The organism is Amycolatopsis sp. NPDC034160 (assembly GCF_055575355.1).
On record NZ_JBVISU010000010.1, the window covers coordinates 57,672 to 114,228 of the forward strand.

The following is a 56,557-nucleotide window of genomic DNA, read 5'->3' on the forward strand; positions in this document are numbered from 1 at the left end:
CGGCACGCTGCAGGCCCGGCACGGGCAGAGCGAGAAAGCGATCGTCACCTTGCGGCGAGCCGTGCAGTCGAGCGACCACTGCGGGGCGCGGCCGCTCGCGAGACGGGCCGCCGAGGCGCTGCGGGACGCGCACGCGAGCCTGACGACGGCGAAGGACAACGAACACGGGCTCACCAAACAGGAGTACCGCGTCGCGCTGATGGCGTCGCAAGGTCTGACCAACCGCGAGATCGCCGAAGCGCTGCACCTGACCCGCCGCACGGTCGAACTCCATTTGTCCGGGGCATACCGGAAACTGGGGATCACCGGAAGGACCGAATTGAGTTCCGCACTCGGCCGGTCCCAGCGCGTGGACGTCGATTGACGGTTTCCGGGGACGGCGGGTTCACTCCGCAGCATGCCGGGAATCGAAGCCGAACCACTCAAATTCGCCTATTGGGTCCCCAATGTGAGCGGTGGACTGGTCACCAGTGACATCGAGCAGCGCACCGATTGGGGCTACGAGTACAACCGGGATCTCGCCGTCCTCGCGGAGAACAGCGGATTCGAATACGCGCTGAGCCAGGTCCGCTACACGGCCAGTTACGGTGCCGCCTACCAGCACGAATCGACCGGTTTCAGCCTCGCCCTACTCCTCGCGACACAGCGGCTGAAGGTGATCGCGGCGGTCCATCCCGGACTGTGGCATCCGGGTGTGCTCGCGAAGTTCATCGCCAGCGCGGACGTGATCTCCGGCGGGCGCGCCGCGGTCAACGTGGTCAGCGGCTGGTTCAAGGACGAATTCACGAACCTCGGTGAACAGTGGCTGGAACACGACGAACGGTACCGTCGTTCGGAAGAGTTCATTCGCGTACTGAAGGAACTCTGGACCAACGACCACGCCGAATTCACCGGTGATTTCTACCGGATCCACGATTTCGACCTCAAACCCAAACCGGTCGGGCGGCCGCATCCGGAGGTCTTCCAGGGCGGCAACTCCACCGCCGCACGGAAGCTCGCCGGCCGGGTCTCCGACTGGTATTTCAGCAACGGCAAGGACTTCGACGGCTTCAGCGAGCAGGTCGAGGAGGTCCGCGGCTACGCGGCCGAGAACGACCACGCCGTTCGCTTCGGGCTCAACGGATTCCTGATCGCGCGGGAGACCGAGAGCGAGGCGAAGGCCGTGCTACGCGAGATCGTCGAGAAGGCGAACACCGACGCTGTCGAAGGATTCCGCAACGCCGTCAAGCAGGCGGGAAGCTCCACTTCGGACAAGAAGGGGATGTGGGCCGACTCGGAGTTCAAGGATCTGGTGCAGTACAACGACGGCTTCCGCACCGGGCTGATCGGCACGCCGGAGCAGATCGCGGACCGCGCCATCGAGTACAAGAAGCGCGGGGCGAACCTGCTGTTGCTCGGCTTCCTGCACTACCTGGAGGACGTCGAGTACTTCGGGAAGCACGTGCTGCCGGTGATCCGGGCCAAGGAGGCGGACCTGGCCTCCGGCGCCGCCACCCCGGAACCCCTGCTCACCTCGGCCCCCTGACCCTTCCCCCCCGGACCCTTCCCCCCGTCGCGTTTAGTCCTCTAGTCGCGGTCCTTGCACGCGCAACTACCGCATTTAGAGGACTAAACGCGGGGTTCTCGGGGCCGCGGTGACGACAGTGGTTTGGCAGCGCATCGAGCTACGCTGACCGTCCTGCTCGCACTCGAGGATCCTGGGGGATCACATGCACCAAGTCGAATGGACGGCGGCACGAAGGTCACTCCGTCAGCGGGTCGCGGTCACCGCCGCCGCCTGCACCGCGGCGGCGATCGCGCCGTTGCTGCTCACCGCGCCTGCTGCCCAGGCGGGCGAAATCCGCTACGCAGGGCCGTTCTGGAAGCACGAGGTCTGCCTTGACGAGCAGTCCGATTACGCTCGCTACTACAAGATCGTAAAGGCCTGCTACCGGCCCAACGGGACCTCGTGGGGCTTCGACTACACGGAACGGACCTAACCGCTCACGACGAAGGCCGCTTTCCCCAAGTGAAACCTCGGGAAAGCGGCCTTCGTCGTGTATGCGCGTGCAAGGAACGCATTTAGAGGACTAAACGCGTGGGGTGGTCAGGGGAGGTAGACGGTCTCGCCGGGGTGCATGGTCGGCCCGCAGTCCTTGAGCGGCCCGCCGAAGCGCGCCTTCTCGACGTCCGGCAGGGTCTTCGCGGCGTAGTCCTGGGCGGCCTTCAGCTTCTCCGGGCTGGTAACGGCGTCCTTGCGCACGAAGTCGCCGTTGCGCGGCCCGGAACCCGGGTACACGAAGATCGGCTCGTAGTCGCGATCGATGCGCGGGTCGACGGTGATGCCGTTCCCCGCCGCCCACGGGCCCCACGAGTGAATGAAGGTCGGCTTGACCTGCTCGAACACGTAGTCGCGCAGCCCCGGCATATCGCCGTTCTTGACGTAGTCCGCGACCTTCGCCTCGACCAGCCCGGCCATGTCGACCAGGTGCAGGCGGCTGGTCATCGACGAGCCGCCGAGGTCGGGCAGCAGCAGCGACGCCTGCTGCAGGCCGAGGATGTCGGCGATGGTGTTGAAGCCGCGGCCGAAGCGGTCGGCGATGAGGCACGCGGGCACTGTCGGGACCTCGCGGAACTTCTCCGACGCCGAGGCGAAGCCCATCCCGGACGGGATCGCGGCCGCGACCAGCACGAGGACCACGACGGTCCGCAGCACCGCGCGCGAACGGCGCAGCAGTTCGCCCGCGGACAGCGTTCCCGCCAGGACGGCGAGAATCCAGATCGGGGTGGCGAAGCGGTGCTGACCCATCCAGTCCGGAACCATCACGCCGTAGGCGATGATGCCCAGCGCCAGCGGCACCAGCAACGCGATCAGGCTGCGGCGCCATTCCGCGCGGAACAGCGCGTAGCCGATGGTCAGCGCCAGCAGGATAGTCCCGGCGACACCGGCGTAGCCGACCAGTTCGAACGGCTGCTTCAGCGCCGAAAGACCGGGCAGGCCCTGCCCCTTCGCGATGGACGGGTTCGCCAGCAGCCTGCCGAACTCAGCGATCCGCCACGCGAGGTACGCGCCGAACGGGATCGCGAACGCGACCACCGAGACCACAACGAGTTTGACGCTCTGCCCCAGCAGCGGCTTACGCAGCTGGAACAGCACGACCAGCGGGTACGCGCCGCCGTAGATCAGGCCTTCGGGGCGGGTCAGCGCGGCGAACGCGACCAGCACCCCGGACCAGATGGCGACCTTCGCGGTGAGCACCCTGTCCTTGCGCACCGCGACGAACAGCAGCGCGGCGAGCCAGGCGACCGCCATCCCGAACAGGGAGTTCTCCAGCCCCGAGATGGTCCAGATGACGAAGGACGGGATCGCGGCGAGCGTCAGCCCCACCACCAGCGTCGCCAGCCAGGCGAAGCGCGCGAAGACCTGCTTCGCCACGACGTGGCAGGCCGCCAGCGTCCCGGCGGTGAACAGGAGACCGAGCAGTTTGGGGAACAACACGTAGTCGGGCAGGCCGAACAGCAGGCCGCTGTCGAAGACGCCGACGAGCTTGCCGACCGCCAGCAGCACCAGCCAGGTCGAGTTCGACCACCCCTCGACCGAGGGCTGTCCCGGCTGCAGCACCGGGCCGATCCCGTCGGCGAAGCTGCGCGCGTAGGAGAAGGTGATGGCCGCGTCGTCGACGATCCAATGGCCGTACAAGGTCGCGTGCCAGGCGAGCGCCGCGACTCCGGCGAGAATCGCCAGGTAAGGCGCGATCCGGGCGGCCACGCCGCGAGAGGCCGACGTCTCCGCCGGGCCGGGCACGTCTTTTTCGGAAGCTTCGCTGAGTGCGCTCGCCGTCATGTCCCCGTCTTTGCCTTCTCGTTCACGTGCCGTTGCCGAGAAACTGTAGCCAATACCCCATCCGGCACTGACGACGCGTCATATCCAGGCGTGATCCGCGCCACATCCAGCGGATCAGGACAGGTGCGAGATGTCGTTCACCAGGCGGACCGACGCGTTGCCGTCCGGATAGAACTCGACGATCGACAGCGAGGCCAGGTCCAGGTGCAGGCGGAACAACAGCGACGGCCCGGCGTCGAGGCCCATCCGCAGCAGCGCCTTGATCGGCGTGACATGGCTGACCACCACGAGCGTCCGCCCGCCGTAGTTCGCGATCAGTTCGTCGCGGGCCTTGCGGACCCGGCGGTGGACACCGTCGAAACTCTCCCCGCCCGGCGCCGCGATCGAGGTGTCGGAAAGCCAGGCGCTCTGGAATTCGGGATCCCGGTCCATGGCCTCTTTGAAGGTGAGACCTTCCCAGTCGCCGAAGTCGGTCTCGATCAACCCGGGATGGGTCTCGACCCGGCCACCGAGCGCGTCCGCGATCGCCTGCGCGGTCTGCTGGGTGCGGATCAGCGGCGAGGCGATGATCGGCGCGGCTTCGCCGTCGACGACCAGGCCTTCCATCGAGCCGAGGCGTTTCGCGGCGGCGGCCGCCTGCTGCTTGCCGTGCTCGGTGAGCGGTACGTCGCCGCGGCCGGAGTAGCGCTTCTCGACCGACATCGCCGTCTGGCCGTGCCGGACGAGGAGCAGTTTGGTCGGCGTCCCGGTGGCGCCGGTCCAGCCGGCCGGGCTGTTTCTGTCCTGCTTCACGACCTTCGGGGCGGCGGGCTGCTTTTCGGTCTCGTGCCCGGCGTCCATCGCCTCGTTCGCGAGCCCGTCGGCGTGCGAGTTCTCCGCGCGCGGAATCCATTCGTAGCGCACTCGCGAGAAGCGCGACGCCAGTTCCTTGGCCTCGGCGTTCAGCGGCTGCATCGACGGGTGCTTGACCTTCCAGCGCCCGGACATCTGTTCCACCACGAGCTTCGAGTCCATTCGGACGTCCACTGTGGACGCTCCGAGCTCGGCGGCCGCGGCGAGTCCGGCGATCAGTCCGGAGTACTCGGCGACGTTGTTGGTCGCGATGCCGACGTAGGCCTTGCGCTCGGCGAGTACCGCGCCGGTGGCCGCGTCCTTGACGACCGCGCCGTACCCGGCGGGCCCGGGGTTGCCCCGGGAACCGCCGTCGGCCTCGATGAGCACGTGCTCGGTCACAGGCCGGACTCCAGGGTGCGGACCAAAATGGCGCCGCAGTTCTCGCACTGGATGACGTTGTCCTCGGGAGCGGCCTTGATCTCGGCGATCTCGCGACGGTCGATGTCCAGCTGGCAGGCGCCGCAGCGGCGGGCCCGCAGCAGCGCCGCGCCGATGCCCTTCTGCGCCCGGACCCGCTCGTAGAGCTTGATCAGGTCTTCCGGGAAGCGCGGCAGGAGCTTGGCGCGGTCTTCGTCGCGGCGCGCCTGCGTGGTGTCGAAATCGGCGAAGTGCTCGTCGCGGCGGCTGATGGCTTCGGCGACCTCGTTCTCGGCCTTGGCGACCTCGGCGCTGGTGCGCTGGGCGTCGAGTTCGAGTGCCTCGCGGCGCTCCATCAGTTCGAGCAGATCGTCCTCGAGCGCGGACTGACGCCGGGTGAGACTGTTCAGCTCGTGCTCGATGTCGGTCATCTGCTTCGCCGCGACCGAACCGGATTCGAGCAGCTTGCGGTCACGGTCACCGCGAGCGCGTACCGACTCGATCTCCTTTTCCTGCCGGGCGATCTCGCGGTCGAGGTCGGACGCCGCGGTCTGGACCGAGACCAGTGCGTCGCGGCGGTCGCGGACCGTCTTCTCACCCGCGTCGATCTCGGCGATTTCGGGGAGCGTGCGGCGGCGGTGGGCGGTACGCGAAAGTTCGGCGTCCACCTTGGCGAGTTCGAGCAGCTGGCGCTGGATGGCGGGGTCAGCCTTCACGGTGCTCCTTGATTCTTAGTGCTCGGTTCGGGTGGCCCGTAGCGTCCACGGGTCGGTGCACCTCGTGGAGACGTGAAGGTCGACGTTACCCGCAAACGCGGCGCGGACGACGGCCGAGGCTTGCTCGCACCACGGCCATTCGCTCGCCCAGTGCGTGACGCCGACCAGGGCGGGGACTTCGGCGATGTCGGCGAGGTGCTCGCCCGCCGGATGGTGCCGGAGATCGGCGGTGACGTACGCGTCGACCCCGGCGGCGGTGGCCCGCTTGAGATAGCTGTCGCCGGAGCCACCGGAAACGGCGACACGACGGATGAGGCGGTCCGGATCGCCCGCGCCGTAGACGCCGGGTTCCGTACGCGGCAAGGCGTTCGCGACGCGTTCGACGAACACGGAAAGCGGTTCCGGCGCGGGCAGTTCGCCGATGCGGCCGATGCCGGTGACGCCGTCCTCGCGCGGATCGAGCGGGCCGAGGACGGTCAGGCCGATGGCCTCGGCGAGCGCGTCGGAGACGCCGGGCGACGCGGAATCGGCGTTGGTGTGCGCGCAGTAGAGGGCGACGCCGGCGCGGATGAGGCGATGCACGAGACGGCCCTTGGTGCTGTCGGCCGGGACGCCGTGGACGCCGCGCAGCAACAGCGGGTGGTGCGCGACGATCAGCTGCGCGCCGCCTTCGATCGCCTCGTCGACGGTCTCGTCGACCGGGTCGACGCAGAACACGACCTTGTCCACGTTCTCCGCCGGGTCGCCGCAGACGAGTCCGACGGCGTCCCACGATTCGGCGAGTTCGGGCGGGTACGCCTGCTCGAGGGCGGCGATGACTTCGGCTAGCGCGGGCACCCGGGGATTTTCGCATGTAGCGTTTCCGGGCATGCGACTTCGGGTGCTCTGCGCGCTGCTCGTGGCCGGTCTGCTGGCGACGCCCGCGCCTGCTTCGGCGTCTCCGGGTTTCTGGACGCTCACCGACCTGGTCGCACAACGCGTGCAGATCGCCGACAAGGTCGCGGCCGCGAAATTCGGCACGCCGTCGCCGATCGACGACCCGGTGCGCGAACAGCGGATCCTCGACTCGGTGGCGGCGAAGGCACCCGGCCTCGGCCTCGACGCGGCCGACGCGGTGCGGTTCTTCCGCGACCAGATCGAAGCGAACAAGCTCGTGCAACGCGGCCTGTACGCGCGGTGGACCGAGGACCCCGGCTCGCGGCCGCCCGAACGGCCCGACCTCGCGACCGAGGTGCGACCGGTGATCGACCGGCTCAACGCGGGCCTGCTCACGGAACTCGCCCGGACCCGGGACGCGCGGACGCGGCGGTCCTGCGACGGGCGGCTCGACGTCACGGTGCGGCTGGTGGACGCGCGGCGCGAGCTGGACCGGCTGCACTCGGTGGCGCTCAAGGAGTCGGTCCGGTCGGCCTGCTCCCACCCCTGACCTCGGGGCGGGAGCAAGGGACCTTTGCTATCACCGAGGCCGCTGACCTGCGGAAAGAGAGCAAGGGACCTTTGCTATCGCTCCCGCGTCAGTCCAGCGCCTTCGCGTCCTTGTTGACCGCCCAGCGGCCGGCCGCACGCATCACGCGGCCCGTCCACAGCATCGCCCGGTACGCCTTCGTCGCGTGATCGGGAACGTCGGAGTGGTCGACCTGGTACGGCGCGACGGAAGCGCTCGACCGGAGATGCAACGGCATCCTGGTCATCGCCTCTTTCGGCGATCTCGCCTGGACGAAGTGGTGCTCCGAGAGGATCCGCCCGACCTCGTAGGGGTGCGGATGCTTGACGGTGATGCGGTACCAGCGAAGCCCGGTTGCCGGGGATTCGACGGTGGGTGTTGGTGCGCTCATACGCGACCTTCCTGCGTGTTTCTCTTCAGGAGGTCTACTCCCGCTTCGTCCCGGCTTTCCAGCTTCGCGCGCCCGGTAGCCGTTCAGAGCCGGTGAGCGGTCGATCTCTCTCGGCGGTCACACTGATCGGGTGCTGCACATCGTCTTCGTCTGTTCCGGCAACATCTGCCGCTCGCCGATGGCCGAGCTCGTCTTCCGCGCGAAGGCCGAGGAGGCCGGTCTCGATCACCTCGTCCAGGTGTCCAGCGCGGGCACCGGCGGCTGGCACGTCGGGGAGGCCGCCGACAAGCGGGCCCGCGCGAAGCTGGCGGAGCACGGGTACCCGACCGGCCATGTGGCGGCCGAGGTCGACCGCGGGCATCTCGCCGCCGACCTGCTGCTCGCCGCCGACGAGAGTCACCTGTCCTTCCTCCGGCGGAAGGTGTCGGATCCGGCGAAGGTCCGCCTGTTGCGCGAGTTCGATCCGTCGGCACCCGAAGGCGCCGAAGTTCCGGACCCCTACTACGGCGAGGACGACGGTTTCGAGGACGTCCTCGGCATGATCGAGCGGTCTGTTCCGGGCCTGCTCGGCTGGGTGCGCGCACACGCCTGAGGCGGACCGCTTACCGTGGTGGGGTGCGGTTGAAGTTCCTGCTGAAGCCCGGGTGGCTGGCGTTGACGTTGGTGGTGTTCACCTTCGCCGCCTGCTGCTTCACCCTGCTGGCACCGTGGCAGTTCTCCCGCAACGCGGAGCGCGAGCATCAGAACACGGCGCTGCGGGAGTCGTTCACCGGGCAACCGAAGTCGCTGGACGAGCTGCTTCCCGCGGGCGCCGCCCCTGATCAGCGCACCGAATGGCACCTGGTCTCGTTGAAGGGCACGTACCTCCCCGAGGGTGAGGTCGTCGCCCGTCTGCGCTCCATCCAGGGCGAAGCGGCCTTCGAGGTGCTGACGCCGTTCAGGACCGACGAGGGCACCGTGGTGCTGGTGGACCGCGGGTATGTGCGGCTCGACGAGAAATCGCGCGCTCTCCCCTTCGCCCCGCCGCCGACCGGGACCGTCGACATCGTCACGCGGGCTCGTCAGGACGAGAGGGACGGGAAGAACCGCGACGCCTTCGCCGACGAATCGACCGGCGGGAAGCTGCAGAGTTACGTCGTCGATTCCCAGGTCGTCGCGCGGGCCGCGAAGCTGGACATCCGGCCGGGCTATTTTCAGCTCGACGTGAACCAGCCCGGTGTGCTGGGCGCGCTGCCGCTGCCGCAGACCGACGCCGGACCGTTCTTCTCCTACGCGCTCCAGTGGATCGCGTTCGGGGCGATGGCGCTGCTCGGCTGGTTGTACTTCACCGTCCGCGAGCTGAAACCAGGCGGCGCGTTGACCACGGAACGGCCGCAGCGCCGCAAGAGCGTCGCCGAGATGCTCGCCGAGGACGAACGGTCCGAAGTGGCCACCTGATATGACGCGAAACTGGCCCTTTTATGTGGCCATTTCCCGTGTTCGTATTCGCCCATGCTGATTCACCCGTGGGACGCCGCCCACGACGACGCCGAATGGCAGGCCTGGCTCTCCGGACACGACTTCGGCCAGCTCATCGCCGGCGGCGCCGGTCGCGACCTGCCGGTCGTCAACCCGGTCCACTTCGCCTACGACGGCGACCGGACGGTCCTGGTGCACCTCGCGCGCCCCAACCCGGTTTGGCCACTGCTGGAGGAGCACCCGCGCGCGCTGCTGTCGGTGACCGACGACTACACCTACATCCGCTCCGACTGGAACACCCCTGCCGACCCGGCGCACGGCGTCCCGACGTCGTATTACGCGTCCGTCCAGCTCGAATGCGACGTCCGGCTGATCGACGACGCCGCGGAGAAGGCGGCGCTCCTGAACCGGCAGCTCGCGCGTTTCGAGCCGTCCGGTGACCGGCTCGCGGTGAGTGCCACCGAGGCACCGGACAAGCGGCTGCTGCCCGGCATCCGGGGTGTCGAGCTGACCGTGACGGGGGTGCGGGCGAAGTTCAAGTTCGGCGGGAACAAGCAGCCCGCCGACCGGTCGCGGATCGACGCGGAGCTGGAGCGGCGCGGCGATCCGCTGGACGCCCTGGCGCGGGCGCAGCTGGCGCGGCGGGAGCGATAGCAAAGGTCCCCTGCTCTCTTTCCGCAGGTCAGCGGCCCCTGCGATAGCAAAGGTCCCTTGCTCTCCCGCCGCCGAAAACCGCAGGTCAGCGGCGTCGCAAACCGACGAGTGCGGCCAGCACCACCGAGCTGATCGCGCCCAGCCACCCGACCACCCGCGAAAGCTCCACGGCCCGCGTCACGTGCCCGGCGTCCGGGTTGCGGCCGATGCCGAGCACCGGCAGTTCCTCGACCCCGTGCGGGTACACCGTCCGCCCGCCGACCCGGATCTCCAGCGCCCCGGCGAACGCCGCCTCGACGCGGCCCGCGTTCGGGCTCGGGTGGGCGGTCGTGTCCCGTCGCCACGCCCGCCACGCGCCGCCCGCCGAGCCGCCGACGACCGGGGCCGCGAGCACGGTCAGCCCGGCCGCGATCCGGGTGGGTACGAGATGGACGATTTCATCCAGCCGGGCGACGAACCAGCGGTACTTTTCGGGTCGGCCCCGGCCGAGGCCGCGCAGCAGGCTGATCGCGCGCGAGCCGAGCAGGCCGGGCGCGCCGGCCAGCGCCCCCCACACCAGTGGCGCGATGACGACGTTCGACGTGTTCTCCGCGAGCATCTCCACCGAAGCGCGCGAAAGGCCGATGACGCCGAGGTCGTCGGCGACCCGGGGGTCCAGTGTGGACAGTGTGCCGCGCGCGGTTTCGAGTTCGCCGTCTTCGAGATCCCTGGCCAGCGAAGTGCCGTGCGCGGCGAGGCCGGCGGCACCGAGTACGGCCCAGGTGGTCACCGCGGTCGTGGTCGCCTGCAGCACGGGGCTGCGTCGTCCGGCGCGTTCGGCGAGCACACCCGCCAGCACGGCGGAGCCCGCGAGACCGCCGGTCCACAGCACTCCGGCCACCGGATGCTTCGGCCGGACCTTCGCGTCCACCGCCGAGGCCGCCCTGGCGAACGCCGTCACCGGCCGCCGCGATCGGGGATCCCCGATCGCCCCGTCCGCGGCCACCCCCAACACCAAGCCGATCGCGCGCGCCGCGCTCACCGTCGCCCCCTGCATGCAGTTCCCTCGAAGACCTGCAGAGGTTACTCGAAGATCATCCGTCCAGGAGGACGGCCATCTCGTCACGCGCCTGGCTGACGATGTCCCGCATCGCGCGTTCGGCCCGGTCAGGGTCACCGGCGTCGACGGCGGCCGCGACTTCGACGTGCAGTGCGACGGCCTCGGGCTGCGGTTCCTCCGGCATCAGCCCATGCCCGGTGCGCCCGGCGAGCACTTCGGCGACGACCGCGGAAAGCTGCGCGAACATCGGATTCCGCGACGCGGCCAGCAGCAGGTCGTGGAAAGCGACGTCGTGGCCGAGGAAGGTCACGAGATCTCGCTGGTGGGCCGTCTCTTCCAGCCGCTTGGCCAGCGCGCGAAGGCGGCCGCCCTCTTCCGGCGTCGCCCGTAGCGCGGCGAAGCGGGCGGCGCTCGGTTCGACGGCGGAGCGCAACTCGGTCAGTGTGCGCAGCGCGGTCTTCCGCTCGGCGCCGTCGAGCTGCCAGCGGATCAGCCTCGGGTCGTAGTGGTTCCACTCCCCCGGCTCGCGCACGATCACCCCGACCCGGCGTTTGCTGCTGGTCAGGCACATCGTCTCCAGCACGCGGACGACCTCGCGCGCCACCGTGCGGGAGGCGCCGAACCGCTCCTGGAGCTCGTCGGACCGCAGCACCGCCCCTGGCGGAACCTCTCCGTTCGCGATCGCGGAGCCGAGTGCGTCGAGCATTTCGGCATGCCTGTCATTGCCCACCAGGGGACCCTAGCGTTCTGATTCGATTAAGTAGTACTTCATATTGCTTAAGTAGTACTTTTGAGCTGTACTCGTCCCGGCTACAACGACGTGGGAGGTACGGATGACCGTCATCGTGGTGATGGGTGTTTCCGGCTCGGGCAAGACGACCGTGGGCACGGCACTCGCCGAACGCCTCAACGTCGACTACGCCGAAGCGGACACGTTCCATCCGAAGGCGAACATCGACAAGATGAGCTCCGGCCACCCGCTGAACGACGACGACCGGCGCCCCTGGCTCGAAGCCATCGCCGCCTGGATCTCCGACCACCAGTCCTCCGGCGGCGTCGTGACGTCCTCCGCGCTCAAGTACCGCTACCGCGACATCCTGCGCGGCGGCGGCGACGTCTGGTTCCTGCACCTGAACGGCGAGCGCGAGCTGCTCGCGGATCGGATGAAGACCCGCTCCGGTCATTTCATGCCGGTGTCCCTTTTGGACTCCCAGCTCGCCGACCTCGAGCCGTTGCAGCCGGACGAATCCGGTCTTGTCGCCGACATCGCGCAAACTCCGGAAGAGATCGTCGACACCGCCCTTTCCGCTTTCGAGGACCGCAAATGACCACCACTCTCGCCGCCGCCTGGACCGGACACGACACGCGCCTCATCGGCGCGACGGTGCTCGCCATCGCCGTGATCGTCATCCTGATCACCAAGGCCAAACTGCATCCGTTCCTGGCCCTGATCCTCGGCTCCGGCGTACTCGGACTCGTCGGCGGCATGCCGGTGGACAAGCTGATCAAGAGCTTCAGCTCCGGCGTCGGCTCCACCGTCGCCTCGGTCGGCGTGCTGATCGCGCTCGGCGCGATGCTCGGCAAACTGCTCGCCGACTCCGGCGGCGCGGACCAGATCGTCGACACCATCCTGCGCCGCGCGGGTGACCGCACCCTGCCGTGGGCGATGGCGCTGGTCGCCGCGCTGATCGGGCTGCCGATGTTCTTCGAGATCGGCCTGGTCATGCTGATCCCGGTGATCCTGCTGGTCGCCAAGCGCACCGGGAAACCGTTGCTGCTCCTGGGAATCCCGGCGCTGGCCGGACTTTCGGTGCTCCATGGCCTCGTCCCGCCGCACCCCGGCCCGCTCGCCGCCGCGGGCGCGCTGAACGCGAACGTCGGTCTCACCCTGGCCTTCGGCCTGCTCGTCGCGATCCCGACGGTGATCATCGCCGGCCCGCTGTTCGGCAGGCTGGCGGCGAAAATGGTGCCGGACGCCGTCGCGCCCGAACGGCTCGTCCCGGAATCGTCCTCTTCGGACGGACGACGTCCGGGCTTCCTCGCGACACTGTCGACCGTGCTGCTGCCGGTCGTGCTGATGATGGGCAAGGCGCTCGCGGACATCCTGCTGGAGAAGGAGAACCACGTCCGTCGCGTGCTCGACTTCATCGGCGACCCGCTGGTGGCCCTGCTCGCCGCCGTCCTGCTCGGCATGGTCACCCTCGGCCGGGCCGCCGGCTTCACCCGCGGCAAGATGTCGTCCACCATCGGCGATTCGCTTCCGCCGATCGCGGGGATCCTCCTCATCGTCGGCGCGGGCGGCGGTTTCAAACAGACGCTCGTCGACGCCGGGGTCGGCAACGTCATCACCGGCCTGGCGACCGGCGCGAACCTCTCGCCGCTGCTGCTCGGCTGGCTGGTCGCGGTCGCGATCCGGCTCGCCACCGGTTCCGCGACGGTCGCGACCGTGTCCGCGGCCGGCATCGTGGCGCCGCTCGCGGCGACCATGGACCCGTCGCACAGCGCGCTGCTGGTGCTGGCGATCGGCGCCGGGTCGCTGTTCTTCTCGCACGTCAACGACGCCGGGTTCTGGCTGGTCAAGGAGTACTTTGGACTCACGGTCGGCCAGACGCTGAAGAGCTGGTCGATCATGGAGACGGTCATCTCCGTGGTCGCGATCGCGCTCATCCTTCCGCTGGGCGCCCTCCTGTAGCTCGGAAGTACATGAAGGCCCCCATCCTTGCGTCTAGCGCAAGGATGGGGGCCTTCATGTACTTCCGAGGAGTACCGGTTGACATGTGACCTTTCGGTCACCTATTCTTTCGACGTGCCCGACGACGACCTGGTTTTCAAGGCCCTGGCGGATCCGACCCGCCGGTTCCTGCTCGACCGACTGTTCGTGCGTGACGGCCGCACACTGACCGAACTCGAGTCCGAAGTGGACATGAGCCGGTTCGGCGTGATGAAGCATTTGAAACTGCTGGAAGAAGCCGGACTTGTCGTCACGCGCAAGGAGGGCCGGGAGAAGAAGCATTTCCTCAACCCGGTGCCGATCCGGCAAATCCACGACCGGTGGATCGACAAGTTCACCGAGCGCACTGTGACCGCGTTGCTCGATCTCAAAGCCGAACTCGAAAACCCCGAAGCCGAGGAGCCGTCATGACCGAAACCACCGCTGCCGCCACCCAGGTCTACCGCGTCTACATCAAGGCGACCCCGGAGAAGATCTGGGAAGCCATCACGAAGCCCGAGTGGTCACAGAAGTACGGCTACACCGGCCTCGTCGACTACGACCTGCGGCCGGGTGGCAAGCACGCCACCCACCCGACCAAGGACTTCATCGACGCCGGGTTCACCAATGACCTCGTCGACGGCGAAGTCCTCGAGGTCGACCCACCGCGCAAGCTGGTCATCACCTGGAAGCTTCGCATGGACTCGGCCTTCGACCACGAGCCCTATACCAAACTCACCTACGAGATCGAAGAGACGAAGACCGCGGGCACCCGGCTGACCGTCACCCACGACGTCACCGGCGCGCCGATGACGGCCGCGCTGCTCAACGGTTCACAGGAGGACATCGACGCCGGACCGGGCGAGAACGCCGGTGGCGGTTGGCCCTGGGTCCTGTCGGACCTCAAGTCGCTGCTGGAGACGGACGAGCCGCTCGTCCCCGCCGCTTCCTGAGCCGATGTCCGTGAAGGCCTCCTTCCCTACGCTCAAGGTAGGGAAGGAGGCCTTCACGGACTTTCAGACCCGTTTGGTGTCGGCCTTCAGGGCAGCCTTGGCGGCGTCCGAGGCCCCGAGGGTGTCCAGGCCGAACAGCGCCGCGCCGACCACGGGGGCGACGTCGACGACGCGGATCGAAGCGTGCGGCGCCACCTTCAGGCACCGCCGCTCGATCTCCGTGATCACCTGTGCGCCGACCCCGGTCAGCACTCCCCCGCCGAGGATGACCTCCGGTGCCTCCTCGGTCAGCTCTAGCCGCCGCAGGATGACCGTGACCAGCAGGGACACCTCCTCGACGAACCGGTCGACCACGTCCTGCGCCACCTCGTCGCCGTCCGCCGCGACGGTGAACAGCAGCGGGCACAGGCCGTGGATCGCGTCGGAGTGCAGCTCCTCGAAGTGCAGTCGCTGCACCACTTCCAGCACCGACGAGGCCTCGAAATGCGCGGCGACGGCGGTCCGCAGAGCCGTAGCCGGGCCCCTGCCGTCCTCGGCGCGGACGGCCCACCACAGCGCCTCCTCGCCCAACCGGTAGCCGCCGCCCCAGTCGCCGGAGATCTTTCCCAGCGCGGGAAACCGGTGCTCGCGGCCGTCGGCGCTGACGCCGGCGCCGTTGATCCCGGCGCCGCACACGACCGCCACACCGGTCCCGTCGGAACTGCCCGCGCGCAGCAGCGCGAGCGTGTCGTTGCCGACGATCAGGGTGTCGCTCCAGCCGCGCGCGGCCAGCGCCGCGTGCAGGATCGCTTCCTCCTGCGGGAAATCCAGCCCCGCGAGGTAGGCCGACGTATGCGTCGCGAACGGGCGCTCCTCGGGAAGCCCTGCCCCGCGAAGGGCCTCCAGCACCAGCTTCTCCAACGCGCGGACGCTGGCGTCGACCCCGATGTTCTGCGGGGACGCGCCCGGCCCTCGGGACTGTCCGAGCACCCGTCCGTCCCGCGAGACGATCAGGACGTCGGTCTTGCTGTTGCCCCCGTCGATCGCGACGACGACGTCCTGTGAGCCGGCCGTCATGCCCCCGCCCACGGCAGGTACTGGCGATTGATCTGCACCAGCGTGTCCGCGAGCTGGTCCGCCTTGGTGTACTGGCCGACCAGCGGATGCGCGAGCAGCGCGTCGGCCACCCGGTCCCGCCCGCCCTTGATCGCCGCTTCCAGCGCGAGGTGCTCGTACGCGGTCACCCCGGCGATGAGCCCGGCGAACCGCTGTTCCACCGGCGGCTGCGGGATCGGACGCGGCCCCTTGGCGTCCACAAGGGCCGGAACCTCGATGACGGCGTCGTCCGGAAGGAAGTCGAAAGTGCCTTCGTTGCGGACGTTGACGACGTGCTCCTCCGCGGGCCCGCCGGAGGTGAGCGCGTGCACGAGCTGCACCGCGGCCTCGGAATAGTAGGCACCACCCCGCTTTTCCAGCTGCTCCGGTTTGGTCACCACGTCGGTGTCGAGGTACACCTTGAGCAGTTCCTCCTCGACGTCGCTGACGACGTCCGCGCGCGGCCGCTCGGTGCGCTGCTTCATGACCTGCTCGTCGTGCCCGTAGTAGTACTTCAGGTAGTACGAGGGCACGACGTTCATCCGCCGCATCCATTCCACCGGCGCGGTGACGTGCTCACCGAGGAATTCCGCGTGCTCCGCGAGCAACTCCGGGAGCCGGTCTTCGCCGTCGACGAGCACTTGGCGTTCCCAGCTCAGGTGGTTGAGGCCGGTGTGCACGAGCTTGACGTCGTCGACCCCGGCGCCGAGCAGATGCGCGAACGTCCGCTGAAGGTGGATCGCGACGTTGCACAACCCGACGGCGCGGTGCCCCTCGTTCAGCAGCGCGCGCGTGACGATGCCGACCGGGTTGGTGAAGTTGACGATCCAGGTGTCGTCACCGGCGACCTTCCGCACCCTGTCGGCGATGTCGAGCACCACCGGCACGGTGCGCAACGCCTTCGCGAGGCCGCCCGCTCCCGTGGTCTCCTGCCCGACACAGCCGCAGGCGTGCGGGAAGGTCTCGTCCCCGCGCCGCGCGCGCTGCCCGCCGACCCGCAACTGGATCAGCACCGCGGACGCGCCTTCGACGCCTTCTTCGAGGTTGGCGGTGGTCCGGACCCGCGCCGGATGTCCGGCGTGGCTCAGCAACCGGTTGCTGAAATCACCGACCGCCTCGACTCGATAGGCGTCCGGATCGATCAGCACGATCTCGTCGACGTCCAAAGTGGACCGCCGCCCGGCGATCCCGTCGATCAACTCGGGCGTGTAGGTGGATCCGCCACCGACGACTGCCAGTTTCATCCCTTGACCCCCGTGAATGTGACGCCCTTGACGAAGGACTTCTGCGCGAATACGAACAGCACGATCACCGGCAGCATGATCAGCGCGGTGGCGGCCATGGTGAGGTTCCATTCCACGTGGTGCATCCCGCGGAATGACGCGATCGCCAGCGAAAGCGGCCAGCTGTCGCGGGTCTCACCGGTGTAGAGCAGCGGACCGAAATAGTCGTTCCAGGTGAACAGGAAGCAGAACATCGCGGTGGCCGCGATCCCCGGCTTCGCCATCGGGATCAGCACCTTGACCATGGTCTGGAACTCGTTGCAGCCGTCGATCTTAGCCGCTTCCAGGTAGTCCTTCGGAATGGTGAGGAAGAACTGCCGCAGCAGGAAGATCGAGAACGCGTCGAAGAAGAAGTACGGCACGATCAACGGAACCAGCGTCCCGGTGAACCCGAGCCGCACCCACAGGTCGTACAACGGCACGACGGTGACCTGTGGGGGAAGCATCATCGCGGCCACGGTGAGCATGAAGAACAGGTTCTGCCCGCGGAACTTCAGCTTCGAAAGCGCGTACGCCGCCGGGATGGCCGAAACAAGTGCCCCGAAGGTGGCCAGCGTCGAGTAGAGCATGCTGTTGCCGAAGTACTGCAACAGCGGCGCCTTCTCGAACACCTCGACGAAGTTCTCGAAGTGCCATTCCTTCGGCCAGAAGTTCGACGAAAGCGCCTGTTCGCTCGACATCACCGCGGTGAGGAACACGAACAGGATGGGCAGCATGAAGATCACGCCCATCGCGATACCCACGCTGTGGGTCGCGATCCAGTACAGCTTCTTGTCCCATCGGCGCCGCATCCGTACTTTCGGCGGTTCGGACGCCGGGGCGGCGTGCCGGGGTTCGGCCAGGGTGGTCATCCGCCCTCCTCCTGATGCTGGGACTTACGAAGCTGCCGGACCAGAATCCAGGTGAACCCGGCCGACACGACGAACAGCAGGACCGCCATCGCCGCCGCGTAGCCCATGTTGAAATACCGGAAACCCTGGACATACAGCCAGACCGGATAGGTCAGCGTCGAGTTCTGTGGTGCGCCGATGAATCTCGTGTTGCCCGCGACGTCCGCCGCGCCCGCGGCCGCCGAACCCGCGACGATCGCCTGGGTGAAGAACTGCAACGCGAAGATCATCGAGTTGACGACACCGAACAACAGCACCGGCGAGATCGACGGCAGTGTGACGTGCCAGAACCGGCGGACCGGACCGGCGCCGTCGAGCTGGGCGGCTTCGTACTGTTCCTGCGGCACGTCGAGCAACGCGGCCAGGATGATGATCATCAGCTCGCCCGATCCCCACATCACCAGCAGGGTCAGCGCGGGCTTCGACATCGCCGGGTCGTTGAACCACAGGCCGCCGTCGACGCCGACCGCCCGCAGGAACGCGTTGACCGGGCCGTATTCCGGGTTGAACAGGAACACGAACGCCAGGGTCGCCGCGGCGGGCGGGGCCAGCGACGGCAGGTAGCAGAGCGTCCGCACCAGACCGACGCCCGACTTGAGCCGGGAGATGATCGACGCCGTGCCGAGGGCGAACACCACGCGACAGAACGTCAGGACGATCACCAGCCACAGCGTGTTGTACGCGGCGGTGCCGACCAGCGGCTCGCTGGTGAACATCCGGATGTAGTTGTCGAAGCCGACGAATTCCGGCGGGTTGATCAGGTCGTAGCGCGTGAGCGAGTAGTACACCGTGGCGATCAGCGGGTAGCCGAAGAAGATCAGGAACCCGAGCATCGCCGGTGCGATGAAATAGAAGACGGTGCGACGGCGGCGCGCTGCGTTCCCCTTCCGCGTCCGGGTGGACGCGGAAGGGGAAGCGACCGCCCTGGAATCCAGGGTCGAGGTCATGCGATCAGCCGCCGGCGCGTTTCTGGGCCAGCTCGTCGTTGATCTGAGCGTCGACCTGTTTGAGACCCGCGGTCATGTCGGGGATGTTGCCCGCCTGCCACTTCTCGGCGAAGTCGTTGACGGCCTTGAGGTGCGCGTCGCCGATCGGGGTCGACGGGTTCGGCAGCAGCTTCCCGCCGTTGTACAGGTCGAGGAACGTCTTGAACTCCGGCGTGACCTCGAGCTTCGGGTCGGTCAGCGCGGCCTTGGTGCTCGGCACGTTCTTCAGTCCGTTCGACAGATCGACCAGCGTCGCCGTGTCGAGGGTGACCTGCTTGATCAGTTCCCAAGCAGCGCCGGGGTTCTTGGCACCCTTGGGGATCGCGATGATCGTGCCCGTGGTGAACGCGCCGCCGTAGCGGTCCGGCTTGCTGTCGAGCACCGGCGGGGCCGCGGTGCCGAACTTCAGGTCCGGCGTCTGGTCCTTGATGAACGCGGTGCGGTATTCGCCGTCGATCATCATCGCGAGCTTGCCGCGCTGGAAACCGTGGTCCGCCGAGTACTCCTCGCCGAGACCGGCCTTGAACTGCTCGACCTTGGCGTGGCCGCCGTAGAAGTCGACGAGCTGCTTCTGGAAGTCGAACATCGCCTTCCACTCGGAGCTGTCGGCGAGATGCGACTGGCCGTCCGGGCCAAGGTAGGTGGCGCCGAAGTTCGGAGCCCAGTACTGCGCGAAGTTGGCGTAGAACGGCATCGACGGCATGAACCCGGCGACCTTGATCGAGCCGTCGGGGTTGAACTCGGTCAGTTTCTTGGTGGCCTCGAACAGTTCCGAGGTCGTCTTCGGCGGCGACGTGATGCCCTTCGCCGCGAACATGTCCTTGTTGTAGTAGAAGCCGTAGACGTCGGCGAGCAGCGGCATGGCGCACCGCTTGCCCTGGTACTCGGTGTAGCTGCGGACCGCGTCCGGGATCTGCGTCAGGTCGATCTTGTCGCGGTCGATGTAGGGCTTGAGATCCTGGAAGCTGCCCGTGGAGCACCACGCGCCGAGGTTGTCGGTGAAGAACGAGATCGCCACGTCCGGCGGGTTGCCACCGCGGATGGACTGGGTGATCTTGTCGTCGTCCTGCTGGCCTTCGTGCTTGATCTCGATGTTCGGGAACTTCGCCTTGAGCTTGTTGAGCCCGGCGGTGACCACGTTGTACTCGCGGTCGGTGAACTTGCTGTAGACGGTCAGCGTGAGCTTCGCGTCCGCGGCCGGGGCGGCCGCCGCGTCGCCCGAACCACCGTTCGGGCCGCTCGCGGCGCCCGAACAGGCGGACACCAGTGCGGCGACGGTGACCGCGCCGAGCACTATCGAGCCGCGCCAACGGCGGCCACTTCTGGAAACCTGGGTCTTGGAACTCATGACCCTCCTCCTAGTTGGTTGGGGCGGGAGACGGTGGTTCTGTTCGTGAATCCGGGATCGCCACGATCGGGTTCGGCTCTCCCGCCCCGGACCGCCTGGGCCCGGACAGCGATGGGGTGTTGACGCCGAAGACGTCCCTGCGCACGGTGGCGAGCGTGGACTGGAGCGCGCCCGCGCGGACCGCGTTGCCCTGCACCGAGGCGACCCCGACGGGGGTGCGGGGCAGGACGAGTTCGTGCAGCCTTTTCGCCACCAGTGCGGCGAATTCCTCGCCACCTGCGCGGCTGGTGTCACCTGAGAGCAGCACGAGTTCGGGATCGACGACCGCGATCAGGCTGGCCGCGCCGCCCGCGACGCGGCGGGCGAGGTCGTCGAGGAAGGGTTCGTTGGCGCTTCGGCGGGCTTTGGTGACCGCGTCCGCGCCGTCCACTGCCTCGATCCCGTGCGCGGCGGCGAGTTCGACGACCGCGGGTGAGGCGACCAGGTCGCCGAAGCGGTCACCGGCGCGCGGCTTTTCGCCTTGCCCGGCCACCGAAACCGGATCGGGAACGCGCATCCAGTCGATCTCGCCGCCACCGCCGGTCGCGCCGCGCAGCAGCCGCCGCCCGACCACCACCGCGCCGCCGACACCGTCGCTGAGCCAGATCATCACGAAGTCGTCCAGGCCGACCGCCTGGCCGACGGTCATTTCGACGATGGCGACGAGGTTGACGTCGTTCTCGATGGTGACCTCGACGCCGAGTTCCGCGCTGAGCCTGCTCGGCACGTCGAACCCGAGCCAGCCGGGGATGTGCGGCGCCGACGAGAGCAGGCCGGTGCGCGGGTCGAAGGCGCCCTGCGCGCCGATGACGACGTGGCGGAGATCGGTGGCGGCGAGCCCGGCGTCGTTCGCGACCTTCGTGAGCGCCGTGCCGAAGGTGCCGACGACGTCCGCGCCCTCGTGGACCGGGAGCGGCACCTGGTACTCCGCCAGCACCGCGCCGGTGACGTCGGAGACGACGAAGTCTGCTTTCCGAGGGGTGAGGTCGACGGCCGCGACATAGGCGAGACCGCCGTTGACCTGCCAAAGCTGCGCCCTCGGGCCGCGGCCCCCACCGCGTACGCCCGCCTTGCCGACGATGTCGTCCTGTTCGAGCCGGGTGAGCAACTGCGCCGTCGCGGGCTTCGACAGACCGATCGCGACTTCGAGCTCGGAGCGCGTCAACGGGCCCTCCCGGAGGAGGACCTCGATGGCCGCACGATCGTTGATCTCGCGCAGCATCCGCGGACTGCCGGCTCGCACTGTGGCTCGCTCCCGACTTCGTTAGGAAACTTTACAGACGGTTTCCGGGGACTGTAGTGAGCCGAAACACAGCCGTCAACGGGGTGGGGAAACGGAGAGATAACGCTTGCGGTGTTCCGCACAGCGGGTACACGCGCCGACGCGGAGGGTGCATCAGACGACGAAGGGCCGCTCAGGAGCGTCCTGAGCGGCCCTTCGTGCTGTGATGGATCAGAAGTTGGGATCCACGTACAGATCCCACACCCAAGGAAGCGAGGTGGGGTAGCACATCCACCCGTTCCAGTCTCCGGCGATCTGGCCGTGGTGGCCCGTGATTCCGCAATCCTCTTCGGTGTACGAACCGAAGTACTCGTAACCCGAGGCCTGCGCCGCTCCCGCGGTCACGGCGCTGATCGAAGCGAAGGCCGCGACAGCGGCTCCGGCGACGGCAAGCCGCCGCAAAGTGTTCTTCATGTTTTCCCCAGTGTCTTGATTCTCTGGTCCTGAACCGGACGGCAGGAGAATATCGGACGCTTCTCCGCTTCGAGGGCAAATCACCAACTCCGACTCGAACCAGCCACCACGGTGAGCCTTCACACCTTCCCCAGTACATGAAGGCCCCCTTCCTTGCGCTAGACGCAAGGAAGGGGGCCTTCATGTACCTCAAACCCCTAGACGCCCGCCCAGGCCGCCAGCATCACGCGCGCGATGGACGAGTTCCCGGGCAGCACCAGCTGCCGCGTACCGCCGGCGATCGGCGTCGGCACGGCGCCCGCGTTCCGCAACTGGCTGTTCGCGAACGCCGCCCGCACTTCCTCGCGCGAAACCCAGAACGCCTCTTCGATCTCGCCCTCCGCGGGCACGATCGTCGAAGTGATGTCGGCCCGCGCGGTGAAACCGAGCATGATCGACCGCGGGAACGGCCATGGCTGGCTGCCGAGATAACGCACGTCGCGCACGTCGACGCCGACCTCTTCGCGGATCTCCCGCTCGACACAGCCTTCGAGCGATTCCCCCGCCTCGACGAAACCGGCGAGAATCGAGTACCGGTTCTCGGGCCAGATCGGCTGGCGTGCCAAGAGGACGCGCTCGCCGTCGACACCGGTGTCGTCGTGCACGAGGCAGATCACCGCGGGGTCGGTGCGCGGGTACTCCTCCCGGCCACAGCCGGTGCACCTGCTCGCCCAGCCCAGCTGGATCACCTCGACCGGGTTCCCGCAGCGCGTGCAGAACTTCGCCTGGCGGTGCCAGTTCCGCAGCGCCTGCGCGGTGGTGAACAACCCGGCCGACGTGTCGTCGAGCAGGTCGCCATAGCCGCGCAGGTCGACCCAGACCTCGCCTTCGTGCCGCGGGACCTCCTCGACGACGCCCCAGCTGCCCGCCATCTCGACGGTCTCGGTCTCCCCGCTGGGGCGGCCGGGCAGCGACCAGAAGTCGGTGCCCTGCCACTCCCCCAGGAAGATCGCGTCGGCGGGCGGCTCGGCGCCGAAGTCCTGCGTCTTGCGGGTCGCGAGCGTGCCGGAACCCTCCACCACCGGGGTGCGGGAGTGCTCGTCGAGCAGCACGACCCGGGCGTCCGGCCAGCGCGCGGCGAGCCTGTCCGGGTTGGTGCGCAAGGATTCCTGACGGTCCGCCGTGGAGCGCGAAAGCGTCGGGAGCGCCCCCAGCCCGAACGGTGTGCTCATTCAGCCGGCTCCCCGACGGTCACGTCACCCAGTGCCTTCAGCTTCGGCGCGAGGACGTCGGCGTCGCCGACGACGACCCCGGTGAACCGCTTCGGCGCGAAGTACTCCAGCGCGGCGTTGGCCACGTCTTCGGCGGTGACCGCGGCGAGCCGCTCCGGGTGCCCGGCGAGCCATTCGGCGCCCAGCCCGGTCGCGGCGAGCGCGGACAGCTGGGCGGCCAACCCACCCTGCGACGACGCCGACGTGACCAGCGAACCGATGGCGTATTGCCGCACCGACTCGACCTCGTCGGCGGTCGGCGGGACGAGACCCAGCCTCGCCAGTTCGTACCGCGTCTCCAGCAGGGCGGCCGCGGTCGCGTCGGTCGCGGTGTCCGCGTCGACGTTCACCACCGCGGTCTGGTCGGTGAACTCGAATCCGGAGTGCGCGCTGTAGGTATAACCCTTGTCCTCACGGATGTTCTCGACCAGCCGCGACGAGAAATACCCACCGTAGGTGAGGTTCGCCAGCTGCAGCGCGGCGTAACCCGGGTCCGTACGCGGAACGGTCTGCGCGGACAGCCGGATCTGCGACTGCACGGCACCGGCGCGCGGCACGAGCAGGACGTCGCCGCCGGTGAGCGCGGGCAGCTCGGGCAGCCGGACGGCGGAGCGGTCCGAAGCCCAGCCGCCGAGCGCCTTCTCCAGGTCGCCGATGATGGTCTGCGGGTCGATGTCGCCGACGAGCACGAGCACGGAACCGCGCGGCAGCACCGAAGCCCGGTGCAGCGCGCGCACCTGCTCCGGCGTCACGACCGCCACGTCTTCGGCCTTCGGCACCTCGCGCGTCGCCGGGTGGTCGCCGTAGCGGTGCTTCTGCAGCGCCTCGCGGGCGATCGTCCTCGGCTGCGTGCGCGAGACGGCGATCCGCTCGATGAGCCGCTCGCGTTCCCGTTCCACCTCGGCGTCCGCGTACGACGCGCCGGTGAGCGCGTCGGCGAGGACGTCGAGCATCGTCGGCAGGCCGTCGGCCAGCGACGTACCGGTGACGGCCAGCCGCTCCGGGTCGACACCGGCGGCCAGGTCGCCACCGATCAGCGCCAGGTCGGCGTCGACCTCGATGCGGTCGCGGCGGGCGGTGCCGGTCAGCAGTGTCTCGGCCAGCACCTCGGCGGTCGCCGGGTGGAGCGCGTCGTCACCGGCGAACGGGATCCACAGGCGCAGCTCGACCAGCGGCACGGTGGCCTTGCGGACGGCGAGCACCCGCAGCCCGTTGTTCAGTGTGGTGTCCACATGGGACAGATCGGCGGCGGCGCGTTGCGTCCCCAGCGACGGGACCGGACGCGGCCCGGCGGCCGTGCGGCCGATCTCCTCGGCGGTGCGGTGCGGTGCGCTCACTGCTCGGTACCTTCCTGATCTGAAGATCCACTACCCGGACGGATGACGAGGACCGCGCGCGAATCCGGCCGCAGCGCCTTCGCCGCCGCCGAAACGGCTTCCGCGGTGACCGCCGACATCTTCTCGGCGAGCCGGTGCACCAGCGACGCGTCGCCGTACAGCAGCTCGAACGAGCCCAGCGCCAGCGTGCGGGACACCAGCTTGTCGTGCTCGGAGTGCAGGCTCGAGGCCCAGCGCGCGGTGACCTTCTTCAGTTCCTGGTCCTCCGGCGGCGTGGCCGCCAGCTTCTCCAGCTCCTCGTCCAGCGCGGCGAGGACCTGCTCGGTGCTCACCTCGTGCGGGTGGATCGCGGTGATGGTGAACGTGTCCGGGTCGCGGGCCTCGAACGGGCCGAACAGCCCGGCACCGGCGCCGATGTCGACGACCAGCGGCTCGCGGTGCACCAGACGCTGCTGCAGCCGGGAGCCGTCACCGTCGGTCAGCACACCGGCGAGCACGAGGTTCGCCAGGTAGCCGTCGAGGTCGTTGATCGGATCCGGCATGCGGTAACCGAGGGCGACCGCGGGCAGCGGGGCGTGCGGGTCGACGTGCTCGCCGCGCAACTCGCCATCGGGGGCGGGCTCGGCGAACGACGGGCGCTGGGGCGCGGGCCGGTGCGGCACGTCGCCGAAATGCTTCTCGATCAGCTCGCGGGCCTGCTCGACGGTGAAGTCACCGGCGACGGTCAGCACCGCGTTCGCGGGCGAGTAGTAGGTGTCGAAGAAGGCCGCGCAGTCGTCCAGGGTGGCCTGTTCGAGATCCTCGAAACCGCCGTAACCGTTGTGCGCGTTGGGGAACGTGGAGTACAGCACCGGCGGGAGCAGGATCCACGGGAACCCGCCGTACGGCCGGTTCAGCACGTTGAGGCGGATCTCCTCCTTGACCACGTCGATCTGGTTGGCCAGGTTCTCCTGCGTCAGCTTCGGCGCCCGCATCCTGTCCGCTTCGAGGAACAGGGCGCGCTCGAGTGCCGCGGCGGGGAGCACCTCGAAGTAGTCCGTGTAGTCCGGATGGGTGGAGCCGTTGAAGCTGCCACCACTCGACTGGACGTATCGGAAGTGCGCGAGCTTCTCCAGGCTCTCGCTCCCCTGGAACATCAAATGCTCGAAAAGGTGCGCGAAACCGGTGCGCCCTTCGGGCTCGGAACGGAAGCCCACGTCGTAGTGGACGCTGACACCCACCACCGGAGCGGTCTCGTCGGGCGCGAGCACCACGCGCAGACCGTTGTCGAGGGTGAATCGGACAAGCTCGGGATCGGCCATGCGCACCACCCTACGGCTTGGTCAGGGCTTCAGGCGACGACCCTGTCGGGTCGCGGCGAAGGTTCCCACTAGCGCGGCCGTGAAGTCGCTCACCCGCGCGATCTCCGGCTCGTCGGCGGCTTCCCTGCCGTACCAGTAGATCTTGGGCGGCCCCTTGATCCCGGCGAATCCGGCGATCCAGGTTTCCTGTTCGCCGAGAGCGAGCGCGTAGGGCAGCGCCCGCGACAGAAGAACCTCGCGTTCGAGCTTCGGGACGGCCGTCGCCTTGGTCGCCAGCAACGCGTCACGGACGCCGAGCAGCCGCCGGTGCAACGCGACGCCCGCCCCCGTGCGCACCGGCAGCCGGCGGGCGGTGACGGCGAGTACCGCGCCCGCGGCGATGACGATCAGCCCGAGTTGGGCGTAGCCGACGGTCAGCGCCAGCAGGACGGTGAGGAACAGGCCGTAGCAGCAGACCCTCAAACCGGCTCGGATGAGCTTGCCGGGCCCTCGCGAGTACCAGCGGCGCTCGACCACGCTGTCGCGCAACGCGCCCCGTACCGCGTCGACCCCGATGCCGGCGGCCTGGATCTCCGACAACAGGATCGACTCCCGCTCGTCCGGGAGCAGGAGGTCGAACACCGCCCGTTCGAAGGCGGTGAGCTGCTCGTCCGGCGGATTGCGGCGGACGAGTCGCCAGTCGGCGAGTTCGCCGGGCTCCTCGCTCACCCACAGGTAGTTCCGGACCGCGAGGTCGACGACCGTCGCCGCCAGATCGACGGCGTCGGCCCGCCCCGAAAGGACGAACCCGGCCTGCCCCGGCAGCACGCCCTCGGGTGACGCGAACGCGGCCTGTTCGTCCTTCCCGGTGAGCAGCCGGACCGGGAGCGCGTCGCCCGGGCGCTTGTCCCGCCGTCGCAGCGAGCCCACTGTCACGGCACCCGCGATCAGCGCGAGCGCGAAGCCGACCCAAGCCCAGCCGACCGGCGCGGTGAGCACGAACGCTCCGGCGAAGGTCTTCGACGGCTCCAGCCGCGCGTTCGCCGGGACGGTTCCGCCGGGCAACTCGACCGAGATCTCCATCCGCCCTCCGGCGGCGAGGTTCTGCTGGCTGAACCGGGTCAGTCCGGAATGCCCGATCTGGGCGGCCCCGCAGTGCGCGCGCGACCCTTCGGGACCGGCGTAGCAGGTGACCGCGTTCGGAATGGCGGGCGCGGCGAAGCTGGCGCGCACGAGTTCGAGCCGGGTGTCCCAGCCGCCCGCGACCTGCCAGCCGACCCGCAGCAGGCCGTCGGCTTCGGCGACCGCACCGTCCACTTTGTACCGGACGATCGAGGTGCCGCCCCGGAGCTTGACGGTGAACTCGTCGTCGGTCAGCTCGGAATTGCCCGCGCCCTCGATGACGACGTCGCGGATGCCGATGAGCCGGTCCCGGTCGCGCGGGGCGGCGGTCCGCAACGGAACGCGGCGCGTCATCGTCGCTTCGCTCGGCACGGACACGGCCTCGACGACCGAGAGGGCGCCGTCGCGTTCCACCTTGAGCGAGATCTCCGCGCTGTTGGGCAGCGAGGGCAGCTGCGGTTCGCCCTGCGCTCCCGCCGGTGCCGCACCCAGCACCAGCAGGAGGCCGACCAGCAAACAGATCTTCACGTCAGGCGGGGACCGGTTCCGGGCGCAGGGAGCGCAGGTGCCCGGCTTCGGCGAGCAGACCGTCCAAAGCGGACAGGAACGACGGCAGATGCGCGGCGAACCGGCGCAGATCCCGATCGCCTTCGAGGCCGCCGAACCAGTACAGCCCGGCCGAACCGTCCGCCGACGGGTCGAGCGCCTCGAAGGTCCGGAGCCAGTGTTCGGTGTCGCCGAGCACGATGGCGTACGGCAGCGACCGGGAGAACACCATTTCCCGGTCTCCCAACGGAATGTCGGCGACCTTGACCGTGTGCAGGTATTCGAGGAGGCCACGCACCTGGCCGACCAGACGCCTGCCTCGCGAGGTCCTCGGCGGCACCCACGACGCGCCCAGCAGCACGGCGAGCCCGGCGAGCGCCACCGCGACCCCGAGCAGCGCGTGCCCGGCGGTGAACGTCAGCACCACGGTGCCCACGAGACCGAGCGCGACCAGGCCGACGCCCGCCCAGGTGAGTTTGCTCCGGCTCTTGTCCGGGCGGCGCGAGAACCAGCCCTTGCGCACGACGTCGTCGTACATCGCCTCGCCCGCGACGCGGAGGTCGACGGTGCCGCGGCCGCGCAGTTCCGACAGCAGCACGGAATCGGTGCCCTCGGGCAGGAGGGCGGTGTAGATCTCGCGCTCGAAGGCGACGAGATGCTCGTCCGGCGCGTTGCGGCGGGCGAGCTGCCAGTCGACGGTTCCGGCGCCGCGGACCTCGGTGATCCACAGGTAGTTGCGGACCGCGAGGTCGACCACCGTGCCGCTGACGTCCACGACGTCGACCGTCTCGTCGACGACCGTGCCGACCTGGCCGGGCAGGACGCCGTCCGGAGAGGCGAAGGAGACACGGTCGCCGTCACGCATGAGGACGTCGACCGGGCCGGTGCCCGCGGTCAGCGCGCCCTTGTCGCGTCGGCGCGACAGCCACACGGCGACCGCGCCGAGCACGAGGAACAGCGCCAGTACCCCGAACCCGATGCCGGCGAGCGTGGTGAGCGCGAACGCGCCGCCGACCGAGTCGACGCGCTCGAACCGCGCGTTGGCGGGCACGGTGCCCGCCGGGAGCTGGACGGCGAGGTCGACCCGCTCCCCGGCCGCGAGCTTGTCCTGTTCGATGCGGACGACCCCGCTGTGGTCGGTCTCGGCGAGCGAGCACTGCCTGTCCGAACCGAGCGGCCCGGCGAAACAGTCCACTGTGGGCGTTTCGCGGGTCGGCGCGCTGAACGACGCGGACACGCGGGCCAGTTCACCGTCCCAGCCGCTCGCGACCTGCCAGCGCACCTGCTGCGCGCCGCCGACGTCGGCGACCGCTCCGTCCACTTTGTACTTGAGGGTGGCCGCGCCGCCGTCGAAGGTGGCGACCAGCTGATCGCCGGTCAGCTCGGTCTTGCCCGCGCCTTCGACCGAGACGTCACGGATGCCGTAGACCCGGTCCTGCTCGTCGGTGGCGGGAACCTTCAACGGAACGCGGCGTACCAGGTGCTGTCCACCCGGGACGGTCACCTGCTCGGTGATCGACACCGAACCGTCGCGTTCCACCTTCACCGCGACGTTCGCGGCCGCGCCGCTCGGTGGCTGCAACAGGCCGAGCTGGCCGCGCGCGCCGAGCGGCGGCGGCTTCGGCAATTGCGGCGCGTTCGTCAGCGAAGGGCCCGCGTCGGGCGCTTCCGGCACGTTCGAATCCGTCGGCGGGGCCATCAAGGCCGTGCTCGCCGCGACGGCCACGACCGCCGTCCCCCATTTCGTCAACACAGCCACACACTCTAGGCCAGCCGATCTATGCTGACCGCCGAAACGCCGAAACCCGCCACCTGGGGCGGAGGGCGTTGCAGACCGCATGGGGGATCCACTCGATGAACCACCAGCCGCCCGGCCCGCCTGATCCGCGACGCCGGCCGACTCCACCACCGACGCCGCCACGGCCGCCGCAGGGTGGCCGACCGCTCCCGCCACCGGGCGCGCGCCCGCTGCCGCCTCGCGGTGGTCCGCAGGGCAGGCCGCCGGTGCCACCGCCGAACCGGCCGGGCCCCGGTGGTGGGCCGGTTCCACCCGGCCGCCCAGGGCAGCCGGGGCCGGGTCAGCAGGGCCGGCCGAGTCCTGGCGGGCCGCCGATCTCGCAGCCGACGCCGATCCCGCCGCCGTACCGGCCGGGCCCGCCGAGCGGCGGGATTCCGCTCCCCCCACCGGGCGCGGTTCCGCTTCCGCCGCCGCGGATCGGCGCGCCCGTCCCGTTCCAGCCCGGCGCCGTCGGCCCGCCGCAGCTTCCCTACGGCCCGCGTTTCACGCAGCCGGCGTTCACGCCCTACGGCGGATACCGCGCCAAGAAGTCGAACGGCGGGGTCATCGCGGCCGTCGCGATCGTGGCCGTGATGGCGGTGATGGGCGGGCTGATCATGGTGATCGCCATCGCGGACAGCGGTACGCGCCACACCGCGGACGCCGGGTACACGACCGGCGCCTACCCGACCACGTCCACTTCGGACTACTCGACGACGACCACGTCCAGTGAAACGTCGACGACGACCGGCTCGCGTGATTCGACCGCCACGCGCGAGACGTCGACCGGCTCGACCCGCGAGACCTCGGCCAGCCGGGCCCCGTCCGGTCCGCAACCGCACTACAAACTGGCGGACAACCCACTGTGGCTGAACACGAACGTCGGCCTGCCGAACCAGGCGTGCAACCTCTCGCGCTGGGGGAACAACCCGAACGCGGCGTCGGCTTTCTTCGAGAGCGCGCGGCCTTGTCTGGACAGTGTGTGGCAACAGGTCATGAACTACACGAAACTGCCGTTCCGGGTCCCGACCGTGAAGTACCCCTCCGGCAAGAACTGGTCGAGCCCGTGCGGTGACGCCAGCAATGGCGCGGTGGCGGCGTTCTACTGTTCGCAGAACGAGACGCTGTACATGCCGTACGAAGGCCTCCAGGTCAACCAGTACGGCAACCGGCCAGGGGTGTACCTGGCCGTCTTCGCCCACGAGTACGCGCACCACGTCCAGGCGCTTTCCGGTATCTCGCGCGCCTATTGGGACGCACGGTACGAAGCCGGTACCGACTCCGCGGCGGGGCTGGAGATGTCGCGGCGGAACGAACTTTCGGCGCAATGTCTTTCCGGATCGTTCCTCGGCTCGACGGTGGGCCGCGGTGGCTCGGTCGACCAGGCGATGTACCGGGACGCGTGGGGATCGCAGGACCGCGGCGACCACAACGGCGGCCCGCGTGACCACGGCTCCGACGCGCACGCCGTCTCGTGGTGGCAGCACGGCGCGCAGAAGAACCGGATGTTCCAGTGCAACACCTGGGCGGCGAACTCGTCCGAGGTGTCCTGATCCCGACGTCACTCCGTCTTCGCATTTAGTCCTCTAAATGCGAGGACGGGGTGCCGGGGTCAGCCAGGTGGCGCGAACGGGTTCTCGGGTTCCGGCTCCGGTTGGGCGACCGGCCGCGTGACCGGCGCGGGAGCCGCCGCCTGCGGATACGGCTGGGGATACGCCTGCGGGTACGGCTGCACCGGCTGGGCCTGCACAGGCGGCACGTACTGCATGACGGGCTGAAGCGGCGCGTGCTGCAGCTTCGCCTGCTCCCTGCGCCGTCGCTCCGCCAGCACCGCCGACAGGTACGCCCACGACGGCACCCCCGGCGGCACCGGCGCCCCGATCGCCGCCGCGACCTGCTGCGCGAGCCCGTATCCGAGAGCCTCGACAGCCTCGGGGCGAAGCTCGCTCGTCCGGCTCAAGTACTGGCGGACGGCCAGGGCGAGGTCGTTCGGCAACCGGGTCAAGTCCAGCTGCGAGGCCCAGTACGCCAGCTCCGGCGGCATCCCGACGTACGGCGTCCTGGAGACGGGCATGCGTTCCCGGATCACCATGGTGCCGGCGAGGTAATCGCCGACCCGGCGACCGTTGGGTGACAGCAGCGACGTGACCACCGCCACGACGCCGAGCAGACCCAGCGCCCAGAAGTCGACGAAGAAACCGGCGAGCCCGCGGACGAGCGCGTGCCGGAACCGCACCGGACCGCCGTCCGTGCGGACCACGCGCAGGCCGAGCGCCATCTTCCCGAGCGTGCGGCCCCGGCTGAGCGTCTCGAAGATCACCGGATAGCCGACCATGATCAGCACGAGGGTCACCAGGAACAGGGTCAATGCCAGCGCTTCGTCGCCGAACGCGGCGATCTGACTCAGTACCAGCATCGCGACGAACAGCGCGATCAGCTGGAGTGCGACGTCGAGCATCATGGCGAGCCCTCGGCTCGCCAGTTTCGCCGCGCGCACGTCCAGGACGACGGCCTCGCCGGTGACGAGTTCGGACTCTTGTTCCACCTGGCAAGCGTAGTGACGAATAGGCTGGGCGACCAAGGACGATCGGCGGGAGGGCTCCGAGTTGGACGTGGACGTGTTCGTCGCCGCGCATCAGGCCGAATGGGACCGGCTGCGTGACCTCGTCGGCCGCGCCGGGAAACTCAGCGGCCAGGACGCCGACGAGCTGGTGACGCTGTACCAGCGCGTCGCCACGCATCTTTCGATCATCCGCTCGGTCGCGCCCGATCCCGCGCTCGTCGCGCATCTGTCCAGCCTGGTCGCGAAGGCGCGCTCGGCCGTCACCGGCTCGCACAGCCCCGCGTGGCGCGAGGTCGGCCTGTTCTTCACCCAGCGCTTTCCCGCCGCGCTGTACCTGAGCAGGCGCTGGTGGCTCGCGTCGGCGGCGGCGTCGATCGCGGTGATGGCGATCGCGGCGGTGTGGATCGCCGGTGACCCACAGGTGCTCGCGTCGCTGGCCTCGCCGGAGGAGTTCAAGGACCTCACCGCACCGGGCGGGAAGTACGAGACGTACTACTCCTCCGACCCCGCGGGCTCCTTCGCCGCGCGCGTGTGGACCAACAACGCGTGGGTGGCCGCGACCTGCCTGTTCCTCGGCGTGGTGCTGGGTCTCCCGGTGATCTACGCGCTCTGGGCGAACTCGCTGAACCTCGCGATCGGCGCGGCGCTGATGTCCTCGGCCGGACGGCTCCACGTGTTCTTCGGCCTGATCCTGCCGCACGGCCTGCTGGAACTCACCGCGGTGTTCGTCGCGGCCGGGACGGGACTGAAGCTGGGCTGGACGGTCATCGACCCCGGACGTCGTTCCCGGACGGCGGCACTCGGCGAGCAGGGGCGGTCGGTCGTGGTGATGGCACTGGGCCTGACCGTGGTGCTGCTGATCTCCGGCGTGATCGAGGGTTTCGTGACCCCGTCGGGCCTGCCGACCTGGGCGCGGGTGGGAATCGGTGTAATCGCCGAAGTCGCCTTTTTGCTCTACGTATTCGTCGTCGGGCGAAAGGCCGCGAAAGCGGGGGAAACGGGTGACGTCGACTGGCGATACGCCGGTGACTCTCGACCGGAAGCTGGTTGAAGTGGTTGGTCGTGAGTGATTTGGGTCGTTCTAACGACCAAATCTTGGGTACCTACTCGTGGCCTGCGGTCTTGTTTGCGTGAAGTACGTGATGGCCCCCTTCCTTGCGCCTAGCGCAAGGAAGGGGGCCTTCATGTACTTGGGGAAGGTGTGAAGGCCGGGTTTCCTCGACTGAGCCGAGGGAAGGGGACTTCTCGCGCCGCTGTTGTGACTGCTGGTGCCTGTGGGACGAACGTGGCGATGGCCGAGTCCGTGAAGATACCCAAGCACCCTTGACTCCAACGACCCAAATCACTCACGACCAACCAGCCGGCGCGCGGTCGACGTCAGAGTCGCCCGGCCGCCTTCAGCGCGAGATACCGGTCGGCCAGCCGCGGCGGGAGGTCCTCGGGCACGGCGTCGACGACTTCGACCCCGTGCCGCGCCAGCCGCGCGGTGACCTGGCGCCGTTCGGCCAGCACCCGCTCGGCCGCGGCGGCGTCGTAAACCGCCTCCGCGTCACCACGGCCCGCCGCCATGCCGGCCACCCGCGGGTCGGCCACGGAGGCGACCACCAGCTGATGCCGCGAAGTCAGTTTGGACAGCACCGGGAACAGGCCTTCTTCGAGCGGCGCCGCGTCCAGTCCGGTCAGCAGGACGACCAGCGCACGCCGCCGGGTCCGCCGCAGCACCTCCGCGACCATCCCGCGCGCGTCGGTTTCGATGAGCGACGGTTCGAGCGGCGCCATCGCGTTCACCAAGGCGGGCAACAGTTCCGTCGAACCCTGCACCGCGGCCTGCACCTGACGGTCGTAGGCGAAGAGGTCGACGCGGTCACCCGCCCTCGCGGCGAGCACGGCCAGCAGCAGAGCGGCGTCCATCGCCGCGTCGAGCCGCGGCGCGTCCCCGACCCGGCCCGCCGAAACGCGGCCGGTGTCGAGGACCAGCACCACGTGCCGGTCGCGTTCGGGGCGCCAGGTGCGCACCATGACGTCGGAGGCGCGTGCCGAAGCCCGCCAGTCGATCGACCGGACGTCGTCGCCGATCACGTACTCGCGCAACGAGTCGAATTCCGTGCCCTGCCCCCGGATCAGCACCGCGTTGCGGCCGTCGAGCTGCTGCAGCCGCGCCAGCCGCGACGGCAGGTGCTTGCGGCTGTGGAACGGCGGCAGCACCCGCACGGTCCACGGCACCTCGTGCGAACCTTGCCGGGCCGCGAGGCCGAGCGGCCCGGTCGACCGGACGGTGACCCGGACCGCCCGCCGGTCGCCGCGCCGGGTCGGCAGAAGCCGGGTGGTCACGACGCGGCGTTCGCCCGCGGGCAAGGTCAAGCGATGCCGGTCGTCCGCGCCGGCGCTGGGCGGCCAGGCGTCCCGCAGCCACGCGCGCACCGCGCGGCCACCGGGATTGGCGACGGTCAGCGTGATCTCGCAGGGCTCCCCGAGCCGTACGGACGTCGCACCGGACCGCTCGAACCGCAGTCGCCGCACACTCCCGGCAAGCAGGAGATCCAGCACCACCACCAGGAACAGGACCGCGGCGGCCAGCCCGATCCCGGTCCACGACGGCAGCAGGAGGCCGACCACCGGCGCCGCGAGGAGCGCCAGCAGCCCGAGCCGCCCGGTGACGGCCATCAGCGTGGAACGGGCACGGACGCGAGGACGCGGTCCAGCACGCCGTCGGGGGTCGCGCCTTCGAGTTCGGCCTCGGGCCGCAGATCGAGCCGGTGCCGCAAAGACGGCCGCGCCAAGGCTTTGACGTCGTCCGGGGTGGCGTAGTCGCGGCCGGCGAGCCACGCCCACGCCCGCGTCGCGGCCAGCAGCGCGGTCGCGCCACGCGGCGAGACGCCGATGCGCACGGACGGCAGCGCCCGCGTCGCCCGGCAGACGTCGACGATGTAGGCGAGCACCTCGGGGCGCACGGTGACCCCGGCGACCGCGCGCCGTGCCGCGTCGAGTTCACCTGCCCCGGCGACCGGCTTGATCCCGGCCGCGACCAGGTTCCTCGGGTCGAATCCTTGCGCGTGCCGGGAAAGGATGCCGAATTCGTCGTCGCGCGACGGCGTCGGCATGGTCAGTTTGAGCAGGAATCGGTCCAGCTGCGCCTCGGGAAGCGGATACGTGCCTTCGTATTCGACCGGGTTCTGCGTCGCGATGACGATGAACGGATCGGGCAGCGGCCGGGTCTTGCCGTCGTTGGAGACCTGCCGCTCCTCCATCGCCTCCAGCAGTGCCGACTGCGTTTTCGGCGGAGTGCGGTTGATTTCGTCGGCCAGCAGCAGATTGGTGAACACCGGGCCCTCGCGGAAGGAGAACTCACCACTGTGCGCGTCGTAGACGATCGAGCCGGTGATGTCACCCGGCATGAGGTCCGGCGTGAACTGCACCCGCGTCGTCTTCAGGTCCAGCGCCGCGGCCAAGGCCCGCACCAGCAGGGTCTTCGCCACGCCGGGAACGCCTTCGAGCAGCACGTGTCCCCGGCACAGCAACGCGATGATGAGCCCGGTGACGGCCGCGTCGTTGCCGACCACGGCCTTCCCGACCTCGGCGCGCAACGCGATCAACGCCGCCCGCGCTTCGGCCGCACCGTCCACACTGGACTGTCCGGGTTGTCCGGCCTGTTCGGTACTCAAGACCGCTCCACCTCTCGTTCCACGACGTCGAGTCCGTCCGCCAGCCGCACCAGCGCGGCATCGTCGGCGGGCGGATCCCCGTACAGCAGCGCGCCGATCTCGGCCGGGGCCCGGCCGGTCCGCGCGGCGACGGATGCCACCAGTGCCGCGGGTTCGGCGTCGCGGGTCAGCCCCAGCAACGGCCGAAGCCGCGCGCGGGCCGCCTCACGCAGGGTCTCCCCGGCGTGCGCGGCGGCCTTCGCCTTGCGATACAACCGGGCCCTGCCCTCGGTGGCCTCGGCCGCACGCACCACGACCGGGATCGGTTCGGTCACCACCGGCCCGAGCCGCCGGGAACGCCACAGCGCCAACAGGACCACCGCGATCCCGGCCTGCAAGGCCGCGTACGACCAGCCCGCCGGGATCAGTTCGGACAGTGGCTTCTTCCCCGCTTCGAGCGACGGATCCGCCGGCGTCGGCAGGTACCACACCAGCCGCTCGTGTTTTCCGAGCAGCCGCATGGCGAGCGCCGCGTTGCCCTCGGCGGACAACCCTTCGTTGGTCAGCAAATCGGGAGAGCCGAGCACGGTCACCGTCGCTTGTGGACCGGGGACTTCGAGATACGAACCGCCGTAACAATCCTGTGCTCGCGGCTGCGTGGCCGCATACCTCAAGCCACCCATCCTCGCGCTGCCCGCGGCGACGGGATCCGCCGCCTGGCAGTCCGGGGCGCGGGTCTCGATCTCCAGCTGGCCGGTCGAGCGCACCCCGGGAAGGATTTCCTCGAGCGTGTCAGGACTCGGCTGTACCAGCACGATGTGCTTGGCGTTGCGCCGGATTTCGGCGAAGGTGTTCTCGGGCAGGTAGGCGGGCTGGGTGATCAAGACGGTCGCGTCCCTCGCCACACCTTTGGCCGCGGCGGCGGTGCGCACGATCGGGATCTTGATGCCTTCCCGTTCCAGCAAGGTCGCCAGCGCACGGCTGCCGCCGGGGTCGTACGAACCCGGTTCGAGGGCGCCGGGGGTCTGCTCGCCTCTGGCGAGGACCACCAGCGTGCCGGTCAGCACGACGAGGAAGATCACCGCGAGCGGGAGCCGCACCTCGCGCCAGATCCGGCGGGCGTCGGGCGAAACCGAGGTCATCCGGCCGCCAGCGCGACGGGCCGGGAACGGCGGCAGCGATCGTCCAATTCGGACAAGGACCGGTAACCGGCCTCGGTGGCCGGTATCCCTCCATAGTGGACATCGTCGAACAGCCGGGCTCCGGCGCGCAGCGAATCGGCGACGTCCGGGAGCAGCCGTCCGGCTTCGATGGCGGCCTCGTCGGCCGTCCGGCCGGACTTCTCGTCCAGCAGCGCCCGTTCCTCCAGTGACCGCACCAGGGCACGGAAGATCTCCCGGACGGCGTCGTCGAAGTCGCCCCGTGCCGCGGCCTCCGCGGCCGCCTTGCGGTGTTCACCGGAAGGCTTGCGCCGCCCGGAAAAGACCGCGCGTTCCCCCTTGGCCGAGGTCGCCAGTGGACCGGACCGCAACCGGATCACCACGAACAGCACGATCAGGACGACGATCAACACCACGACGGCGAAGATCCCGCCGGGCACGGCGCTGTCGACGGTGGTGAGGAAGGTCAGCAGCTTTTCGACGACCCAGCTGAACGCTTCGGACAGCCAACTCGGCTTCGCGGCCTGGTAAGCCGGATCCGAGAGCTCCTCGGCCGCGCGCAGCCGGGCGGTGTCCCGGTCGATGTCGACCGGGACTTCGGTGCGGAAACGCGTCACCATGCCTGCGGCGGAGGCGGCGGCGTGATGCCGGCGGCGCGGGCCAGTTCGATGTCCATGCCCTCGCGGCGCATCCGCTGGTCGATGTAGAGGATCACGGTGACCAGCGCGGTGAACGGCCCGACGATCGTCTGCGCGATCACGGTGCCGACCGACTGCAGGACCAGGTCACCGGTCGAGGGGATGTACACCTGCTGGGGATCGGTGAAGACGGACATGAACGCGCCGAAGCTGAACGGCGTCGTGATGATCATCGCCAGGAACGACGAGATCACGGTGGCCAGCAGCAGGATCCCGAAGATCCGCCAGAACATCCCCGAAACCAGCTTCACCGAACGGCCGAACGCCTCGCGCACGGTGCCGCGTTCCAGCAGCAGTGCCGGACTGGCGAGCGCCCAGAAGGTGAACGGGATGATCGCGGGGACGAAACAGAAGATCGCCGCGACCAGGATCGCGAGCGTGTAGAGCACGGTCAGGCCGAGCAGCGGCAGGAGCCGGGCCGCCGCCTCCTTCACCGCCTCCTTGAAGACGATCGGCTTGCCGAGCGCGGCTTTGCCCATCAGGACGGTCAGGAAACCGGTGAGCAGCGTCGTCCCGATCATGGTGGCGATGAGGCTGATGAAGCTCACCGCCAGCGACCCGCCGAGCAGGTCCAGCATCTGGTTCAGCAGTTCCTGATCGGTGGCCGCCGGGCCGAGATCGCGGAGCCGCTCGAGGTCCTCGGTCGTGTCGAGCAGCAGCAACCCGATCAGGTCGATGGCGGCGGTGAGCACGGCGGTCACCGCGGCGGCACCGAAGACCATCCGCCAGTACCGGCGCATGGTCGTGACCGCGCCGTCGAGGATGTCGGTCAGGTTCAGCGGCCGCAGCGGGATGACCCCCGGCTTGCCGAGACCGACCTTCCAGTCCGGATACTGCTGCTGGGGGGCCTGATAGGACGGCAGAGGAGGCGGCGGGGCCGCCCCGGACGGGGACTGCCACTGCTGCTCTGGTGCCGGTGGCGGCGGTACGTCACCGCGTGGGGGTGTCGGTGCGTCCGCCTGTGGCTTCGGTGTCTCGGAACCTTCCGGCCCGGACGGTCCCCCGGTCTCCGTCATGCGACATCCCCTTACCCGTTCGCGTGGCTTACGCACACTCTTCCAGAGGGCTCGACACCCAGCCAGAGCTGGGGTGACGACACTGATGGGTGACCGCTCGCCTCACCATGGATACCCTCTGCAGCGAGCAACGGGAGGGTGCGCCGTTAGCTCGTTATGCTGAACATCGGGCCGGGTACCCCCGGTTCGCCCCTAGGACCACCCGGGACCGACTTGATGACGCAACCGCCCCACGGCCAGTGGCCGCCACGCGGCGCCGTCCAGCCACCGCCGGTGCACGGCCAGCCCCCTGCTCCGTGGCAGGGCGCGCCACACCACTTCCCGAGGCCGCCGCGCCGGTCGGTCGGCGCGATCGTCGGGATCTGCCTCGGTGCGGTCGCCGTACTGGTCCTCGGTCTGGTGGCGATCGTTTCACTCAATCGTGACGACAACGATCACGTAGCGAACGCGGGCTACCAGAACTCCCCCGGCCCGACTTCCCCGGCGGCCCTGCCGCCGAGCGGGTCGTCGTCGCCCTCGTCCTCGCCGGATCCGTTCCCGACGTCGCCGACCAGGACGCCGTCCACCTCGAACGGGCCGCAGAAGGTCCTCAAGCTCGCCGATCACCCGATGCTCCAGGATCCGAACGCCGGCCTGCAGAACCGCGTCTGCGCGCTGCCGCAGTGGCAGAGCAGCCAGCAAGCGGCCGAGGCGTTCTTCACCGCGGCGGGCAAGTGCCTCGACAACGCGTGGGGCCCGTTCCTCGAGGCCTACCGCCTGCCGTTCACCCCGCCCGCCCTGCACTTCCCGACCGGCGCCAGCTTCGACACCGAATGCGGCACGATCCAGGTGGGCATCGCGACGGCGGCGTACTACTGCGAGAACAACCTCTACGTGCCGTTCCGGGGTCTGCAGACCGACCAGTACGGCAACAACCCCGGCGTCTACCTCGCGCTTTTCGCTCACGAGTACGGGCATCACGTGCAGGAGGTCGCCGGGCTGATGGACGCGGCCTGGCAGAAGATCTACGACGCCGGCCAGAACAGCCCGGCCGGGCTGGAGATGTCGCGGCGCAAGGAACTACAGGCACAGTGCTTTTCCGGGATGTTCCTCGGCGCGCATGTCGACCAGGGCGGCACGGTCAGCCGGGACATGTACAACAAGGCCTGGAACGACCAGGAGACCCGCGGCGACAACACCTCACGCAGCCAGGACCACGGGACGAACGCGCATTACGCCTCCTGGTGGCGGGCCGGTGCGAGCAACAACCGGATCGCCGACTGCAACACCTTCTCGGCGTCGGCCAGCGCCGTCTCCTGACGCCCCGCGTTCAGTCCTCTGGATGCGGTCTTTGCGCGTGCAAGTACCGCGTTTAGAGGACTAAACGCGAGCGGGTTGGCACGTCCTGGTGGCGATCGCTCGACCGAACGGAACATCTCCACCGGATCTTGCGGGCGGTCCCCCGGTGACGGCGGGCAGCAGGAGCACCCGGCGGCCGCCTGACCTCATCCCGGCGAGGCCGCTGCTCCAGCGACCCCGGGTCAGATCGGCGACTCCGCCGGGATCACGCCGAGAAGCCACGGCAGACGACTTCGCCCTTCACCGACAGATCCGGCTTCTTCGACGATCTGGTCTTGCTCGGCCATCTCGCGCCACCCCCAGGTGTCGCGAGAACTCCAGGAACCAGAGCGCGCCGTGACGAGGCCCAGTCCGATCACGCGGGCGCGAGTCGCCGCGGCCCACGCAGGACGAGGAAGACGTACATCCCACCGGCGAAGCAGCTGAACACCAGGAGGGCCAGCCCGAGCGGACGCCGTGCGTCGCTGGCCCCCGCCGCCGCGTCGGCCGCGTGCACCGAGACGGCGGTACCCGCGGGGCCGTCGGGGACGACGACCTCGAGCCGCTCGCCCTTGCCGTGCCCGCAGGCGTTGAGCGAACCTTCCATCGGCTGGCCGCCGAATTCGAACTTGACGGTCTCGGTGGCGCCGCCGCCCGTACAGGGCACGGGCTGGACGACCTCGGCCTGCACGGTCGTCCCCGGCCTGTCGTTCGTGATGCCGAACAGACCCGGCCCGGCGAGCCAGGCCAGAAAGATCACCAGCAGGCCGACACCGGCCGCCACGGCCAGGGAGTTCCACCCCGGGGTGAGCCCTCTGGCGGGGTCCGATCGCTTGCGCACGTTCGCCATGTTCCCAGAACCGGGCGGCAAAACACAGCGAACCCGCCCGGCGGCGAAAGTGAGAGCAAAGGTCCCCCGCTACCGCCGCCGGGTCAGCGCTCGATGGTCTCCGCGGACGTCACCTTGCGGACGTACAGCAGCTTGTCGCCCGGCTCGATCGCGTCGGCCTGCGGAGCGTCCACGCGGTACAGGACGCCGTCGCGGACGAGGCCGAGCACGATGTCCGACAGATGCCGCGGCGAGCCGCCCTCCTCGGACGGTTCCACCGGGCGTTCGGCGATCGCGAGGCCGGACTCCGGGGTCAGCAGGTCCTCGACCATGTCGACCACCAGCGGCGACGACGTCGCCATCCCGAGCAGGCGCCCGGCGGTCTCGCTCGACACCACGACCTGGTTCGCGCCCGACTGCTTCAGCAGGTGGACGTTCTCCGCTTCCCGCACCGACGCCACGATGTGGGCCTTCGGCGCCAGCTCGCGTGCGGTCAGCGTGACCAGCACCGCGGTGTCGTCCCGGTTCGGGGCGACGACGACGGCCTTCGCCCGCTGGACACCGGCGACCCGCAGCACGTCGGCGCGGGTGGCCGAACCGTGCACGGTCACCAGGCCGAGCGAGGTGGCCGCTTCGAGGGCTTGCTGGTCGGTATCGACGACGACGATGTGGTCGGGCTCGATGGTTTCGTCCCCGAGCAGCGCGTTGACCGCCGACCGGCCCTTCGTGCCGAATCCGACGACGACCGTGTGGTCACGCACCTTCGTCCTCCACTTTTGGATCTTGAAAGCCTGGCGAGAGCGCTCGGTGAGCACTTCCAGGGTGGTACCGACCAGGACGATGAGGAACAGCACCCGCAGCGGGGTGATCACCAGGACGTTCACCAGCCGCGCGGACGACGTCGCGGGCGCGATGTCACCGTACCCCGTGGTCGAGAGCGACACCGTCGCGTAATAGAGGCTGTCGAGGAGGCTGAGCCCGTCGCCGTTGGCGTCGCGGTAGCCGTCCCTGTCGAGGTAGACGATCAGGACGGTCGCGAGCAGGGCGAGCATCGCGCCGATGATCCGTTTGAGGATCGACCGCAGCGGGCTGACCGTCAGTTCCGGCATCCGGATCACGCCGACGAGCTCGTGGTCCGGGCGGTCGCTCAGCCGGACCGGGAATCGCTTGAGCACCTTCATGCACAGGCTCCGGCCTGGTCCGCGTCACTCACGGTCGCCGAGGATAGCCGAAGACCCTCGTCTTCATCGCGGTATGCGAAGCTCGGGGCATGTCTTCGGAATCCAAGCCGTCGCAGCGGCCCGCGTATTTCCTCGCCGGCCTCCTCGGCGCGGCGGGTGTCCTGCACTTCCTCCAGCCGAAACCCTTCGACGCCATCATCCCGAAGCAGCTTCCCGGTTCGCCTCGCGTGTGGACCTACGGTTCGGGTGTCGCCGAGCTGGGAGTCGCCGCCGCGATCGCCGCGCCGAAAACGCGCCGGCTCGGCGGGCTCGCGGCCGCGCTGCTGTTCGTCGTGGTCCTGCCGGGGAACGTCAAGATGGCCGTGGACGCCGATCGCCGAAAGGCGCCGAAGCACTGGCGAGCGGCTTTCTGGGCCCGCGTCCCGCTTCAAATCCCGCTCGTGACCTGGGCTTTGAAGGTCCGCGACCGCGCCTGACCCGCATTTCGTCCTCTAAAGGCCGGTCAGGCAAATGTGGGGTGTCCGTGAAGGCCCCCTTCCCTACTGTGGGGGTAGGGAAGGAGGCCTTCACGGACTTCTAGGTTTGAGGCTTCCGACGTGGGTTGGTCGTGAGTGGCGTTTCGGGTTCTATAGAGGGTCAAGGCAAACGTGGCGTATTCGGGCGGGGTGGTGGCTTGGGTGACGCGGCGCCGTACTCGCGTGCTTGGAGCCGGATCTCGCGTGCTTGGAGGCGTAACACCCGAGTGCGGGGTCCAGGCAACAGGCCCGCCCGCAACCACGACACGTTTGCGGTAGTTGCACGCGCAAGTACCGCATTGAGAGGACGAAACGCTAGATCGTCGGGACGCGTCGCAAGAGGTTCCGCAAGCCCTCGGCGTCCAGGAGATCCGCCGGGCGGACGGTCTTGTCGTGTTTCACGAAGTGGAACGCCGCCCGCACCTTCTCGACCGGCACCTTCTTGAGTGCCGCCCACGCCAGCCGGTACGCCGCGAGCTGCACGGCCAGCGGCGCGAGCCGGTCTTTCTCCGGCACCGCGCCGGTCTTCCAGTCGACGACGGTCCAGCCGCCGTCGGCGTCCGCGAACACGGCGTCCATCCGCCCGCGCACGGTCACGCCGACGACGTCGGCCGAGAACGGGACCTCGACCGCGTGCGGCACCCGGTTCGCCCACTCGCTCTTCTCGAACGCCGTCTGCAGTGCCTCCAGCTCGGAATCCGGCGCCTCGTCGACGTCCGCCGCGCCCGGCAGATCGTCGATCTCCAGTAGCTGTTCGCCGCCGAACCGCTTCTCCAGCCAGCCGTGGAACGCCGTCCCCCGGCGCGCGTAGGTGTTGGGGCGCACCGGAAGCGGCCGCCGCAGCCGCCTGGCCAGCGCGGCCGGGTCCGCCGACAGTTCCACCAGCTGGCTCACCGAAAGATGCGGCGGCAGCACGACCTGCTGGACGCGGTTCTGTGCCCGCGCACGCTCCTCCAGCAGCACCTTGGTGTCGGAGATCCAGCCGTCCGGATCCTCCTCTTCCTCGACGTCCTCTTCTTCGGCGTTCTCCATGACCTCGAGCACCATGTCGACGCCGTTGGTCACGCCCTCGCGCCGCGGCCACAGCGGATCGACGGGCCATCGCGACCGGCGGGAGTCGGTGACCAGCGGGTTCTCCTCGTCGCCGTCGGGCTCGTCAGCCCAGTGCTCGATCCGGCCGACCGAGTTGCCCCGCATCACCTCGCCGATTTCGAGCAGGAACTCCGAAGGCCCCTTCGGCCGCGCGCTGCTCTCGTTCCACCAGTGCCCGGAAACGAGCAGTGTGTGCTCGGAGCGGGTCAAGGCGACGTAGCAGAGCCGCCGCTCCTCGTCCGCCTCCCGCGCCACGAAGCCTTCTTCGTGCAGTTCCAAGGCTTCCTGGACTTCCTTGCGGTCATAGCCCTCGGAGAGCCGCAGCTCCGGCAGGTCCTCGGAGTCACCGCGCAGCGCGGCCGGAAGCGAAGTCGACGTCCGCAGCCACGAAGACGAACGCCGCCTGCCGGGAAAGACTTCCTTGACCAGATGCGGAACCGCGACGATGCGCCACTCCAGTCCCTTGGCCGAGTGCACGGTCAGCACCTGCACCCGGTCCGGGACGACCTCCACTTCGCCGGGGGTGAGCCCGTCTTCCGCGTGCGCGGCGGTATTCAGATAGTCCACAAAGGACAAAAGGGTGGCCGTCGGCGAGGTTTCGGCGAAATCGGAGACGACGTCGGCGAACGCGTCGAGGTGCGCGCGGCCGACCGGCCCGGGGCGGGCCAGCGACTCGACGTCGAGCAGCATCGTACGTTCCACGTCGGCGACCAATTCGGGCAGCGACTGGTCGAGACGGCGGCGCAAGGCCGAAAGCTCGGCGCCCACGCGCCGGATTCGCCGGTACCCTTCCGGTGAATACCGTTCCGGCGTACCGGGATCGTCGATGGCGTCGACGAGGCCCGCCTGCTCGACCCGCTCGGTCACCAGCACTGGCTCGTCCACATCGGACTTCGTGGCCGACGGCTCCGGCGAGGAGAGTTCGCCCGCGCGCCGCCACAAGGCCGCGAGGTCGGCGGCCGCGATCCGCCAGCGCGCCCCGGTCAGCAACCGCGCGGCCGCGCTGCCCGCGAGCGGGTCGGCGAGGACACGCAGCGTGCTGACCAGGTCCGCGACCTCGGGTTCGTCGAGCAGGCCGCCGAGTCCGACGACCTCCACCGGCAGCCCGCGGGCCCGCATTTCGGCCGCGATCGGCGCCATGTCGGCGCGGCGGCGGACGAGGACCGCCGCCGTGGGCGGTTTTCCGGTCTCCTCCATGGTTTCGAACCAGCGCTTCGCCACCGCGTCGGCGACCCATTCGCGTTCGGCACGGACGTCCGGCAGCAACGCGGAGGCGATGTCGGCGGTCCCCGCACCCTCCAGCGCACGCAGCCGTGCGACGCCGAGTCCTCGCTCCCGCAACGGTTCCGAGATCGCGTTGGCGAGTTCCAGTACCTCGGGCGGGTTACGGAAACTGGTCAGCAGCCCGAAATCGAGTGCCGGGACGAGCCGTTCGCCGTTGTCGCGCGGGAAGTCCGTGGTGAACCTCGGCAGGTTGGCCGCGCTCGCCCCGCGCCAGCCGTAGATGGCCTGCGCCGGATCGCCCACCGCCGTCACCGGCATCGGCGGATGTTCGACGCCGCCGAACAGGGACCGCAGCAGGATGCGCTGGGCGTGCCCGGTGTCCTGGTACTCGTCGAGCAGCACCGCGCCGTACCGCTCGCGCTCGCCCGCGACCACCGCCGGATAGCTGCTGGCGAGCTGCGCGGCCAGTGACATCTGGTCGGCGAAGTCGAGCGCGCCCTCGGCCCGCTTCCGCGCGTGGTAGGCCTCGACCAGCGGCAGGAGCGCGAGCCGGAACCGTTGCGCCGTCATGACTTCGGCCAGTTTCTGCGGCAGCGCGGCGCGCTGCCCCTTGGCCCGCGGCGCGTTCTCGATGACCTCGCACAGCCACGACGTGTACTGCGCGAGCCGTTCGGGTTCGACCAGATGCTCACCCAGTTCCCCGGCCAGCGCCAGCAACTGCGCCGTCACCGTGGAGGGCACGCGATCGGTGTCGAGGTCATTGTCCCAAGTGGACACGACGCGATGTGAGAACTGCCATGAGGACGTCTCCGAAAGCAGCCGGACGCCGGGCTGGACCGGCAACCGCAGACCGTGTTCGGACAGCAGTCGCCCGGCGTACGCGTGATAGGTGAGCACCGTCGGCTCCCCGGCGGTCACCGTCATGCGCAGGTCACCGGTGGGGTCGATCCGGTCGAGCAGCCCCGAGCCGACGAGGCGGCGCAATCGGGTGCGGACGCGTTCGCCGAGCTGGCGGGCGGCCTTGCGGGTGAAGGTCAGGCCGAGGACGCGTTCCGGCGGTACGACGCTGTTGGCCACCAGCCACACCACGCGCGCGGCCATCGTCTCGGTCTTGCCCGCACCGGCACCCGCGACCACCAAGGACGGCTCGATGGGCGCGGCGATGACCTCGGCCTGTTCGTCGGTCGGGCTGTGCAGGCCAAGCGCGCGGGCGATCTCGCCCGGTTCGACCTGACGGCGCTGAAGAGCGGAGATCAAGGGCCGGTCACCTGCCTGCCCTCGGGCCGCAGCGGACAGCAACTCCTCGCCGGGCAACGATCACAGTCCGGATTCTCGGTGACGCCGTACTCCGGGCCGACGGCCGATCCGGCCGCCGAGCGCACCAGTTCGAGCCACTGCTTGCCGCCTTCCTCATCCAGCGGCGCCTGCTCACGCTGGGTGGAGCCCGTCTTGTTGTTGGACTTCGCGACGTAGACCAGCCGCGCGCCGCCGGGTTTCGAGCCACCCTCGACCGCGCCGAGCAGCACGGCCAGCTGGTACGCGGCCAGCTGCGGATGCTGTTCGGCGTCCGAGGCCGAGATCGGCACCTTGCCGGTCTTGATGTCGATGACGACCGGGCGGCCGTCCTTGTCCATCTCCACCCGGTCGACGCGGCCGCGCAGCAACACGCGGACGTCGCTGTTTTCCCCGTCGCCGACCGGAAGTTCGACCTCGATGTCCTGCTCGACCCCTGCCTCGATCAGCTCCTTGCGGCTGGTTTCCAGCCAGGAGATGAAGTTCCGCAGCATCTGTTCGACACGCGAACGCTCGCGGCGCGAGAACCACGGCGCTCCCGCGTCGACGCGCACCCACGCCTCGTCGAGGGCGGCGCGGATCTGCTCGTCACTGCTCCCGCCCGCGACCGCCTGCGCGAGGCCGTGCACCAGGGTTCCGGTGACGGCGGCCAGTTGCGCCGGGTCGCTGCCGCCGTGGCGCTCGATCAGCCACCGCAGCGGGCATTTGACCAGAACCTCCACAGTGGACGGTGAGATGCGGATGAGGTCGCCCGGTTTGTGCACCGGCTCGCCGGTGGACGGCTCCAGAAGGCCGTACCAGGTGCTCGGATGCGCTCCGGGCACTCCGGCGGCCGCCAGTTTCGCGAGCTGCCGGGCCGCGCGCTGCCGCCTTTCTGGCTCGCATGCCTCATCGCAGACGACTTCGCGCAGTTCGCCGACGAGTTCGGCGAGCACCAGCGACCGCTCGGCGGGTTTCATCCGCGAGTCGAGTCCGCCGTCGTCCGCGCCGTTCTCCTCCAGGTCGTCGATGAACCGCGAGGGCTGCTCGTCCTCCCCCGCGACCGCGCTGACCAGCAACGTCTTCCGCGCCCGGCTCGCGGCGAGGTAGAACAGGCGCCGCTCTTCGGCGAGGATCGGCGCGGTGGCGGACACCTTTTCGTCGTCGACGCCGGACATGAGGTCCACCAACCGTTCGACGCCGAGCACGGAACCGCGCAGCCGCAGATCCGGCCAGCTGCCCTCCTGGACCCCGGCGACCGACACGACCGTCCACTCGCGACCGGCGGCCGCGTGCGCGGTGAGCAGCGAAACGCCTTCGTTCTTCATGGCCGCAGGCGCCAGCGTGTCACCGGCGATGTTCTGCGCGGACAGGTAATCCGCGAACGAGGCGACACTCGCCCTCGGCAATCTGTCGACATAGCGACCGGCCGCGTCGAAGAGCGCGACGATCGCGTCGAGATCCCGATCCGCCTGCGAGCCCAGTGAACCGCCGCGATCGACCAGCCGCAGGAAACGCTGCTCCAGACCACTGGCCTGCCACAGCTCCCACAGCACCTGCTCGACGCCGTCGCCCCGCACCACGGCTTGGTGTGCCGCGTGCAGCAGGTTGCCGACGCGGCGCATCGGCTGGGCTTCCGCCTCCGCCAAACCGGTGAGGACGTCGTTGGCGCGCAAGGCTTCCACCAGCAACTCGTCGCTGGACCGCTGTCCGCTACCGGCGAGTTCCAGCCTGCGCAGACCGCGTCGCAGCCGTCGCAGCGCGAGCGGGTCCGCGCCGCCCAAGGGGGACGACAGCAGCATCTCGGCGAGGTCGACGTCGAGCAGCTCTGGATCGGCGGCGAGCCGCAACATCGCCAGCAACGGCCGGACGGCGGGCTGTTTCGCGAGCGGCAGTTCCTCGGTCGCCGAACCGATCGGCACCCCGGCCGCGCGCAGAGCGCGTTGCAGGACAAGGAAAGTACGAGCAGGCGACCGGACCAGCACCGCCATCTCCGACCACGGCACGCCGTCGACGAGATGCGCGCGGCGAAGCTGATCGGCGATCCAGCTCGCCTCGGCGGCCGGGGTCGGCATCAGGCGGACACGGACGGCGCCACCTTCGGCGTCCGGCGCGTCCACGAGCTTGCGCTGCGGCGCCGAACCGGGCAGCACGGAGCCGAGTTTCGTGACCGCCGTGCGGATCACCGGGGCGTGCCGATGCGCGGTGGTCAGCAGAACCGTGCGCTCGCCGTCCTCGTCGGCGTCGGCGAACAGCCGGGGATCCGCGCCGCGGAAGGAGAACACGGACTGATCCGGATCGCCCGCGACGACGAACTCGTCGGCCGCGTGCCCGATGAGCCGGATGAGCTGGGTCTGCAGCGGGTCGAGATGCTGCGCGTCGTCGACGAACAGGTGCCGGATCCGGCGTTGTTCGCGTTCACGCAGTTCTTCGTCGTCCTCCAGCGCCAGCAGCGCGGAAGTGACGAGTTCCGCCGCGTCCAGCGCGGGCGCGCTCGCGACGCCGAGCGCGTTGCCGCCCGCGCCTTGCAGCAGCGTCACCTCTTCGTACTGGCTCCAGAAGCGCCCGGCCGCGATCCACTCGTCGCGGCCACGCCGCCTGCCGAGTTCGACCAGGTCCTCCGGGCCCAGCCCGCGTTCGGCGGCGCGGAGCAGGAGGTCTCGCAGTTCTTCGGCGAAACCGGGCACGTTCAGCGCCGGCCGCAGCTGCTCCGGCCAGTCGAGCGCACCCGCTTCGAGGTCTCCGGCGAGCAGTTCGCGGACGACGACGTCCTGTTCGGCTCCGGCCAGCAGCCGGGGCGGCGGGAGGTCGTCGGTCTGGGCCTCCATCCGCAACAGCGCGTACGCGTACGAGTGCACGGTGCGCACGAGTGGCTCGCGGATCGTGCGGGGCAGCGGATCCTCTTCCGGGTCGGTGGTAAGCCGGTGGGTGATGTCGGCACGCAGGACGTCGGCCGCCTTGCGGGAGGTGGTCAGGATGAGCACGCTCTCCGGATCCGCGCCCTCGGCGATACGGCGGGAGGCCGCCGACGCCAGCAACGCCGTCTTGCCCGTGCCGGGGCCACCGAGGACCCGGCGGAAGCCGTCGGGGGCGGCCAGCAGGCGGCGGGCGCCGGAATCCCACTGGAAGGACGGCGTGCCGGTGACCGGCGTGCGGACCAGCCGCGCGTCGGTTCCTGCCGCTGTTCGCCGCCCGTTCACGCCCACGATGGAACCACGCCCCGCCGACACAACCTCGCAGCGGCACGGCAAAGTGGTCCCATGGATGACGAACTGCATGAGCGGGTGCGCGAGGTCATCGCGAGCGTGCCCGCCGGCTCGGTCGCGACTTATGGGGATATAGCGTCGGTTTCGGGTGCCCCGTCGCCGCGGCTGGTCGGGCGGATCCTCGGCGAGGACGGCCACGATCTGCCTTGGCACCGCATTTTGCGCGCCGATGGGACGCCGGCGCCGCATCTGGTCCACGAGCAGCTGGAACGGTTGCGCGAGGAGGGCGTAGTGACTGATGGCCAGCGCGTCGACCTGCGAAAATACCGGTGGCAGCGTGATCCCGCTGACGACGCTGGCTCAGCGGGTCTCTTTTAGGTTAGCCTCGCCTAATGAGTTTTATCGAGGCGGAGGTGACCGGTGTCCGGCGGCTCACCCCGCATATGAGCAGGGTGACCTTCTCGGGCGCGTCGCTGGTGGACCAGGCGCCTGACCAGTATCTGAAGGTGTTCTTCCCGCAGCCCGGCCAGGCGGAGCCCGTGCTGCCCGCTCCGCTGCGCGGCGACGAAGTGCTGTCCTGGTACCGGACGTACCTTGCGATGCCCGACGACGTCCGCCCGTCGATGCGTACCTACACCGTGCGCGCGCTGCGGCCGTCAGTGCGGGAGATCGACATCGACTTCGTGCTGCACGGCGACGAAGGTCCCGCCTCGGCGTGGGCTTCACGCGCTTCGGAGGGCGACAAGGTCGCGTTCCTGGGTCCGCACGGGCTCTACGACGTGCCTTCGGACACGACCTGGCAGCTACTGGTCGGTGACGAGACCGCGATCCCGGCGATCGGCGCGATCGTCGAAGCACTGCCCTCCGGAACGCGAGCGGTGGTCTACGTCGAGATCGGTGATCGCGAGGATCGGCAGGTCTTCGAAACGCAAGGGACGGTGGAGCTGCACTGGGTGGTGCGGGGTTCCGGCCCTGTCGGCGACGCGGTGCTCGAAGCCGTGCGCAAGGCGGACCTGCCGGGCGGGACGCCGTACGCGTGGATCTCGGGCGAGGCGAACATGGTGAAACTCGTGCGGCGGCATCTCGTGCGGGAGCGCGGAATCGACAAGCAGGCGATCTGCTTCACCGGGTACTGGCGACAGGGACTGAGCGAAGAGGCCGCCGGGCGGGAAGCGATGCGGCAGATCGAGAGCGGCGAAGTTCCGGCCGAGGAGGACTGACGACCTCCGCTGACCTGCGGGAAGAAAGCAAGGGACCTTTGCTCCCACTTACGTAGGCATGCTAACCAAGCGATAGCAAAGGTCCCTTGCTCGCGTCCGGCCCACAGCGATCCATAAAGGCCTCCTCACCTACCCTGAAGGCCAGGGTCCCGCCAAAGTCGCATAACCGCTGTTCGGCACCCCCGTCATAGCGCGGCGAGGCAAACGTGTCGTGGTGAAGCTGACGTGAGCGGGCTCGCACGAAACACTCCGTCCGCCTTCTCTGCACGATTTCGCGAGGGGGTCGTGAGTGATGTGGTCGTTCTCTTGAGAAGAAAGACAACCGTGTCGTGGTTGCGGGCGGGCCTTTCGCCAAGGTGAGGGGCAGGACGAAGGCGTAACGCGCGTGCTCAGAGACGGAACTCGCGTGCCTGGACCCCCCACTCGGGTGTGTTACGCCTCCAAGCACGGGTGTTACGCCTCCAAGCACGCGAGATCCGGCTCCAAGCACGCGAGTACGGCGCCACGTCACCCAAGCCCCCGAACACGCCACGTTTGCCTTAACCCTCCACAACCCTCATCAACACTCACGACCCCACACAGAAACGTACATAGGCACACAATCGGACACTCAATTGCCAGTAAATGTCCTTTGTGGACGCTGAAGCCCGGCTGCGTGCAGAATCAGGGCCTGCTCTACCTCGACTTTGCCGGGACCCTGGCCCTGAAGGTAGTGAAGGCCCGCTTCACGGACTCTGGGTCGCTCAAGGAATCCTTCACGGACCAGCGGGTCACCACACAAGCCACAGCAGCCCACTTCAGTGCGGCACCCAGAGCGTCACCCGGGTCCCCCGCCCCGGATGCGAGTCGATCGTCCCCCGCCCGCCGACCTCCGCCAGCCGCGCCATGATCGACTGGTTGATTCCGAAGCCGGGCGGCCGGTCCAGCATGCTGAAGCCAGCCCCTTGATCCCGCGCGATGACCGCGATGCCGCCTTCGCGCTCTTCGACGCGAAGCACGACCTGTTTCGTCCCGGCGTGCTTCACGGTGTTTCGGAGCGCTTCGCGAACGGCGTCGCGGATGGCGGTCCGGCGTGCGTGCGAGAGGCGGTAGTCCTCCTCGGTCTCGGCCGCGACGAGCTGGGTGCGAAGGCCGTCGCGCGCCATTTCGGTGGCGACCTCGGCGAGGTCCGCCGCGAGGCCGCGGGCCGACGGCGCATCGGGGCCGGTGAGTTCGCGCCGCAGTTCGGCGGCCTGCGCCCGCGCCGTCGCGCGCATCTCCGCGAGCCGCCGCACGGCCGCGGAATCGTCGTCGGGCGCCTCCATGCCCATCGCTTCCAACGTCTGCAGTACGGAGTCGTGCATGACCCGCTGAGTCCGCAGCCGCTCGGCGCGCTGCCCGCGACGCATCCCGATCCCCAGCGCGAACCGCGTCCCGACGCCGAGCAGGATCAGGATCCCCGCCGTGGTCACCATCGCCACGACGAGCGCGATCATGCAGCCCACCGAACGGCTCACCGCGAGCGGGTCGTCGATCGGGAGCCCGCCGATCCAGGTCAGGAACACCCGGAACGGGAGAGCCGCGATCAGCAACCCGAAAGCGGCGGGCAGCCCGAACGACAGTGTCCACAACGCCACCGTCCCGACCAGCCACGTCCACGCGACGTCGACGGCGAACGGCTGGATCTCGGCGGGCGCGGTCGCGGCCACGATCGTCGCGAGCACCACGCCCACCGCGAGATCGGCGTACATCAGCCGCCCGGACGTCTTCGCCCGGATGCCGCGGCCTCGGACCACCCACCAGACGGCGAAGACGTTCAGCAGTACCGCCAGGATCGTCGTGCTCAGCACCGGGACGATCGCGGCCGAACCGTTCGCGACCAGGAAACCGAGGTACACCTTGGGAAAGGCGGCCACGCGATAGAAGATCGGGCCGAGCGCGGAATAGCGGATCGCACGCATCAGCAGTGAATCGGCGGAATCCTCGCGATAGCGCCAATCGGGCACGGAATCGGGGTCGGGTGCTTCATCGGCCGGGCTGGCGCCCAGCACCGAAGAACCCTTTCGCAACATGGCGCGCACGAAGGTGACCGATTCAGACTCGGACATCCGCCGCCCTCCCGTGCGTCCGGTAGGTCGAGCCTGGCAAAGGGGATCATTCCCGTCAAGACGGCCGAATGCGCAGCTCCGCGACGAGAAGTTTCACCAGCGCGCCGAGTCGTTGCCGTTCCGGCTGGACGGTCGGTACGCCGGCGGCTTCCAGCGGCGCGGCGGTCACCGGTCCGACGCACGCGCACAACACCGGGCCCCGCAACGCGGCCAGGAATTCCTCGCGACGCGGTCCGGCCAGCGCGAGGAGATTCGTCGCCGCGGGCGCGCTGGTGAACGCCAGTGCGTGCACCCGCCCGGCGAGCACACTTTCGACGAGATCGTGCACAGGTTCGACGTTCTCCGGCGAAAGCCAGCGGTACGGCTGCGCCTGGACGACGTCCGCGCCGGACTCCCGCAGCAGCCCGGTGAGTTCGGGCAGCAGAGTGCCGTGCAGTTGAACGGCGACCCGCGCCCCACCAACCCCGGCGTCGCGCAAGGCCTCGAACAGCTCGGCGTTGCTCTCTTCCGGCGCGGAGAAGTCCTCACGAAGCCCCTCACCGCGCACCGCACCGGCCGCTTTCGGCCCGCGCACGAAGATCCGCGACGCGCCCAGCCGTTCCAGCAGCGGTTCACGCAGGCCCCAGCCTTCGGCGGCCGAGAGCCAGCCGCGGAATCCCGCGCCGGTGGTGACCGCGGTGAACCCGACCGGCGCGGCCAGCACGGCGTCCGTCGCCGCGCGCAGTTCGGTGTCGTCCGGCAGCGGGACGATGCGAATGGTGGGCGCGTGCAGCACGGTCGCGCCGTGCCGTGCCAAGGCCGCGACGAAGTCGTCGGCCCGCCGTTCCGCGGTGATCCCGATCGTGATGCCGTCCAGGTCAGCCATAACGCGCGCCCATCTTCCTGATTTCCTCCGCCAGCCGCTCGCGCAGTTCCGGCGGTTCGAGCACTTCGAGGTTGCCGCCGAACCGCAGCAGCTCGCCAACGGCCGGTTCTCCCGGTTCCACGGGGAGTTCCATCGTCAGCCAACCGTTTTCATCCGGCTCGGCGTCCGCTTCCCGCAAGGCCCGCACGCCGACCGCGCCCAGATAGAACGGCACCAGTATGCGGGCGAACTCGTTCAGCCGGACCACCGCCACTCGCGAGTACATCCGCTTCTCGAACTGCTCCGACCACTCGTGCCAGTAGCGCGCGAGGTCGAATCCGGACGGCCGTTCGAAGGTTTCGCCGAGATCTTCGAGCTCTTCGATGCGAGAAACCCGGTACGTCCGGTCGTTGCCATCGCACCGCGCCGCGAGATACCAGTTCCCCGCCTTGAGGATCAGGCCCAGCGGATCGAGAACGCGCTCCACCTTCCGCTGCCCCCATCGTTCGTAGCGGACCTTGATCCGCCGCGTATGCCACACCGCGTCGGCCAGTTCGGACAGTCGCGGCAGGCTCTCGATGCCGCGGTGCCAGCCCGGGACGTCCAGAAAGAACCGTTCGGAGACCTTGCTCGCCCCGGCGCGCAGTTCCGACGGCATGGCCGCGTGCAGTTTGAGCTGCGCCGCGGCGAGGACGGTGCCCAGCCCGAGTTCGGCGGCCGCGCCGGGCAGACCGGCGAGCGAAAGCGATTGCGCCTCCTCCTCGGTGAGCCCGGTCAGCCGGGTGCGATAGCCGTCGACCAGCTGATATCCGCCCGTGCGCCCGCGATCGGCGTACACCGGCACGCCGGCCGCGGACAGCGCCTCGACGTCGCGATAGACCGTTCGGACCGACACCTCCAGCTCGGCGGCCAGCTCCTCGGCCGTCATCCGGCCGCGGTTCTGCAGCAGAAGGAGGACCGACAGGAGTCTGCTCGCGCGCATGAATCCAGTATCGCCGAAAACCTGACATGTTCTGACAGGTTTGGCTGTCAGGGTGAGTCCCATGAACACGTTCGCCATGAAGAACTGGGAAGAGAACATCGTCAGCGGCGCCGACGGCGGACCGCGCGTCGCCTACGCGCACGCCACGCTCGCCTACAGCGGACTGATCGAAGGCGAGTCGATCGTCGACTACCTGCTGTACTACGCGGGTGAGGGCTACGACGGCGACGGGACGACCGCGCCGGGCTTCGAACGCGTCGAGGGCAGCGTGGACGGTCACAAGGGCAGCTTCGTGATCAAGCACGACACCGGCTTCGACGCGAAGGGCATCTCGTCGACGTTCTCGGTGGTCGAAGGCTCCGGAACGGGTGAACTCGCCGGGATCACCGGCACCGGTACCACCACGGGCGTCCTCGGCGAGCCGACGATGTCCTACACCTTCGACTACTCGCTTTAGGGAGGACAGGTGCTCGAGGTCGATCGCGAGCAGGTGCTGGCGTACCGGATCGCGGCGCACGGACTGCACCGCGAGGAGACGGACGCGGCCGCGGCGGCCGTGTTCGACCTCGGCCTGCAGGATTCCGGGCGGGACACCGCGCTGCTGGGCCTCGCCGCCCGGATCGACGGCGACATCACCCCCGCGATCTGGGACGACGGACGGTTCGTGCTCGCCTGGACGCACCGCGGCGCGCCGCATTTCCATCGCCGCGCCGAACTGGACGCCATCAGGGCCGCCCTCGTGCCGCTCGACGAGAAGGACGCGATGGCCCGGATCCTGTGGCAGCGCAAGCAGGTCGAGGAGGCGGGCATGTCCGCGACGGACGCATTGTTCACCGCCGCGAAGGCGATCCGGGAAGTCGTCACCGGCCGACAGACCAAGGGCACGATCAGCGGCGCGGTCACGAAACTGCTCCCCGACGGCCTGTCGTACGCCTGTCGCGGCTGCGGTGTCGTGCACATCCACGAGCAGCTGATGCGGGTCGCGTCGCTCCACGCCGGGGTCCGGCTGGAACCGGGCGCGACCCCGGCGACGCTGGCCCCGCTGGAAAAACGGGGCAGGCTGAGGACTTCGCCGGACGTCGAGGCGGCCACCCGCGTCGTCGAGGGCTACCTGCGGATCAACGGCCCCGCCGCTCCCGGCGACGCCGCCGCCTACGTCGGGACGACACGAACCGGTGTCGACGCGATGTGGCCGGACGACCTGGTCGAGGTGCGGGTCGACGGCAAGAAGGCGTTCCTGCCGGAAGACCGCGTGCCGTTGCTGGAGAACCCGCCGGAGCCGGACGTGGTCCGCCTGTTGCCGCCGCTGGACCCGTTCGTCCAGGCGCGGGATCGCGCCGTGCTGGTGCCGGACAAGGCCCGGCAGAAGGAGGTCTGGAAGATCCTCGGCAACCCCGGCGCACTGCTGGCCGACGGTGAGATCAGCGGCGTCTGGCGGGCCAAGGCGAGCGGGAAGAAGCGGCTCGACGTCACGGTGACCCCATTCGACGCCGTCCGCCCGGCCGTGCGGAAAGCGGCCGAGGAGGAGGCGGCCCGGGTCGCCGCGGCCCGCGAATTCCCCGACCTCCGCGTCACCTTCTCCTGACCCACCTCCCGCGTTTCGTCCTCTCAACGCGGTAGTTGCGTACGCAAGTACCGCATTGAGAGGACGAAACGCGGGGGTCACGGGTCGACGGCCAGGCGATACCCCCGCTTCACCACCGTCTGGACGAGCTTCGGTGACCCCAGTGAGTTCCGCAGGCGTCCGATGGCGGTCTCGACGGCGTGCTCCTCGCCGCCGTCGGGCAACGCGGAGATCAGTTCCCGCCGGGAGAACACCCGGCCCGGCGCCTCCGCCAAGGCCCGCAGCAGGGCCATCGGCGCGGGCGCGATGTCACACCACTGCCCGTCCACCAGCGCCGCCTGTCCGCGCAGTTCGATGCTCCGCCCGCCCGCGATCAGCCGCGGCGAGCGGGCTTCGAGCGCGTCGGACACCGTCCGCGCCAACGCCCCGATCCGCGACCGCGTCGGCTGCACCGTCGGGATCCCGAGCGCGGCCAGCGGCCCGGCGGTGATCGGCCCGACACAGGCCACCACGACCCGCTTTTCCAGCGCCTGAACGATTCCCGAGAGCCGCCCGGTCCGCTTCGCGACGCCCAGCATGGACGCGGCGGCCGGCGCGCTGGTGAACGGCAACGCGTCCACCGAGCCGTCGAGCACCGCGTCCAGCAGCCGGTCGAGCGGCCCGGGGTCGGTTGGCCCGACCCAGCGGTACACCGGGACCTCGATCACTTCGGCGCCCGCGTCCCGCAGACTGTCCACGAAGTACGGAAGCGGCTCGCCGTGCAACTGCACCGCGATCCGCTGGCCCTCCACCCCGGATTCGAGCAGATGCTGCAGCACCTCGGCGTTGCTCTCCGAGCCCGGCGAGTAGTTCTCCGAAAGTCCGGCCGCGCGGATCGCGCCCTTGGCCTTCGGGCCGCGGGCGAGCAGCGCGGACTTCCCGAGCCGGTCGAGCAGCTCCTCCCCCAGTCCCCAGCCCTCGGCGGCCTCGATCCAGCCGCGGAAGCCGATCCCGGTCGTCGCGACGACGGCGTCGACCCGGTCCTCCAGCAGCCGCATGGTCGCCGACCGCAGTTCGGTGTCGTCGGAAAGCGGCACGAT

52 protein-coding genes (2 of these 52 only partly in view) are annotated in these 56,557 nt (G+C 69.4%); 19 read left to right on the forward strand and 33 right to left on the reverse strand.

Annotation, left to right across the window (positions count from 1 at the left end):
- From ACZ54P_RS20765 to ACZ54P_RS20775, 3 genes are all read left to right on the forward strand, one after another.
- On the forward strand, positions 1-364 hold the final stretch of the coding sequence (locus ACZ54P_RS20765; protein WP_465463192.1) for an AAA family ATPase. 2,462 nt of this gene lie to the left of the window's left edge; only the last 364 of its 2,826 coding nucleotides appear in the window; its start codon lies beyond the left edge, outside the window; it ends in the stop codon at positions 362-364.
- Positions 365-397: 33 nt separating this feature from the next.
- Positions 398-1,525: a dimethylsulfone monooxygenase SfnG gene (gene sfnG / locus ACZ54P_RS20770; protein WP_465463193.1), complete on the forward strand. Its 1,128-nt coding sequence runs from the start codon at positions 398-400 to the stop codon at positions 1,523-1,525.
- 184 nt (positions 1,526-1,709) lie between these two features.
- Complete coding sequence (locus tag ACZ54P_RS20775; protein ID WP_465463194.1) at positions 1,710-1,979, forward strand: hypothetical protein; 270 nt, start codon at positions 1,710-1,712, stop codon at positions 1,977-1,979.
- A 107-nt stretch (positions 1,980-2,086) separates the two neighbouring features.
- Here the strand turns inward: ACZ54P_RS20775 and ACZ54P_RS20780 are convergent, their stop codons facing one another.
- The 4 genes from ACZ54P_RS20780 to ACZ54P_RS20795 all read right to left on the reverse strand — a co-directional run bounded on the left by ACZ54P_RS20780 (position 2,087) and on the right by ACZ54P_RS20795 (position 6,627).
- Positions 2,087-3,823 (reverse strand): hypothetical protein, encoded by a 1,737-nt coding sequence (locus tag ACZ54P_RS20780; protein ID WP_465463195.1) that lies wholly within the window; start codon positions 3,821-3,823, stop codon positions 2,087-2,089.
- Between the two features lie 114 nt (positions 3,824-3,937).
- Positions 3,938-5,056, reverse strand: a complete 1,119-nt coding sequence (locus tag ACZ54P_RS20785; protein WP_465463196.1) for a bifunctional RNase H/acid phosphatase — start codon at positions 5,054-5,056, stop codon at positions 3,938-3,940.
- Positions 5,053-5,790 (reverse strand): zinc ribbon domain-containing protein, encoded by a 738-nt coding sequence (locus tag ACZ54P_RS20790; RefSeq protein ID WP_465463197.1) that lies wholly within the window; start codon positions 5,788-5,790, stop codon positions 5,053-5,055. The genes ACZ54P_RS20785 and ACZ54P_RS20790 overlap by 4 nt, the downstream gene beginning before the upstream one ends.
- A gap of 15 nt (positions 5,791-5,805) precedes the next feature.
- On the reverse strand, positions 5,806-6,627 hold the full coding sequence (locus ACZ54P_RS20795; RefSeq protein WP_465463198.1) for a Nif3-like dinuclear metal center hexameric protein: 822 nt from the start codon (positions 6,625-6,627) through the stop codon (positions 5,806-5,808).
- Between the two features lie 31 nt (positions 6,628-6,658).
- Here ACZ54P_RS20795 and ACZ54P_RS20800 point away from each other — a divergent pair, with 31 nt between their 5' ends.
- Positions 6,659-7,216 carry a chorismate mutase gene (locus ACZ54P_RS20800; protein ID WP_465463199.1) on the forward strand — a complete coding sequence of 186 codons (558 nt, stop codon included), beginning with the start codon at positions 6,659-6,661 and terminating at the stop codon, positions 7,214-7,216.
- Between the two features lie 88 nt (positions 7,217-7,304).
- On the opposite strand, the gene ACZ54P_RS20805 is transcribed toward ACZ54P_RS20800, so the two are convergent.
- Positions 7,305-7,625 (reverse strand): hypothetical protein, encoded by a 321-nt coding sequence (locus ACZ54P_RS20805; RefSeq protein WP_465463200.1) that lies wholly within the window; start codon positions 7,623-7,625, stop codon positions 7,305-7,307.
- A gap of 130 nt (positions 7,626-7,755) precedes the next feature.
- On the opposite strand from ACZ54P_RS20805, the gene ACZ54P_RS20810 reads away from it, so the two are divergent.
- Genes ACZ54P_RS20810 through ACZ54P_RS20820 form a run of 3 tightly spaced genes read left to right on the forward strand, consistent with a single transcriptional unit; the run spans position 7,756 to position 9,737 of the window.
- The gene (locus ACZ54P_RS20810; RefSeq protein WP_465463201.1) at positions 7,756-8,217 is read left to right on the forward strand and encodes a low molecular weight protein-tyrosine-phosphatase; all 462 of its coding nucleotides are present in this window, start codon (positions 7,756-7,758) and stop codon (positions 8,215-8,217) included.
- Positions 8,218-8,240: 23 nt separating this feature from the next.
- Entirely contained in the window at positions 8,241-9,062 is an 822-nt protein-coding gene (locus tag ACZ54P_RS20815; protein WP_465463202.1) for an SURF1 family cytochrome oxidase biogenesis protein, read from the forward strand.
- Positions 9,063-9,116: 54 nt separating this feature from the next.
- Entirely contained in the window at positions 9,117-9,737 is a 621-nt protein-coding gene (locus tag ACZ54P_RS20820; protein ID WP_465463203.1) for an FMN-binding negative transcriptional regulator, read from the forward strand.
- An 85-nt stretch (positions 9,738-9,822) separates the two neighbouring features.
- Here the strand turns inward: ACZ54P_RS20820 and ACZ54P_RS20825 are convergent, their stop codons facing one another.
- The gene (locus ACZ54P_RS20825; protein WP_465463204.1) at positions 9,823-10,758 is read right to left on the reverse strand and encodes a cobalamin biosynthesis protein CobD/CbiB; all 936 of its coding nucleotides are present in this window, start codon (positions 10,756-10,758) and stop codon (positions 9,823-9,825) included.
- Positions 10,759-10,810: 52 nt separating this feature from the next.
- Positions 10,811-11,482 carry a FadR/GntR family transcriptional regulator gene (locus ACZ54P_RS20830; RefSeq protein ID WP_465463393.1) on the reverse strand — a complete coding sequence of 224 codons (672 nt, stop codon included), beginning with the start codon at positions 11,480-11,482 and terminating at the stop codon, positions 10,811-10,813.
- A gap of 127 nt (positions 11,483-11,609) precedes the next feature.
- On the opposite strand from ACZ54P_RS20830, the gene ACZ54P_RS20835 reads away from it, so the two are divergent.
- From ACZ54P_RS20835 to ACZ54P_RS20850, 4 genes are all read left to right on the forward strand, one after another.
- The gene (locus ACZ54P_RS20835) at positions 11,610-12,104 is read left to right on the forward strand and encodes a gluconokinase (RefSeq protein ID WP_465463205.1); all 495 of its coding nucleotides are present in this window, start codon (positions 11,610-11,612) and stop codon (positions 12,102-12,104) included.
- Entirely contained in the window at positions 12,101-13,468 is a 1,368-nt protein-coding gene (locus tag ACZ54P_RS20840; protein ID WP_465463206.1) for a GntT/GntP/DsdX family permease, read from the forward strand. Before ACZ54P_RS20835 ends, ACZ54P_RS20840 begins: the two co-directional genes overlap by 4 nt.
- Before the next feature lie 114 nt (positions 13,469-13,582).
- On the forward strand, positions 13,583-13,918 hold the full coding sequence (locus ACZ54P_RS20845) for an ArsR/SmtB family transcription factor (protein ID WP_465463207.1): 336 nt from the start codon (positions 13,583-13,585) through the stop codon (positions 13,916-13,918).
- A complete protein-coding gene (locus ACZ54P_RS20850) occupies positions 13,915-14,439 on the forward strand; it encodes an SRPBCC domain-containing protein (protein WP_465463208.1) in 525 nt (174 codons plus the stop codon). The genes ACZ54P_RS20845 and ACZ54P_RS20850 overlap by 4 nt, the downstream gene beginning before the upstream one ends.
- 63 nt (positions 14,440-14,502) lie before the next feature.
- On the opposite strand, the gene ACZ54P_RS20855 is transcribed toward ACZ54P_RS20850, so the two are convergent.
- The 12 genes from ACZ54P_RS20855 to ACZ54P_RS20910 form a co-directional block, all read right to left on the reverse strand.
- Positions 14,503-15,507 (reverse strand): N-acetylglucosamine kinase, encoded by a 1,005-nt coding sequence (locus ACZ54P_RS20855; RefSeq protein WP_465463209.1) that lies wholly within the window; start codon positions 15,505-15,507, stop codon positions 14,503-14,505.
- Positions 15,492-16,757 (reverse strand): 6-phospho-beta-glucosidase, encoded by a 1,266-nt coding sequence (locus tag ACZ54P_RS20860; protein ID WP_465463210.1) that lies wholly within the window; start codon positions 16,755-16,757, stop codon positions 15,492-15,494. Before ACZ54P_RS20860 ends, ACZ54P_RS20855 begins: the two co-directional genes overlap by 16 nt.
- Positions 16,754-17,647, reverse strand: a complete 894-nt coding sequence (locus ACZ54P_RS20865; protein ID WP_465463211.1) for a carbohydrate ABC transporter permease — start codon at positions 17,645-17,647, stop codon at positions 16,754-16,756. The genes ACZ54P_RS20860 and ACZ54P_RS20865 overlap by 4 nt, the downstream gene beginning before the upstream one ends.
- Entirely contained in the window at positions 17,644-18,633 is a 990-nt protein-coding gene (locus ACZ54P_RS20870; RefSeq protein WP_465463212.1) for a carbohydrate ABC transporter permease, read from the reverse strand. Before ACZ54P_RS20870 ends, ACZ54P_RS20865 begins: the two co-directional genes overlap by 4 nt.
- A 4-nt stretch (positions 18,634-18,637) precedes the next feature.
- Entirely contained in the window at positions 18,638-19,966 is a 1,329-nt protein-coding gene (locus ACZ54P_RS20875; protein ID WP_465463394.1) for an extracellular solute-binding protein, read from the reverse strand.
- A 64-nt stretch (positions 19,967-20,030) separates the two neighbouring features.
- Complete coding sequence (locus ACZ54P_RS20880) at positions 20,031-21,281, reverse strand: ROK family protein (RefSeq protein WP_465463395.1); 1,251 nt, start codon at positions 21,279-21,281, stop codon at positions 20,031-20,033.
- 231 nt (positions 21,282-21,512) lie between these two features.
- Complete coding sequence (locus tag ACZ54P_RS20885) at positions 21,513-21,755, reverse strand: hypothetical protein (RefSeq protein ID WP_465463213.1); 243 nt, start codon at positions 21,753-21,755, stop codon at positions 21,513-21,515.
- A 197-nt stretch (positions 21,756-21,952) separates the two neighbouring features.
- On the reverse strand, positions 21,953-22,966 hold the full coding sequence (nudC, locus tag ACZ54P_RS20890; protein ID WP_465463214.1) for an NAD(+) diphosphatase: 1,014 nt from the start codon (positions 22,964-22,966) through the stop codon (positions 21,953-21,955).
- Complete coding sequence (locus ACZ54P_RS20895; RefSeq protein ID WP_465463215.1) at positions 22,963-24,342, reverse strand: M16 family metallopeptidase; 1,380 nt, start codon at positions 24,340-24,342, stop codon at positions 22,963-22,965. The genes nudC and ACZ54P_RS20895 overlap by 4 nt, the downstream gene beginning before the upstream one ends.
- On the reverse strand, positions 24,339-25,643 hold the full coding sequence (locus ACZ54P_RS20900) for a M16 family metallopeptidase (RefSeq protein ID WP_465463216.1): 1,305 nt from the start codon (positions 25,641-25,643) through the stop codon (positions 24,339-24,341). The genes ACZ54P_RS20895 and ACZ54P_RS20900 overlap by 4 nt, the downstream gene beginning before the upstream one ends.
- Before the next feature lie 21 nt (positions 25,644-25,664).
- Entirely contained in the window at positions 25,665-27,272 is a 1,608-nt protein-coding gene (locus ACZ54P_RS20905; protein ID WP_465463217.1) for a DUF2207 domain-containing protein, read from the reverse strand.
- 1 nt (position 27,273) lies between these two features.
- Positions 27,274-29,043 carry a DUF2207 domain-containing protein gene (locus ACZ54P_RS20910; RefSeq protein ID WP_465463218.1) on the reverse strand — a complete coding sequence of 590 codons (1,770 nt, stop codon included), beginning with the start codon at positions 29,041-29,043 and terminating at the stop codon, positions 27,274-27,276.
- Positions 29,044-29,144: 101 nt separating this feature from the next.
- On the opposite strand from ACZ54P_RS20910, the gene ACZ54P_RS20915 reads away from it, so the two are divergent.
- On the forward strand, positions 29,145-30,620 hold the full coding sequence (locus ACZ54P_RS20915; protein ID WP_465463219.1) for a neutral zinc metallopeptidase: 1,476 nt from the start codon (positions 29,145-29,147) through the stop codon (positions 30,618-30,620).
- Positions 30,621-30,679: 59 nt separating this feature from the next.
- On the opposite strand, the gene ACZ54P_RS20920 is transcribed toward ACZ54P_RS20915, so the two are convergent.
- Complete coding sequence (locus ACZ54P_RS20920) at positions 30,680-31,612, reverse strand: RDD family protein (RefSeq protein ID WP_465463220.1); 933 nt, start codon at positions 31,610-31,612, stop codon at positions 30,680-30,682.
- Positions 31,613-31,673: 61 nt separating this feature from the next.
- On the opposite strand from ACZ54P_RS20920, the gene ACZ54P_RS20925 reads away from it, so the two are divergent.
- Complete coding sequence (locus ACZ54P_RS20925) at positions 31,674-32,681, forward strand: stage II sporulation protein M (protein ID WP_465463221.1); 1,008 nt, start codon at positions 31,674-31,676, stop codon at positions 32,679-32,681.
- 326 nt (positions 32,682-33,007) lie between these two features.
- Here the strand turns inward: ACZ54P_RS20925 and ACZ54P_RS20930 are convergent, their stop codons facing one another.
- From ACZ54P_RS20930 to ACZ54P_RS20950, 5 genes are read right to left on the reverse strand one after another with little or no spacing between them, the layout of a single operon-like run.
- Positions 33,008-34,294: a DUF58 domain-containing protein gene (locus ACZ54P_RS20930; protein ID WP_465463222.1), complete on the reverse strand. Its 1,287-nt coding sequence runs from the start codon at positions 34,292-34,294 to the stop codon at positions 33,008-33,010.
- Positions 34,294-35,253 carry an AAA family ATPase gene (locus tag ACZ54P_RS20935; RefSeq protein ID WP_465463396.1) on the reverse strand — a complete coding sequence of 320 codons (960 nt, stop codon included), beginning with the start codon at positions 35,251-35,253 and terminating at the stop codon, positions 34,294-34,296. The genes ACZ54P_RS20930 and ACZ54P_RS20935 overlap by 1 nt, the downstream gene beginning before the upstream one ends.
- A 35-nt stretch (positions 35,254-35,288) precedes the next feature.
- Entirely contained in the window at positions 35,289-36,413 is a 1,125-nt protein-coding gene (locus tag ACZ54P_RS20940; RefSeq protein ID WP_465463223.1) for a DUF4350 domain-containing protein, read from the reverse strand.
- Positions 36,410-37,051 carry a DUF4129 domain-containing protein gene (locus tag ACZ54P_RS20945; RefSeq protein ID WP_465463224.1) on the reverse strand — a complete coding sequence of 214 codons (642 nt, stop codon included), beginning with the start codon at positions 37,049-37,051 and terminating at the stop codon, positions 36,410-36,412. The genes ACZ54P_RS20940 and ACZ54P_RS20945 overlap by 4 nt, the downstream gene beginning before the upstream one ends.
- Positions 37,045-38,145, reverse strand: coding sequence for a hypothetical protein (locus ACZ54P_RS20950; protein WP_465463225.1), 1,101 nt, complete (start codon positions 38,143-38,145; stop codon positions 37,045-37,047). Before ACZ54P_RS20950 ends, ACZ54P_RS20945 begins: the two co-directional genes overlap by 7 nt.
- A gap of 216 nt (positions 38,146-38,361) precedes the next feature.
- Here ACZ54P_RS20950 and ACZ54P_RS20955 point away from each other — a divergent pair, with 216 nt between their 5' ends.
- Positions 38,362-39,444, forward strand: coding sequence for a neutral zinc metallopeptidase (locus tag ACZ54P_RS20955; protein WP_465463226.1), 1,083 nt, complete (start codon positions 38,362-38,364; stop codon positions 39,442-39,444).
- Between the two features lie 394 nt (positions 39,445-39,838).
- Here ACZ54P_RS20955 and ACZ54P_RS20960 read toward each other — a convergent pair whose 3' ends face one another.
- Both ACZ54P_RS20960 and ACZ54P_RS20965 read right to left on the reverse strand, forming a co-directional pair.
- A complete protein-coding gene (locus tag ACZ54P_RS20960; RefSeq protein ID WP_465463397.1) occupies positions 39,839-40,246 on the reverse strand; it encodes a hypothetical protein in 408 nt (135 codons plus the stop codon).
- A 149-nt stretch (positions 40,247-40,395) separates the two neighbouring features.
- Positions 40,396-41,472, reverse strand: coding sequence for a potassium channel family protein (locus ACZ54P_RS20965; protein WP_465463227.1), 1,077 nt, complete (start codon positions 41,470-41,472; stop codon positions 40,396-40,398).
- 89 nt (positions 41,473-41,561) lie between these two features.
- On the opposite strand from ACZ54P_RS20965, the gene ACZ54P_RS20970 reads away from it, so the two are divergent.
- Entirely contained in the window at positions 41,562-41,948 is a 387-nt protein-coding gene (locus ACZ54P_RS20970; protein ID WP_465463228.1) for a DoxX family protein, read from the forward strand.
- A gap of 354 nt (positions 41,949-42,302) precedes the next feature.
- Here the strand turns inward: ACZ54P_RS20970 and ACZ54P_RS20975 are convergent, their stop codons facing one another.
- Positions 42,303-45,560, reverse strand: a complete 3,258-nt coding sequence (locus ACZ54P_RS20975; protein WP_465463229.1) for an ATP-dependent helicase — start codon at positions 45,558-45,560, stop codon at positions 42,303-42,305.
- Positions 45,557-48,805, reverse strand: a complete 3,249-nt coding sequence (locus ACZ54P_RS20980) for an ATP-dependent helicase (RefSeq protein WP_465463230.1) — start codon at positions 48,803-48,805, stop codon at positions 45,557-45,559. The genes ACZ54P_RS20975 and ACZ54P_RS20980 overlap by 4 nt, the downstream gene beginning before the upstream one ends.
- A gap of 30 nt (positions 48,806-48,835) precedes the next feature.
- Between ACZ54P_RS20980 and ACZ54P_RS20985 the strand changes: the two genes are divergently transcribed.
- Both ACZ54P_RS20985 and ACZ54P_RS20990 read left to right on the forward strand, forming a co-directional pair.
- Positions 48,836-49,159, forward strand: coding sequence for an MGMT family protein (locus ACZ54P_RS20985; protein ID WP_465463231.1), 324 nt, complete (start codon positions 48,836-48,838; stop codon positions 49,157-49,159).
- A gap of 14 nt (positions 49,160-49,173) precedes the next feature.
- The gene (locus tag ACZ54P_RS20990; protein ID WP_465463232.1) at positions 49,174-50,001 is read left to right on the forward strand and encodes a siderophore-interacting protein; all 828 of its coding nucleotides are present in this window, start codon (positions 49,174-49,176) and stop codon (positions 49,999-50,001) included.
- Between the two features lie 797 nt (positions 50,002-50,798).
- Here ACZ54P_RS20990 and ACZ54P_RS20995 read toward each other — a convergent pair.
- From ACZ54P_RS20995 to ACZ54P_RS21005, 3 genes are read right to left on the reverse strand one after another with little or no spacing between them, the layout of a single operon-like run.
- Positions 50,799-52,088 (reverse strand): sensor histidine kinase, encoded by a 1,290-nt coding sequence (locus ACZ54P_RS20995; RefSeq protein ID WP_465463233.1) that lies wholly within the window; start codon positions 52,086-52,088, stop codon positions 50,799-50,801.
- A gap of 55 nt (positions 52,089-52,143) precedes the next feature.
- A complete protein-coding gene (locus ACZ54P_RS21000) occupies positions 52,144-52,953 on the reverse strand; it encodes a uroporphyrinogen-III synthase (RefSeq protein WP_465463234.1) in 810 nt (269 codons plus the stop codon).
- On the reverse strand, positions 52,946-53,914 hold the full coding sequence (locus tag ACZ54P_RS21005) for a helix-turn-helix transcriptional regulator (RefSeq protein WP_465463235.1): 969 nt from the start codon (positions 53,912-53,914) through the stop codon (positions 52,946-52,948). Before ACZ54P_RS21005 ends, ACZ54P_RS21000 begins: the two co-directional genes overlap by 8 nt.
- 61 nt (positions 53,915-53,975) lie before the next feature.
- Here ACZ54P_RS21005 and ACZ54P_RS21010 point away from each other — a divergent pair, with 61 nt between their 5' ends.
- Both ACZ54P_RS21010 and ACZ54P_RS21015 read left to right on the forward strand, forming a co-directional pair.
- Positions 53,976-54,371: a DUF3224 domain-containing protein gene (locus tag ACZ54P_RS21010; RefSeq protein ID WP_465463236.1), complete on the forward strand. Its 396-nt coding sequence runs from the start codon at positions 53,976-53,978 to the stop codon at positions 54,369-54,371.
- Positions 54,372-54,380: 9 nt separating this feature from the next.
- Positions 54,381-55,499, forward strand: coding sequence for a DNA glycosylase AlkZ-like family protein (locus ACZ54P_RS21015; protein WP_465463237.1), 1,119 nt, complete (start codon positions 54,381-54,383; stop codon positions 55,497-55,499).
- A 77-nt stretch (positions 55,500-55,576) separates the two neighbouring features.
- Here ACZ54P_RS21015 and ACZ54P_RS21020 read toward each other — a convergent pair whose 3' ends face one another.
- Positions 55,577-56,557 carry the 3' portion of a uroporphyrinogen-III synthase gene (locus ACZ54P_RS21020; protein WP_465463238.1) on the reverse strand. Its footprint extends 123 nt past the window's final position, so 981 of the gene's 1,104 nt are visible here — the last part of the coding sequence; the start codon falls outside the window, past its right edge — the gene reads right to left on this strand; its stop codon occupies positions 55,577-55,579.

Coding starts and splice junctions, on each gene's coding strand:
- sfnG (WP_465463193.1), top strand. CDS start 398: ATGCCGGGAATCGAAGCCGAACCACTCAAATTCGCCTATTGGGTCCCC.
- ACZ54P_RS20775 (WP_465463194.1), top strand. CDS start 1,710: ATGCACCAAGTCGAATGGACGGCGGCACGAAGGTCACTCCGTCAGCGG.
- ACZ54P_RS20780 (WP_465463195.1), bottom strand. CDS start 3,823: ATGACGGCGAGCGCACTCAGCGAAGCTTCCGAAAAAGACGTGCCCGGC.
- ACZ54P_RS20800 (WP_465463199.1), top strand. CDS start 6,659: ATGCGACTTCGGGTGCTCTGCGCGCTGCTCGTGGCCGGTCTGCTGGCG.
- ACZ54P_RS20805 (WP_465463200.1), bottom strand. CDS start 7,625: ATGAGCGCACCAACACCCACCGTCGAATCCCCGGCAACCGGGCTTCGC.
- ACZ54P_RS20820 (WP_465463203.1), top strand. CDS start 9,117: ATGCTGATTCACCCGTGGGACGCCGCCCACGACGACGCCGAATGGCAG.
- ACZ54P_RS20830 (WP_465463393.1), bottom strand. CDS start 11,482: ATGCTCGACGCACTCGGCTCCGCGATCGCGAACGGAGAGGTTCCGCCA.
- ACZ54P_RS20835 (WP_465463205.1), top strand. CDS start 11,610: ATGACCGTCATCGTGGTGATGGGTGTTTCCGGCTCGGGCAAGACGACC.
- ACZ54P_RS20840 (WP_465463206.1), top strand. CDS start 12,101: ATGACCACCACTCTCGCCGCCGCCTGGACCGGACACGACACGCGCCTC.
- ACZ54P_RS20850 (WP_465463208.1), top strand. CDS start 13,915: ATGACCGAAACCACCGCTGCCGCCACCCAGGTCTACCGCGTCTACATC.
- ACZ54P_RS20860 (WP_465463210.1), bottom strand. CDS start 16,757: ATGAAACTGGCAGTCGTCGGTGGCGGATCCACCTACACGCCCGAGTTG.
- ACZ54P_RS20865 (WP_465463211.1), bottom strand. CDS start 17,647: ATGACCACCCTGGCCGAACCCCGGCACGCCGCCCCGGCGTCCGAACCG.
- ACZ54P_RS20870 (WP_465463212.1), bottom strand. CDS start 18,633: ATGACCTCGACCCTGGATTCCAGGGCGGTCGCTTCCCCTTCCGCGTCC.
- ACZ54P_RS20880 (WP_465463395.1), bottom strand. CDS start 21,281: ATGCTGCGCGAGATCAACGATCGTGCGGCCATCGAGGTCCTCCTCCGG.
- ACZ54P_RS20885 (WP_465463213.1), bottom strand. CDS start 21,755: ATGAAGAACACTTTGCGGCGGCTTGCCGTCGCCGGAGCCGCTGTCGCG.
- nudC (WP_465463214.1), bottom strand. CDS start 22,966: ATGAGCACACCGTTCGGGCTGGGGGCGCTCCCGACGCTTTCGCGCTCC.
- ACZ54P_RS20900 (WP_465463216.1), bottom strand. CDS start 25,643: ATGGCCGATCCCGAGCTTGTCCGATTCACCCTCGACAACGGTCTGCGC.
- ACZ54P_RS20915 (WP_465463219.1), top strand. CDS start 29,145: ATGAACCACCAGCCGCCCGGCCCGCCTGATCCGCGACGCCGGCCGACT.
- ACZ54P_RS20930 (WP_465463222.1), bottom strand. CDS start 34,294: ATGGCCGTCACCGGGCGGCTCGGGCTGCTGGCGCTCCTCGCGGCGCCG.
- ACZ54P_RS20940 (WP_465463223.1), bottom strand. CDS start 36,413: ATGACCTCGGTTTCGCCCGACGCCCGCCGGATCTGGCGCGAGGTGCGG.
- ACZ54P_RS20945 (WP_465463224.1), bottom strand. CDS start 37,051: ATGGTGACGCGTTTCCGCACCGAAGTCCCGGTCGACATCGACCGGGAC.
- ACZ54P_RS20950 (WP_465463225.1), bottom strand. CDS start 38,145: ATGACGGAGACCGGGGGACCGTCCGGGCCGGAAGGTTCCGAGACACCG.
- ACZ54P_RS20955 (WP_465463226.1), top strand. CDS start 38,362: ATGACGCAACCGCCCCACGGCCAGTGGCCGCCACGCGGCGCCGTCCAG.
- ACZ54P_RS20965 (WP_465463227.1), bottom strand. CDS start 41,472: ATGAAGGTGCTCAAGCGATTCCCGGTCCGGCTGAGCGACCGCCCGGAC.
- ACZ54P_RS20970 (WP_465463228.1), top strand. CDS start 41,562: ATGTCTTCGGAATCCAAGCCGTCGCAGCGGCCCGCGTATTTCCTCGCC.
- ACZ54P_RS20985 (WP_465463231.1), top strand. CDS start 48,836: ATGGATGACGAACTGCATGAGCGGGTGCGCGAGGTCATCGCGAGCGTG.
- ACZ54P_RS20990 (WP_465463232.1), top strand. CDS start 49,174: ATGAGTTTTATCGAGGCGGAGGTGACCGGTGTCCGGCGGCTCACCCCG.
- ACZ54P_RS20995 (WP_465463233.1), bottom strand. CDS start 52,088: ATGTCCGAGTCTGAATCGGTCACCTTCGTGCGCGCCATGTTGCGAAAG.
- ACZ54P_RS21000 (WP_465463234.1), bottom strand. CDS start 52,953: ATGGCTGACCTGGACGGCATCACGATCGGGATCACCGCGGAACGGCGG.
- ACZ54P_RS21005 (WP_465463235.1), bottom strand. CDS start 53,914: ATGCGCGCGAGCAGACTCCTGTCGGTCCTCCTTCTGCTGCAGAACCGC.
- ACZ54P_RS21010 (WP_465463236.1), top strand. CDS start 53,976: ATGAACACGTTCGCCATGAAGAACTGGGAAGAGAACATCGTCAGCGGC.